This is a genomic window from Nocardia carnea NBRC 14403, assembly GCF_000308515.1.
GTDB classification, from domain to species: domain Bacteria; phylum Actinomycetota; class Actinomycetes; order Mycobacteriales; family Mycobacteriaceae; genus Nocardia; species Nocardia carnea.
The window spans coordinates 56,137-113,807 of sequence record NZ_BAFV01000052.1 but is presented as its reverse complement, the minus strand read 5'-3'; the positions used below and the strand labels follow the sequence as shown (position 1 = coordinate 113,807).

The 57,671-nt window shown below is 68.0% G+C and carries 50 protein-coding genes and 2 riboswitches (1 of these 52 running past the window's edge); of the genes, 32 read left to right on the top strand and 18 right to left on the bottom strand.

Annotation, left to right across the window (positions count from 1 at the left end; genetic code table 11):
- Positions 1 to 668, top strand: partial view of an Asp-tRNA(Asn)/Glu-tRNA(Gln) amidotransferase subunit GatA gene (gene gatA, locus ON22_RS18460; RefSeq protein WP_033241263.1) — the 3' end only. 805 nt of this gene lie to the left of the window's left edge; 668 of the gene's 1,473 nt are visible here — the last part of the coding sequence; the start codon falls outside the window, past its left edge; it ends in the stop codon at positions 666 to 668.
- A 202-nt stretch (positions 669 to 870) separates the two neighbouring features.
- Here the strand turns inward: gatA and ON22_RS18455 are convergent, their stop codons facing one another.
- The 4 genes from ON22_RS18455 to ON22_RS34710 all read right to left on the bottom strand — a co-directional run bounded on the left by ON22_RS18455 (position 871) and on the right by ON22_RS34710 (position 4,936).
- Entirely contained in the window at positions 871 to 1,317 is a 447-nt protein-coding gene (locus ON22_RS18455; protein ID WP_033241264.1) for an SRPBCC domain-containing protein, read from the bottom strand.
- Between the two features lie 31 nt (positions 1,318 to 1,348).
- On the bottom strand, positions 1,349 to 2,296 hold the full coding sequence (locus ON22_RS18450; protein ID WP_063820603.1) for a hypothetical protein: 948 nt from the start codon (positions 2,294 to 2,296) through the stop codon (positions 1,349 to 1,351).
- Positions 2,297 to 2,420: 124 nt separating this feature from the next.
- Complete coding sequence (locus tag ON22_RS18445) at positions 2,421 to 4,076, bottom strand: alpha/beta-hydrolase family protein (protein WP_051157776.1); 1,656 nt, start codon at positions 4,074 to 4,076, stop codon at positions 2,421 to 2,423.
- Positions 4,073 to 4,936 (bottom strand): hypothetical protein, encoded by an 864-nt coding sequence (locus tag ON22_RS34710; protein WP_051157775.1) that lies wholly within the window; start codon positions 4,934 to 4,936, stop codon positions 4,073 to 4,075. The genes ON22_RS18445 and ON22_RS34710 overlap by 4 nt, the downstream gene beginning before the upstream one ends.
- Positions 4,937 to 5,102: 166 nt before the next feature.
- Here ON22_RS34710 and ON22_RS18435 point away from each other — a divergent pair, with 166 nt between their 5' ends.
- The 3 genes from ON22_RS18435 to ON22_RS37585 all read left to right on the top strand — a co-directional run bounded on the left by ON22_RS18435 (position 5,103) and on the right by ON22_RS37585 (position 9,346).
- The gene (locus tag ON22_RS18435; protein WP_081595676.1) at positions 5,103 to 6,347 is read left to right on the top strand and encodes a sensor histidine kinase; all 1,245 of its coding nucleotides are present in this window, start codon (positions 5,103 to 5,105) and stop codon (positions 6,345 to 6,347) included.
- 250 nt (positions 6,348 to 6,597) lie between these two features.
- Positions 6,598 to 7,260, top strand: a complete 663-nt coding sequence (locus tag ON22_RS18430) for a response regulator (RefSeq protein WP_033241265.1) — start codon at positions 6,598 to 6,600, stop codon at positions 7,258 to 7,260.
- Between the two features lie 106 nt (positions 7,261 to 7,366).
- Positions 7,367 to 9,346, top strand: a complete 1,980-nt coding sequence (locus ON22_RS37585) for a serine/threonine-protein kinase (protein ID WP_051157774.1) — start codon at positions 7,367 to 7,369, stop codon at positions 9,344 to 9,346.
- A gap of 106 nt (positions 9,347 to 9,452) precedes the next feature.
- Here the strand turns inward: ON22_RS37585 and ON22_RS18420 are convergent, their stop codons facing one another.
- Together ON22_RS18420 and ON22_RS18415 are read right to left on the bottom strand one after the other, a co-directional pair.
- Positions 9,453 to 10,217, bottom strand: a complete 765-nt coding sequence (locus ON22_RS18420) for an ABC transporter ATP-binding protein (protein WP_081595670.1) — start codon at positions 10,215 to 10,217, stop codon at positions 9,453 to 9,455.
- 40 nt (positions 10,218 to 10,257) lie between these two features.
- Positions 10,258 to 10,563 carry a hypothetical protein gene (locus ON22_RS18415; RefSeq protein ID WP_033241266.1) on the bottom strand — a complete coding sequence of 102 codons (306 nt, stop codon included), beginning with the start codon at positions 10,561 to 10,563 and terminating at the stop codon, positions 10,258 to 10,260.
- 192 nt (positions 10,564 to 10,755) lie between these two features.
- Here ON22_RS18415 and ON22_RS18410 point away from each other — a divergent pair, with 192 nt between their 5' ends.
- From ON22_RS18410 to gatB, 7 genes are all read left to right on the top strand, one after another.
- Positions 10,756 to 12,273 (top strand): sensor histidine kinase, encoded by a 1,518-nt coding sequence (locus ON22_RS18410; protein WP_231507903.1) that lies wholly within the window; start codon positions 10,756 to 10,758, stop codon positions 12,271 to 12,273.
- 202 nt (positions 12,274 to 12,475) lie between these two features.
- The gene (locus ON22_RS18405; protein WP_174375602.1) at positions 12,476 to 13,162 is read left to right on the top strand and encodes a response regulator; all 687 of its coding nucleotides are present in this window, start codon (positions 12,476 to 12,478) and stop codon (positions 13,160 to 13,162) included.
- A 66-nt stretch (positions 13,163 to 13,228) separates the two neighbouring features.
- Positions 13,229 to 15,658, top strand: coding sequence for a serine/threonine-protein kinase (locus ON22_RS38560; protein WP_051157772.1), 2,430 nt, complete (start codon positions 13,229 to 13,231; stop codon positions 15,656 to 15,658).
- A gap of 62 nt (positions 15,659 to 15,720) precedes the next feature.
- Positions 15,721 to 16,689: a serine hydrolase gene (locus ON22_RS18395; RefSeq protein ID WP_231507904.1), complete on the top strand. Its 969-nt coding sequence runs from the start codon at positions 15,721 to 15,723 to the stop codon at positions 16,687 to 16,689.
- A 79-nt stretch (positions 16,690 to 16,768) separates the two neighbouring features.
- The gene (locus tag ON22_RS18390) at positions 16,769 to 17,803 is read left to right on the top strand and encodes an ATP-dependent 6-phosphofructokinase (RefSeq protein WP_033241267.1); all 1,035 of its coding nucleotides are present in this window, start codon (positions 16,769 to 16,771) and stop codon (positions 17,801 to 17,803) included.
- Positions 17,804 to 18,172: 369 nt separating this feature from the next.
- Entirely contained in the window at positions 18,173 to 19,555 is a 1,383-nt protein-coding gene (locus ON22_RS18385; protein WP_033241268.1) for an alpha/beta hydrolase family protein, read from the top strand.
- A gap of 44 nt (positions 19,556 to 19,599) precedes the next feature.
- Positions 19,600 to 21,108 carry an Asp-tRNA(Asn)/Glu-tRNA(Gln) amidotransferase subunit GatB gene (gene gatB, locus ON22_RS18380; RefSeq protein ID WP_033241269.1) on the top strand — a complete coding sequence of 503 codons (1,509 nt, stop codon included), beginning with the start codon at positions 19,600 to 19,602 and terminating at the stop codon, positions 21,106 to 21,108.
- 115 nt (positions 21,109 to 21,223) lie between these two features.
- Here the strand turns inward: gatB and ON22_RS18375 are convergent, their stop codons facing one another.
- Positions 21,224 to 22,846, bottom strand: a complete 1,623-nt coding sequence (locus tag ON22_RS18375; protein WP_086007762.1) for a Na+/H+ antiporter NhaC family protein — start codon at positions 22,844 to 22,846, stop codon at positions 21,224 to 21,226.
- Positions 22,847 to 23,402: 556 nt separating this feature from the next.
- On the bottom strand, positions 23,403 to 24,515 hold the full coding sequence (locus tag ON22_RS18370) for a PQQ-dependent sugar dehydrogenase (RefSeq protein ID WP_033241270.1): 1,113 nt from the start codon (positions 24,513 to 24,515) through the stop codon (positions 23,403 to 23,405).
- Positions 24,516 to 24,846: 331 nt separating this feature from the next.
- On the opposite strand from ON22_RS18370, the gene ON22_RS34695 reads away from it, so the two are divergent.
- The gene (locus tag ON22_RS34695) at positions 24,847 to 25,710 is read left to right on the top strand and encodes a DoxX family protein (RefSeq protein WP_051157771.1); all 864 of its coding nucleotides are present in this window, start codon (positions 24,847 to 24,849) and stop codon (positions 25,708 to 25,710) included.
- Between the two features lie 274 nt (positions 25,711 to 25,984).
- Here the strand turns inward: ON22_RS34695 and ilvD are convergent, their stop codons facing one another.
- Positions 25,985 to 27,826: a dihydroxy-acid dehydratase gene (gene ilvD / locus ON22_RS18360; protein ID WP_033241271.1), complete on the bottom strand. Its 1,842-nt coding sequence runs from the start codon at positions 27,824 to 27,826 to the stop codon at positions 25,985 to 25,987.
- 100 nt (positions 27,827 to 27,926) lie between these two features.
- Positions 27,927 to 28,481 (bottom strand): PH domain-containing protein, encoded by a 555-nt coding sequence (locus ON22_RS18355; RefSeq protein ID WP_033241272.1) that lies wholly within the window; start codon positions 28,479 to 28,481, stop codon positions 27,927 to 27,929.
- A 452-nt stretch (positions 28,482 to 28,933) separates the two neighbouring features.
- Here ON22_RS18355 and ON22_RS18345 point away from each other — a divergent pair, with 452 nt between their 5' ends.
- From ON22_RS18345 to ON22_RS18325, 5 genes are all read left to right on the top strand, one after another.
- Positions 28,934 to 30,859, top strand: coding sequence for an acetolactate synthase large subunit (locus tag ON22_RS18345; RefSeq protein WP_033241274.1), 1,926 nt, complete (start codon positions 28,934 to 28,936; stop codon positions 30,857 to 30,859).
- On the top strand, positions 30,856 to 31,359 hold the full coding sequence (gene ilvN, locus ON22_RS18340; protein WP_033241275.1) for an acetolactate synthase small subunit: 504 nt from the start codon (positions 30,856 to 30,858) through the stop codon (positions 31,357 to 31,359). The genes ON22_RS18345 and ilvN overlap by 4 nt, the downstream gene beginning before the upstream one ends.
- A 113-nt stretch (positions 31,360 to 31,472) precedes the next feature.
- The gene (gene ilvC, locus ON22_RS18335; protein WP_174375603.1) at positions 31,473 to 32,474 is read left to right on the top strand and encodes a ketol-acid reductoisomerase; all 1,002 of its coding nucleotides are present in this window, start codon (positions 31,473 to 31,475) and stop codon (positions 32,472 to 32,474) included.
- 101 nt (positions 32,475 to 32,575) lie between these two features.
- Positions 32,576 to 32,860 (top strand): hypothetical protein, encoded by a 285-nt coding sequence (locus ON22_RS18330; RefSeq protein ID WP_033241277.1) that lies wholly within the window; start codon positions 32,576 to 32,578, stop codon positions 32,858 to 32,860.
- Between the two features lie 77 nt (positions 32,861 to 32,937).
- Entirely contained in the window at positions 32,938 to 33,285 is a 348-nt protein-coding gene (locus ON22_RS18325) for a PIN domain-containing protein (RefSeq protein WP_231507905.1), read from the top strand.
- Between the two features lie 34 nt (positions 33,286 to 33,319).
- Here ON22_RS18325 and ON22_RS18320 read toward each other — a convergent pair whose 3' ends face one another.
- From ON22_RS18320 to ON22_RS18310, 3 genes are all read right to left on the bottom strand, one after another.
- Entirely contained in the window at positions 33,320 to 34,516 is a 1,197-nt protein-coding gene (locus ON22_RS18320) for an ABC transporter permease (protein WP_051157768.1), read from the bottom strand.
- Positions 34,513 to 35,391, bottom strand: a complete 879-nt coding sequence (locus tag ON22_RS18315; RefSeq protein WP_033241278.1) for an ABC transporter ATP-binding protein — start codon at positions 35,389 to 35,391, stop codon at positions 34,513 to 34,515. The genes ON22_RS18320 and ON22_RS18315 overlap by 4 nt, the downstream gene beginning before the upstream one ends.
- 267 nt (positions 35,392 to 35,658) lie before the next feature.
- Positions 35,659 to 36,999 carry an MFS transporter gene (locus ON22_RS18310; RefSeq protein WP_033241279.1) on the bottom strand — a complete coding sequence of 447 codons (1,341 nt, stop codon included), beginning with the start codon at positions 36,997 to 36,999 and terminating at the stop codon, positions 35,659 to 35,661.
- A gap of 379 nt (positions 37,000 to 37,378) precedes the next feature.
- Here ON22_RS18310 and ON22_RS18305 point away from each other — a divergent pair, with 379 nt between their 5' ends.
- Positions 37,379 to 37,699, top strand: a complete 321-nt coding sequence (locus ON22_RS18305) for a hypothetical protein (RefSeq protein ID WP_033241280.1) — start codon at positions 37,379 to 37,381, stop codon at positions 37,697 to 37,699.
- A gap of 209 nt (positions 37,700 to 37,908) precedes the next feature.
- On the opposite strand, the gene ON22_RS18300 is transcribed toward ON22_RS18305, so the two are convergent.
- The gene (locus ON22_RS18300; protein WP_033241281.1) at positions 37,909 to 38,493 is read right to left on the bottom strand and encodes a TetR/AcrR family transcriptional regulator; all 585 of its coding nucleotides are present in this window, start codon (positions 38,491 to 38,493) and stop codon (positions 37,909 to 37,911) included.
- 87 nt (positions 38,494 to 38,580) lie between these two features.
- Between ON22_RS18300 and ON22_RS18295 the strand changes: the two genes are divergently transcribed.
- The gene (locus tag ON22_RS18295; RefSeq protein ID WP_033242168.1) at positions 38,581 to 39,309 is read left to right on the top strand and encodes an alpha/beta fold hydrolase; all 729 of its coding nucleotides are present in this window, start codon (positions 38,581 to 38,583) and stop codon (positions 39,307 to 39,309) included.
- Positions 39,310 to 39,450: 141 nt separating this feature from the next.
- Here ON22_RS18295 and ON22_RS18290 read toward each other — a convergent pair whose 3' ends face one another.
- Both ON22_RS18290 and ON22_RS18285 read right to left on the bottom strand, forming a co-directional pair.
- Positions 39,451 to 40,638 carry a phosphotransferase gene (locus ON22_RS18290; protein ID WP_051157767.1) on the bottom strand — a complete coding sequence of 396 codons (1,188 nt, stop codon included), beginning with the start codon at positions 40,636 to 40,638 and terminating at the stop codon, positions 39,451 to 39,453.
- Positions 40,639 to 41,120: 482 nt separating this feature from the next.
- Positions 41,121 to 42,107: an AraC family transcriptional regulator ligand-binding domain-containing protein gene (locus ON22_RS18285; protein WP_051157766.1), complete on the bottom strand. Its 987-nt coding sequence runs from the start codon at positions 42,105 to 42,107 to the stop codon at positions 41,121 to 41,123.
- A 249-nt stretch (positions 42,108 to 42,356) separates the two neighbouring features.
- On the opposite strand from ON22_RS18285, the gene ON22_RS18280 reads away from it, so the two are divergent.
- Together ON22_RS18280 and ON22_RS18275 are read left to right on the top strand one after the other, a co-directional pair.
- Entirely contained in the window at positions 42,357 to 43,607 is a 1,251-nt protein-coding gene (locus ON22_RS18280; protein ID WP_373280874.1) for a cytochrome P450 family protein, read from the top strand.
- A gap of 334 nt (positions 43,608 to 43,941) precedes the next feature.
- On the top strand, positions 43,942 to 44,412 hold the full coding sequence (locus ON22_RS18275) for an RDD family protein (protein ID WP_033241283.1): 471 nt from the start codon (positions 43,942 to 43,944) through the stop codon (positions 44,410 to 44,412).
- A gap of 66 nt (positions 44,413 to 44,478) precedes the next feature.
- On the opposite strand, the gene ON22_RS18270 is transcribed toward ON22_RS18275, so the two are convergent.
- Complete coding sequence (locus tag ON22_RS18270) at positions 44,479 to 45,801, bottom strand: aminotransferase class V-fold PLP-dependent enzyme (protein WP_033241284.1); 1,323 nt, start codon at positions 45,799 to 45,801, stop codon at positions 44,479 to 44,481.
- Between the two features lie 46 nt (positions 45,802 to 45,847).
- Positions 45,848 to 45,962, bottom strand: a riboswitch (SAM riboswitch).
- Positions 45,963 to 46,126: 164 nt separating this feature from the next.
- Positions 46,127 to 46,216, top strand: a riboswitch (SAM riboswitch).
- Between the two features lie 123 nt (positions 46,217 to 46,339).
- On the opposite strand from ON22_RS18270, the gene ON22_RS18265 reads away from it, so the two are divergent.
- Genes ON22_RS18265 through ON22_RS18230 form a run of 8 tightly spaced genes read left to right on the top strand, consistent with a single transcriptional unit; the run spans position 46,340 to position 55,201 of the window.
- Positions 46,340 to 47,188, top strand: coding sequence for a 2OG-Fe(II) oxygenase (locus tag ON22_RS18265; protein WP_051157765.1), 849 nt, complete (start codon positions 46,340 to 46,342; stop codon positions 47,186 to 47,188).
- Positions 47,188 to 47,874 (top strand): hypothetical protein, encoded by a 687-nt coding sequence (locus tag ON22_RS18260; protein WP_033242173.1) that lies wholly within the window; start codon positions 47,188 to 47,190, stop codon positions 47,872 to 47,874. Before ON22_RS18265 ends, ON22_RS18260 begins: the two co-directional genes overlap by 1 nt.
- Positions 47,832 to 49,244: an MFS transporter gene (locus ON22_RS18255; RefSeq protein WP_231507906.1), complete on the top strand. Its 1,413-nt coding sequence runs from the start codon at positions 47,832 to 47,834 to the stop codon at positions 49,242 to 49,244. Before ON22_RS18260 ends, ON22_RS18255 begins: the two co-directional genes overlap by 43 nt.
- Entirely contained in the window at positions 49,241 to 50,359 is a 1,119-nt protein-coding gene (locus ON22_RS18250; RefSeq protein ID WP_033241285.1) for an LLM class flavin-dependent oxidoreductase, read from the top strand. Before ON22_RS18255 ends, ON22_RS18250 begins: the two co-directional genes overlap by 4 nt.
- A gap of 22 nt (positions 50,360 to 50,381) precedes the next feature.
- On the top strand, positions 50,382 to 51,977 hold the full coding sequence (locus ON22_RS18245) for an ABC transporter substrate-binding protein (RefSeq protein WP_033242175.1): 1,596 nt from the start codon (positions 50,382 to 50,384) through the stop codon (positions 51,975 to 51,977).
- On the top strand, positions 51,974 to 52,927 hold the full coding sequence (locus ON22_RS18240; RefSeq protein ID WP_033241286.1) for an ABC transporter permease: 954 nt from the start codon (positions 51,974 to 51,976) through the stop codon (positions 52,925 to 52,927). The genes ON22_RS18245 and ON22_RS18240 overlap by 4 nt, the downstream gene beginning before the upstream one ends.
- On the top strand, positions 52,924 to 53,790 hold the full coding sequence (locus tag ON22_RS18235) for an ABC transporter permease (protein ID WP_033241287.1): 867 nt from the start codon (positions 52,924 to 52,926) through the stop codon (positions 53,788 to 53,790). The genes ON22_RS18240 and ON22_RS18235 overlap by 4 nt, the downstream gene beginning before the upstream one ends.
- A complete protein-coding gene (locus ON22_RS18230; RefSeq protein WP_033241288.1) occupies positions 53,783 to 55,201 on the top strand; it encodes an ABC transporter ATP-binding protein in 1,419 nt (472 codons plus the stop codon). The genes ON22_RS18235 and ON22_RS18230 overlap by 8 nt, the downstream gene beginning before the upstream one ends.
- Before the next feature lie 37 nt (positions 55,202 to 55,238).
- Here the strand turns inward: ON22_RS18230 and ON22_RS18225 are convergent, their stop codons facing one another.
- Complete coding sequence (locus ON22_RS18225; protein WP_033241289.1) at positions 55,239 to 56,228, bottom strand: alpha/beta fold hydrolase; 990 nt, start codon at positions 56,226 to 56,228, stop codon at positions 55,239 to 55,241.
- A gap of 93 nt (positions 56,229 to 56,321) precedes the next feature.
- Between ON22_RS18225 and ON22_RS18220 the strand changes: the two genes are divergently transcribed.
- The 3 genes from ON22_RS18220 (at position 56,322) to ON22_RS18210 (ending at position 57,644) form a co-directional block, all read left to right on the top strand.
- The gene (locus tag ON22_RS18220; protein WP_033241290.1) at positions 56,322 to 56,888 is read left to right on the top strand and encodes a TetR/AcrR family transcriptional regulator; all 567 of its coding nucleotides are present in this window, start codon (positions 56,322 to 56,324) and stop codon (positions 56,886 to 56,888) included.
- Positions 56,889 to 56,952: 64 nt separating this feature from the next.
- On the top strand, positions 56,953 to 57,213 hold the full coding sequence (locus ON22_RS18215; protein WP_033241291.1) for a type II toxin-antitoxin system CcdA family antitoxin: 261 nt from the start codon (positions 56,953 to 56,955) through the stop codon (positions 57,211 to 57,213).
- Between the two features lie 134 nt (positions 57,214 to 57,347).
- Entirely contained in the window at positions 57,348 to 57,644 is a 297-nt protein-coding gene (locus tag ON22_RS18210; protein WP_342446985.1) for a hypothetical protein, read from the top strand.
- Positions 57,645 to 57,671 lie beyond the last annotated feature (27 nt).

Here is a 57,671-nt window from a genome sequence, read left to right as displayed (position 1 = left end):
TGGTCAAGGAACTGCATTCCGACAGCTACCAGCAGGGCGTGCTGGCCTCCTTCGATGCCGCGGTGGGTGTGCTGAAGGAGCTCGGCGCGGAAGTGGTCGAGGTGTCCTGCCCGCATTTCGAGTACGCGCTGGCGTCCTACTATCTGATCCTGCCCAGCGAGGTCTCCTCCAACCTGGCCCGCTTCGACGCCATGCGGTACGGCCTGCGCGTCGACGACGACGGTAAGCACAGCGCCGAACAGGTCATGGCCGCCACCCGGGCCGCCGGGTTCGGGCCCGAGGTGAAGCGGCGCATCATGATCGGCACGTACGCGTTGTCGGCCGGGTACTACGACGCCTATTACGGTCAGGCGCTCAAGGTGCGGACCCTGATCGCCCGCGATTTCGAGCAGGCCTACGAACAGGTGGATGTGCTGATCTCGCCGACCAGCCCGTTCACTCCGTGGAAGCTCGGCGAAAAGGTCGACGATCCGCTGGCGATGTACCTGTCGGATCTGTGCACCCTGCCCACCAACCTGGCCGGGCATCCGGCGATGTCGGTGCCGTCGGGTCTCAGCCGCGACGACGGTATGCCGGTGGGCCTGCAGATCATGGCGCCCGCCCTGGCCGACGACCGGTTGTACCGAGTAGGCGCGGCCTATGAGGCGGCGCGCGGGCCGATCGCCTGAGCTTGTTGTAGAACACCACAGAACGTGGTCGCGGGCGGTGATCCTTTACGGGTCACCGCCCGCGGTCTTCCAACGGCCCCGCCACTCGAGGACGAGCGGCGGGCCGAACCGGCAGTGACAGGTCGCGGCCGATCGCTGTTCCGTGAGCGTGGGCGCTGGGGTCGTGACTCGCGCCGCGTGAGGTGACTCGGTGCGGCGCGGATTATGCCGCCGTGTGCCGGCGTTCGGCTTCGCATTCCACCGCGGTGGTCATACCGGGGAAACCGCGCCGGAAACCGCGTCCGAACAGCAGGCCGACCAGGGGCGCGAGCCATCCGGCGAGTTCGAAATGCGATTCGTAGCGGGTGCGGTTGTCGCCGAGGGGCGTCAGTGTGTGGGTGCGGTTGCTGCGGAGCGCGCCGAGCGGGATCGGTTTCATCGAGTAACCGAACTCCCGGCCCGCGGTGACGGTGTGGATCCATTCGCGCATGGGAATCGGCAGCGGCATCAGCTGCTGGACCCGCATATCGATCGGCGCACCGACGGTCAGGTCCGCGCGGCAGCGACCGATGAAGGGATTCCAGTCGCTGTACCGGTCGAAATCGGTGAGGACCGACCACACCACGTCGGCGGGGGCATCCACTTCGACCACATCGTCCACAACAAGCACGCCCCCAAACTAGAACGTGTTATAGACGGGGTCAACCGGCGGCGCGGCCCTGCCGGGCAGGTGACTTCCCGGGCACCGGGATCCGCGGTAGCTGTGGCAGCGGGACAGGGTCCACCGGCAGCCGGATCAGGCCGGGCAGCGCAAACCACGGACGACGCCGGGCGGTCCGCGCCGACGCCACGATATGGCCGGGCCGCGCCGGGAGGCCGCGATGATCGCCGACGCCGACGCCGACGCCGACGCCGACGCCGACGACCGCCGGGCGGCGGATCCGCCGATGCAGCCGACGCACACCCAGGACCAGACCGGCGACGGCCGTCAGCCCGAGCGCGACCAGCCGCAGCAGCCACGGCTGGGTCGGATGTTCGGTGGCGGCCTGGGTCGCCGCCTGGGTGAAGGATTCCACCACCGGCACCCCATAGTGCTGGCGGCGCGAATTCAGCTCCACCGCGGTCGCCGCGACCGAGGCCAGGGTTTCGCAGCGGGTCCGCACCATCGGCTCGGCATGTGCGTCGCAGGCCTGGTGCAGGCGCACGCTGAGGGTGCGGTCCAGCTCCTGCCGGGCCCACGGGCCGAGCGGGGCGCCGACACTGTCGGCATAGCGGAGCAGGTCGTAACCCAGGTCGTGGGCCATACAGGCGGTATCGAATTCCGGCGGCAGATCGACCGGTGACGAACAGTCGCCGTCGGGTGCCACCAGCACGCCCTGCCGCAGGACGGGGGCGTAGCCGGAATAGGTCGCGAAGTCGCGCGGTATGGCTGCCGTGGCAGCCTTACCCGGATCACCCGAAGTGAGCCCTACCACCGCGAGTCCGGTGGGGCCCGCGATCGAACCGTCGAAACCGACGGCGTCGGAGGCGGGAGCGGATACCGCCGTGAGTGCCAGACCGAGCACAGCTGCGCCGGCGAGCGCAGGTGGCGATATCCGCCGCAACCGGCGCCGTTTCCGGCGCCGGTGATCGTCACTGGGTGAAGCCATGGTGGGACACCTTAAGGGCAGAGCCTGTGCGTTTCCGAACGGCACCGTAGGCGGTACCGGCCGGTGCGGGCACGGTGGCGCGCCCGCATCCAGCGGGCAAACTCGCGGGAACCGCGGTCCGGCGCTATGCGCAGCCGGGTAGCGCGGTGCCCTGGTCCGTGTCGTAGCGGTGACCGTGGCCGGGTGGCGCAGACAGGGCTCCCAGCAGGTCGGCGGTGGTTTGGACAAAACTCACCACCGGCAGCCAACCAGGGGCCGGGGCATCCCGGCGTGCGCCGCTGAGATTCGGCGGACGCCACAGCAGATCGGGTGACCAGTGCACTACCGGGTCGGAGGTATTGGCCAGGACCGCCGTCCGCGCCCCGGCTTCCCGGCCACCGCCGCCCGGCATACCCGACCACAGCACCGAACACACCCGGCGGTTCTGTTCGGCCGCCCCGGCGAACACCGCGCTACCCCCGAGCGCGCCCAGGCTCTGCCCGTACAGGTGCAGTCGCGGCGGGTCCGGCAAGGTCGCGGCATGTTGTTCGATGGCGGTGAAGAGCGCGCGGGCGGATGCCGCGGCCGAATCCCGGCCCAGTACGAACGTCGCCCAGCTCGGCAGGTGTGAGTACTGCAACGCCGTCACCGCGAAATCCGCACCGAACCGGTCCCCGAACCCGCGCAGGGCCCGCGCGTCCACCCACCCCGAACCGGTGGGTACGGCGATCACCAGATGCGCACGGTCGAATCCGCCGGCCCGGTCGAGTTCCCGGACCGCGAGTTCGGCCCGCGACGCCGGATCGGGCGCCGACCGCAACCCCACATACACCCGCACGGCCCCGGCCGGGCCGTTCGTCACGAACCGCTGCCCCTCGCGACCCAGCGAGTCCCAGCTCACCAGGGATTCGGCGCTACCGGATCGAGTTGTCGCCGCGGGCTGCACGAGTCCGGACTCGGCGCCCCCGCCACTCGCCGCCGCAATCCCCGGAATCCCGAAGAAAGCCACCGGCAGCGCCGCGACCACCGCCATCGCCACCCCCCGCGACCACCCGATCCGCCGCAGCAACCGGCCGGCCCCGGAACCCGCGGCCACCAGGACGATGGTGAGCACCAGCGACCCCACCGCCCAGAACGCCCAGTACTCCGGTCCGATGCGCGCGACGCCCATGGCGTCGCGCAGGGTGTTCTGCCACGACGCCGCATGCACCACCGAGGCCACCACACCGGCGCCGGCGGTCGCGAGCATCAGATGCCGCACAGTAGGCACACCGGCGAATCGGTCCGAGACCGATCGGCGTAGGCGCCCTGTCCGTACGTCCCGTCGAAGGGGGAGTATGCCCGGGCGCCCGTAGGAGAGCGTGTGCACGGCCGTTGTGGGCGACGGGCCGTCGGTGCGCAGCGTGCCGGATGTGCCCGCGATGCGAGAGCGGGGTTTCCGGCGGAGCAGGTGTCGCCCCGGGGCGTTGGGCCGGCGGCGGGAGAACAGGGACCCGGTGAGTCGTGCGATACCCAGCAGGGTGACGACCAGCACGGAGGTGAGGACGGCCTGGGCGGCGGCGGAGCGGGGGAGCAGGCCGGGGGCCAGCGACAGGATCGTGCCCAGTGCCACGGCGAGGGTGACGCCGACCGGGAAACCGCGGCGTGCCAGGCGGCGAAGATCGCCGGGTGCGGTCGTACCCGATGTCGCCGGTGGGATCGTAGGAGCCGCTACTGCGGTACCGGCTCGATCGAAGGGCCGTAGGAGAAGAGGCGCGGGCGACCAGAGCGGCTGGGCTGCGGCCGGGGTGATGTGCTTCATGCGAGCTCCTGCCGGAACGGGATCACCGGGAACGCGGCGCGAAGGGCCGGCGACGTGCGCAACCCCCGCGAGCTCATCGACTTCCGTGACGGGCTGCCGGCGGATTCGGCCGGCAGCCCGAGCAAGGCCGGGCCGCCGGGACGCCTGGTGCCCGCACCCGACCCCGTGAGCTCGAACAGTTCGCGCAGCACCGGGCGGCCGAACCGGCTTCCTGCGCAGGTACGCCAGGTCAGGAACGTGGCGAACGCGGCGAGTACCAGCGCCACCACCCGCGGGAACCAGGTCGCGGCCGTCTCGGCGAACGAGAAATGTTCGACCACCGGCACCCCGTACCCCTGACGCCGCGAATTGAGGTCGACCGCCGTCGCCGCGATCCCGGCCAGGGTGGTGCAGCTCGCCCGAGCCATCGGGTCCTGGCGGTGCCGGCACGCCGACAGCATTCGGTCGGCGAGGGCGTGATCGAGGTCGCGGCGCGCCCAGCCACCGAGGGGTTGACCGCTGTGCTGGGCGTAGCGCAGCAGGTCGTAACCGAGGTCGTGTGCCTTGCAGGCGATGTCGAACTCCGCGGGCAGCGGTATCGGTGAGGAGCACGAACCCTGTGGGGCGACCAGGATTCCGTCGACGACCGCCGGGCGGTATCCGGTGACGGCGCCGAAATCGTCGGGGAGCCGCGGTGCGGCAGCGGTGCCGGTCAGTGCGCGGACAGCGGACGCGGCCGGGGTGGTGTCGGCCGTCGGTCCGGCCGCGTCGGCCGTGGGTACCGCCAGCAGTGATGCGGCCGCGGCGATCCCCGCGACGGCGAACGCGGCGGGGCGGCGGACCGGCGTCCGGCGGCGCGCGGCAGTGTTCGAGACAACCATGATCGTGACGGTATGAATCGATGACGGTCGCGGCCGTCCCGCTCAGGAGCGGTTTCGGGCCCGCCCCGGGTGGTGAGAGCGGGGTGCGGTGTACCCCGGGTGTACGGGCCCGATTTCACCCCACGGTATGAGGTGGATCCAGGCGGCGGTTCGTAATGTCGATGCCATGATGGAGTTCAGTGCCGCGCAACCGGCAGCGAAGTCACCGCCGCTCCGGAGCCGGCTCGCCCGCCTCGGACCTCGCTGGTGGGTGGATGCCGGCACGGTCTTCGTGGTGCTGGTGTTGTTCTCGGTCGCCTGGCCCACCCTGCACGTGACCCATGACGTCCCGTGGTCGATCGCCCCGCTCATCGCGGGGTTCGCCGCCCTGCCGGTTCTGCTGATCCGGCGGAACGCGCCGCTGGGCTGGGCCGTATCCGCCGGTTCGGCGCTGTTCATCGCCTTGGCCGTACCGAACGAGCCCGGTGAGGCGCTGCCGTTCCAGGTGGTGCATATCGTCGCCCTCTACTTCCTGGTCTTCGGGGTGGCGTTGCGGTCGCCGCCACCGCTGGTGGCGGTGGTGTGGGCGGCGACATCGCTGCTGCTGGGCGCGGCGCTCTCGGAAGAAGGAGTCGGCGCCGATCCGTGGGCGTGGCCGGTTTCCCTGGCCGCGACCGTGTTCGTCGCGGTACTGCTGCGGTCGCTGATCCGTTCGCGGTCCGAGCTGAACCGGCAGACCGAACTCAGCGAACTCGAACGCGCGCGGCGCACCATCCTCGAGGAGAAAGCGCGGATAGCTCGCGATCTGCACGATGTGGTCGCGCACCATATGTCGCTGGTGGTAGTGCAGGCGCAGACAGCCCCGTACCGGGTGAGCGGTGTGAACGAGGCGGCGCGGTCCGAATTCGAATCGATCGGCGCCACCGCCCGGGAAGCGCTCAACGAGATCCGCAGCCTGCTCGGTGTTTTGCGCAGCGACGGCCAGCTCGCCGAAAACACACCGCAACCCACCGCTGCCGATCTGGAAGCGCTGTTCCAGTCCGCCACCCGGGCCGGGGTGGATCTCACCTGGTCGGTCGAGGGCACGCTCGCGGCGATACCCGACACCGTGGGCTCCGCGCTGTACCGGATCGTGCAGGAATCGCTGGCCAATGCCGGCCGGCACGCACCCGGCGCCCCGGTCCGTATCGGCATCGACAGTGCCGATACGGTCACGCTCACCGTGGTCAACGGCCCGGGCACCGGTCCGGCGGCCGCCGGTACCGGCGGGCACGGAATTCCCGGTATGCAGGCGCGAGCTCTGGCGGTCGGCGGCCGGTTGACGGCGGAACCGGCAGCCGACGGCGGATTCCGGGTCACTGCACTGCTACCCCGCACCGTCGCGACGGACCTGTCCAGGTCGGCCATCACCCAACCCGGCATGCCCGCCTGACCCGAAAGGCCATAACGCCGGCGCACAACCTTCTGTGCCAGAGCCCTTTTCGGGCCGATCTCGCCGCCCGAGGGCCAGGTCTACCCAGCCTTGTCGAGGCCCACCTCCATGGTTCGGGGCCCGTCTCGTTCTGGAGCGACAGAGCGGGGGAGCGAAGCGGAGGAGCGTCGGAGTGAAGAACGAGACCCATAGGGCCTCGAACCCTGCGCCGCCGGAGGCGGCGCCATGACACAGCATTTAGGCTGAGCGCGTGGCAATAACCGTGTTGATCGCCGACGACCAGGCCATGGTCCGGCAGGGGTTCGGGGCGTTACTGGCCGCGCAACCCGATATCAGTGTGATCGGTGACGCGCCCGATGGGAAAGTGGCGGTCGCCGAGGCGGCGCGGTTACGGCCCGATGTGGTGCTGATGGATGTCCGGATGCCGGAGATGAACGGCCTGGATGCGGCGCGTTCCATCCTGTCCGCGGGTTTCGATCCGCCGGTGCGGGTGCTCATGTTGACGACCTTCGATATCGACGACTACGTCTACGAGGCGCTCGGTCTCGGCGCCAGCGGGTTCCTGCTCAAAGATGCCCCGGCCGAGGAATTGGTGCGTGCGGTGCGGGTGGTCGCGGCCGGGGAGGCGCTGCTCGCACCGACCGTGACGCGGCGGTTGATCGCCGAGGTGACGATGCGGCGGTCCGCGCGCCGTACGCCGTCGCCGGCGCTTGCGGCGCTCACACCGCGGGAACGCGAGATTTTGGAGTTGGTGGCCCGGGGGATGTCCAATACCGAAATCGCCGAGGCGTTGTTCATCGCCGAACAGACGGTGAAAACCCATGTGTCGAAGGTCTTCACCAAATTGGATCTGCGTGATCGCGCGCAGGCGGTGGTGCTGGCTTATGAATCGGGTCTGGTCACCCCCGGCTGATCGGATGGTCAGGTTTCCATGGACTGCGGGGATTACCGTTTTCGGGGCGGAATCGGCGGCGTGTGCCCGGTAGGCTCACGAGTCTGTCAGTCACCCGAAGGGGGTCGTGTTGCTCAACAGCGGTGACGTGTTCGCCGGTTTCACCATCGAGCGGCAACTCGGTGAAGGCGGAATGGGTGCCGTGTATCTGGCCCGGCATCCCCGGCTCGGGAAACTGACCGCCCTCAAACTGCTCAAACCGGAATTGTTCGCCGATGCCGCGATCCGCACCCGTTTCGAGCGGGAAGCGGATCTGGCCGCCGCCCTGGATCATCCGAGCATCGTCACGGTGTACGACCGCGGGTTGGAGGGGGCGCACCTGTGGATGTGCATGCAGTACATCGACGGCGCCGACGCGGGCACCGTGAATTCGCTGTCGCTGCCGCCGGACAAAGCGGTGCAGATCATCGCGGGTGTTGCCGATGCGCTCGATTACGCGCACGGAATGGGTGTGCTGCACCGGGATGTGAAACCGTCCAATATTCTGCTCGCCCGCGCCAATACCGGGCAGGGCGAGCGGGTTTTCCTGACCGATTTCGGTCTCGCGCGGTTACGTGCGGAAACGGTCCGGTTGACGCAGACCGGAATGTTCACCGCGACCCTCGCGTTCGCCTCTCCGGAACAGATGACCGGCGGCGATATGGACGGCCGGTCGGACCAGTATTCGCTGGCCTGCACGCTGTACTGGCTGCTCACCGGAATGGCACCGTTCGATTCCCCGAATCCCGCCGATATCATCCACGGGAATCTGCAGCTGGCGCCGCCGCCGCTGGCGGTCAAACGGCGTGGCCTGCCGCCGGGGCTGGATCCGGTGCTGGCCAAGGCGATGGCCAAACATCCGGCGCACCGCTACCGGACGTGCGTGGAATTCGCCGCGGCCGCGGAACGTGCGCTGACGGCTCCGCCGGCTCCGCAGCCGTCGTCTCCGGAAACGACCGGGCCGGGTTCCGGGTTCGCGCCGGCAGCGGGATATGCCCCCGCGCAATCTGTTCCGCCGGGGCAGGCCGACAACACCGGTGCGCAACCCACTGTCGCGATCACGCGGCCCGCGCCGCCGGCCGGTTCGCCGGGGCCGGCGGTGGAACAGACGGGCGGGTTCGGCGCGGTACCTCCGAGTGTCGAGCACACAGGCAAGAATCCGCAGGTCTCTGCGGGAGTCGAACATACCGGCGGGATACCTGTGGTGCGGGGGACGTGGCCCGAGCCCGCGGGCGCACCGGCCGGTTACGCGGGCGGATCCGTGGAAACCAGCGGTGCCACGGCGACCATGCACCACGGCGGCTACCCGCCCGCTCCACCCGGCTACTCCGCGCCGCCGCCCGGTTACGCCCCGCCCGGGAATAACGCACCGCCGGTGCGGCGCAGCCGGGCACCGTGGATCGCCGTGGCGATTCTCGTACCGCTCATCGTGCTCGCCCTGATCGCGGTGGGCGTGGTGGTGCTCCTGGGCGCCGACGATTCGAACTCCAGCGCACCGGCCGCGCCGCAGACTTCCACCCTGGAACGGGAACCGAGCAGTACCGCCGGTCCCGGCGATTCGCCCGGCGGCGAGCCCGGCGACCGCACCCGCCGCCTGTTCCCCTCCCTGCTCCCGCAGGGGTCCGGAATCGACGGGCTCGGTTATCAGAACGCTCGATGCAGCAGGTTCGGTCCCGGCGATCAGATCCCGCTGCTCCCGGATGTGCCGGTTTTCGACGATGTCCTCGAAACCCGCCCCTGGGATGCGATCTGGGATTGCCGGCAGATCCAGCTGCAACCCACCCGGATGGACTACACGATCATCACCTACCCGGACGCCGAAGCCGCCCGGGAGGTGATCACTGGCCTGCCCGCGCACGATACGTCGGCGGGTACCAAATCCGGCGAACCGTACACCGCCTATGTCTGGGAGGATTCCGGCGCGCGCGGCCAGTTCACGGTGAACATGCTGGTCTCCTTCGGTTCCGGAGAAGATTCACCGCGCAGCAACTCCCTGCTGTTCGTTCGCAAATGGGGCCCGACCGCCCGTCAGGACATCCACAGCTGGTGGGCCGACGCACCGCTGTGATATCTGCGCCGGCTTCGGCTGCTGCGGGGGCCGACCTCAGGTAGGGGTCCGACCTCGGGTGGGCCGTAACTTCTCAGGGCCGCGTAAGACTCGGCGGCACCGCTGGTTACGTCGGATTCGGCGCGGCGCGGCCTGCGAGCGCCGCGCCGAACTCCGCACTGCGGCCACCCACGGTGTGAGCGGCGGTGCGTTCGTCCGATCCGATGCGTCCGTCGCCGAGGGTGACCACCCGGTCGCAGTAGTCCACCGCGCCGCGGTCATGGGTCACCATCACCACCGAATTACCCGATCCGGCGACCTCGGCCAGTAGTCCGAGGATCGAGGCGCCGGTTTTCGAGTCCAGGTTGCCGGTGGGTTCGTCGGCCAGGATGAGCGGCGGGTCCATGATCAGCGCCCGCGCCACCGCGACCCGCTGCATCTGCCCGCCGGACAGTTCGGCGGGACGGTGCTCGGCGCGCGCACCGAGCCCGACCCGGTCGAGCAGTTCCAGGGCCCGCGGTTTCGCCTTGCGCAGAGACTTGCCGTCCAGCAGTTTCGGCACCGCGACGTTCTCCCACGCCGACAGGGTGGGCAGCAGATTGAAGAACTGGAAGATGAACCCCACCCGATGACGCCGGAATTCCGACTGCTGTTCCTCGCTCAACGCGCCGATTTCGGCGCCCTGGAACCGGATCGACCCGGAATCGGGGCGGTCCAGCGCGCCGAGCATATGCAGCAATGTGCTCTTCCCCGACCCGGACGGACCGATGACGGAGGTGAACTCGCCCGCTTCCAGGCGCAGCCCGATCTCGTCGAGCGCCCGCACCGGCTGATCGCCGACACGGTACTCCTTCACGACATCGGTCAGTTCCAGCATGGCCGGCTGCGTCATCGCCACCCCCGTCTTCCACAGATGTACGGCCGGGGCCGGTTCACGCGACCAGCACCCGCGACGCCGTCCGGGCATCCAGTACCGCACGCAGCACCGGCTGTTCGGCCGCCAGTTCGAGGTATGCCTCGTCCACGGTCCGGCCCTGGGCGGCACCCAGTTCCAGCTTGGCGTCCAGATGAATGTTCCACCGATAGCGCAGGGCCGCAAGTACTCCTTGCGGTCCGCCGAACAACCGGTCGAGCTGGGGGATATCGTCGAACAGGTCGGTGCGGGCGGGGTCGCCGGCCGCGCGGTCGAGAACGGTGTGCAGGATCTCGGTGCGCAGGTGCTGCTCTGTCCAGGACATGGTCCGTGCCCTTTCGGTCGGGGCCTGGGGTGCGCCGCTCGGTCCGGTGCGGCGCCGACGCGTTCCACGCTACGGATCCGCTGCCCGCACTTCGTCGTGCGGCGGGCGAGAATCGATCTCCTACCGGGGGTGGAGACGAGCCCCGGCTCCGGGAGGATGTTTCCTGCGACCCGGGCTGATTACCCTGGAAATGTGCCTGAGAGCCACCTCACATCCAGTTCCGCGGCGGGTGATCACCCGCGGCGTAAGAGCGAGGGCATTGCCGCCGCGGCAGGTGGTGCCGGGGAGGTCGCCGGCTGCGGTGACCAGGCTGCGGTGGGCGGGGACGGGGAGGTCGCCGGTCGTGGTCATGGGGCTGTGAACGGTGGCGGTGCGAAAAGTTCGCGCCGCTCGGTGAGCGTTCGGGCCGGCCGGATGTGGCGCCGGTTCACGAACGGACGGTTGCGGCTGGGCTGGCACCCGCTCGGTGACCTGCCGTTCGACTACCCACCGAAGGTGGTGTTGTTCGCCGATCTGGCGCTGCTCGTCCTCGGACTCGTCGCCTGTCTGCAGCGGCACGAATACTTCCCGACCGTGCTGCCGTTACTCGCGGTGGTGCTGCTGTTCCTGTCGGTACCGGCCTATGTGCTGTTCGGGATCGTGCCGCGGCCGCTCGTGCTGGGATTGGCGACGATGGTCGCGGCGGCACTGTTCTTCGCCCAACCGGTGGAAGCCGATTTCGCGCCGTTCGTGCTGATGGTGGTGGCCGCCGAAATCGCGGCGATCGCGCCGAAACGGGTGAGTATCCCGCTGGCGCTGCTGGCGACCGTCGAACTGGTCGTCTTCGCCGTGCTGAGTCAGGCGCTGTGGGGAAACGACAATCTGCGCATCGGTGTCCCGATGTATGCGCTCGGCATCCTGCTCGGCTGGCTGGTCGGCGTGATGCTGCAGTACCAGCGGCTGTACCTGTATCAGGAACGGGAGAACCAGAATGTGCGGGCCGCGCAGGCAGCGGCCGCCGAACGCAACCGTATCGCCCGCGAGGTACACGATGTCATCGCCCATTCGCTCACCGTGACCCTGCTGCACGTCACCGCCGCCCGGCATGCGCTCAGTACCGACAGCGACGTAGAGGAGGCGGTGGATGCGCTCGCCGACGCCGAACGGCTGGGCCGGCAGGCCATGGCCGATATCCGGCGCACGGTGGGCCTGCTGGACTCCGGGCGGACCGCCGCGGGCCCGGAACCGGGCGCCGACGATATCCCCGCCCTGATCGACGACTTCGCCAACGCCGGCCTGACGGTGCGCCGCCGTTTCACCGGCGATCTGGACCGGATCTCCGCGGCGGTCGGTCTCGCGCTGTACCGCATCTGCCAGGAATCTCTGGCCAATATCGCCAAACACGCACCCGGCGCGGCCGTCGAATTCGCGCTGGAGGTCGGCGCGCGGTCGGCGGTCGTACGGGTGCGTAATCCGCTACCGCCGGGGGCGCCGGCCGCGCGTATCGGGCACGGCACCGGCGTCGGCGGAATGCGCCAGCGAGCCGAAGGACTGGGCGGCCGGATCCTCATCGGCCCCGAGGCCGGTTCTTGGATCGTACGAGCCGAATTCCCACTGCACGACCGCCCGGAGCGCGCCGGCGGTTCCGCGACCGAAACCCGTGAAGAACACTGTGCCCTGATGAAATCGATCGGCGTGCCCCAACTCCGCAGACCGGGACTGCCCGGATGACCACCGGCCTTCCGTCCCGTGTCGAGACAACGCGTGTGAACGAACGGCGCGTCTCATCCGTGCCGTTGCGGGCTGACCGGGCGGACGTCCCGGTTGCCCGGCCGGGCCGATCGGTGAGACAGCCGGGGCGCGGTATGACACGGCGGCCGTGGTGTGCCGATGCGGCTCGGCCGGTGCCGGCCGCCTGTTCACGGGAGGAACTATGACCAGGGCCGAAAGCGATCCGGAAGTCCTCGAGGTGTTGATCGTCGACGACCAGGAACTCGTGCGCGGCGGGCTGCGCCGCATTCTGCGCCGCCGCGACGGGTTCCGGATCAGCGAATGCGCCGACGGCGACGAGGTGCTCGCGGCGGTCGCGGCACACACTCCCGATATCGTGCTCATGGATCTGCGGATGAAACGGATGGGCGGTATCGAGGCCACCCGGCTGCTGCGGGCCCGTGCCGCCGAACCTCCGGTACTCGTCCTCACCACCTTCGACGACGACCAGCTGCTGTCCGGGGCATTACGCGCCGGCGCCGCCGGGTTCCTGCTCAAGGATTCCCCTGCCGAGGATCTGATCCGGGCCGTTCGCACCGTCGCCGCGGGCGGGGCCTGGCTCGATCCGGCTGTCACCGGCCGCGTGCTGACGACCTACCGCACCTCCGCGGTCACGCCGGCCGGGCCGCCCGCCGGTGGTGAGCTGACCGGCCGCGAATACGAGGTACTGGCTCTGATCGGCCGGGGCAAGGCCAACAGTGAGATAGCCCACGCGCTCGGAATCTCGGAGGTCACCGTGAAATCCCATGTGGGTCATATCTTCGGCAAACTGGGACTGCGCGACCGTGCCGCGGCCATCGTCTACGCGTTTGACCACGGTGTGGTTTCCCCGGGACAATCCAAGGTTTGACGGGCAGCCCGGCGCGACTACGCGACCGGGTCGATACGGCGCCCGCGACGTGGAGAGGATGGACGGGTGCAGGCGCCAGGTTCCGAAGTCGGCGGGCGGTTCGGTCCTTATGAGCTGCGTTCCTTGCTGGGTAGCGGCGGTATGGGGGAGGTCTACGAGGCCTACGACACCGTCAAAGACCGCGTGGTCGCGCTCAAACTGCTCTCCGGCGATCTGGTCGGCGACCCGGAATACCAGACCCGGTTCCGCCGCGAATCGCAGGCCGCGGCCCGGCTCGCCGAACCGCATATCATCCCCATCCACGATTGGGGCGTGATCGAGGGCCGGCTGTTCATCGATATGCGGCTGGTCGCCGGCACGGATCTGCGGTCCGTACTGCAGTCCGGCGGCCCGCTGAGCCCGCAGCGTGCGGTCACCGTGATCGAGCAGATCGCCGCCGCCCTGGATGCCGCGCATGTCGACGGTCTGGTGCACCGCGATGTGAAACCGGCGAACATCCTGGTCACCGACGCCGATTTCGCCTATCTCGCCGATTTCGGGATCGCCCACCACGCGGGCGATTCCGCCGTGACGCAGGCGGGGGTCGCGGTCGGCTCCTACACCTATATGGCGCCGGAACGGTTCGAGCGCGTACCGGTCACCACGCGGGCCGATATCTATTCGCTGGCGTGCGTCCTGCACGAATGTCTCACCGGTGCGCAACCGTTCGACGCGCCGAGTATCGGCATGCTGATCCGCGCGCATCTGGCCGAACCGCCGCCCCGGGCAAGCCTTCAGCGAACCGGGTTACCGGCTTCATTCGACGATGTGATCGCATGTGGTATGGCCAAGGATCCGCACGAGCGTTTCGCTACGGCAGGAGAACTCGCTGTCGCAGCCCGTACCGCGCTGAATTCCCCGGCACGTCCGCCGCAGTCGCACGCGGCATCTGCACCGGGAACCGGCGAATTCCCCGCAACCCCCGCGCCTTCCGTGGAGAGCTCCCCGCCGACCGGCGGTATACCCACTCTGGTGGTCCGGATTCCGAACCGCGACGAAGACGGTGCCCCCGATCAGACCACGGTCCTGCCCGCGATCATCCCCGGTGACCCCACCTCGGTACGCCCGACCGAATTCGAGTTCACTCCGCTCACCTCCGACGAACAGGCCGAGCCCGAAGCCCCGGGCGCCGGTATCCGCCCGTTCCCCGACGCCCACCTGTACCAGAACGAACAGTTGCATCCGGCGGCCGATCCGGATTCGGCGCCCGCAACCGGTGGTATGCCGGTCGCCGACTTCTACCCGCCCGATCAGGCGACCCGCATCTACGGCAAGGATCCCGCACCCACCGCTCCCGGCGCCGACGATGCGACCCGAATCTTCGAGCCGCAATCCGCCCCGGAATCCGTCGACTCCACCGTCGACGATGCCACCCGCGCCTATCGGCTTCCCGCGAGCACGGCCGACTCCGAATACCAGCCGCGCGAGCCTGCCCACGAACCGGATCATGCCTACAGCTCGGACCAGCGGGCATACGGCAGCCAGGCGCAGTCATACGAGAACGGCTACCGATCGAGCGATTACCCGTTCGAAGGGCGCCCGCACGGGCCGAGCGACCAGGCTTTCCAGCCGGATGAGGGCGGTTATCGCTCGGGCGAGTATCCGGTGGACGCCCATGGCGGGGCCGGCCGTGCGTACGGGCCGGATAAAGGTGCCTATCCGCCGGCCGAAGACGCATACCGGCCGGGCGGTGCGGCCGACCCGTCCACCGGCGACTGGTGGACCGCCGAGCGCGGTGGCCCGTCCGAGGACCGGCAGCCCGAACCGGTCCGGCCGGGCCCCGGCGGCCTGTTCGGTTACGGCGGTGCCGGCTCCGGGCCGGGAGATCTGCAGCCCGACTCGTACGGTTCCGGTCCTGCTCCGGGAGCCCCGCAGCCCGACCCCTATGCGGCCGCCTACGAAGCCGGTTACCGCGACAGCTACATGGCGAACGCGGCCCACCCACCCGCGTCCGAAGGGGAGGGGCAGCGATCCCGCACGGTGCCGATCCTGGCCGGGGCCGGTGTGTTCCTGCTCGTTGTGCTGGTCGCGATTCTCGGGTTCACCTTCCTCGGGTCCGGGGGCGAGGAGACGCCGACCGCCGCCGAACCCACCGGTGCCGCCACCACTGCCGCGCCCAGCAGTGCGCCGGCCACGTCCACCGCGCCGACCCGCACCTCCACCACGACCACCACCACGCGTGCCGCCGTGCCGGCCGATGCGCAGCCCTGTACTCCGGCCTCCGGTGGCGGCGCCTACGGTTCGGCGGCGGCCGGTACCGCGGTGACCAGTTGTGAGTTCGCCGAGTCGGTACGGCAGGCCTATCTGGATCCCACGGTGGTCTCCGCCGAGGGGGAACCCGTTTCCATCGAGGCCACGAGTCCGGTGACCGGGCAGGCCTACACCCTCGAATGTGTTGCCGCGGACGGCCTGGTCACCTGCCGTGGCGGCAACAACGCGGTCGTGTACCTGTACTGACCGGCCCCGGCCCGGTGCCGCGCACAGTTCGCGGGCCGATCCGGGCCGGGCTATGGTCGCCGATGAAGTACGGTGCTTCGACCGGGTACGAGACGTGGGAGATCGCAATAGTCATGGGCAGAGTTGTGTCGACCGAGAAGAAACGGGAACTCTTTCCGGCCCGGCGCCCGCTCGCCCTGCTCGGTTGCCTGCTCACCGCGGCGGTTGTCACCGCCTGCGGATCCGAGACCACCGAACCTCCGGCGCCGTCGACTTCGGTCACCCAGGCGGCCGCGGCCGATATGCCCGGCGCCGAGGTACTGATCACTGTCCCCGGCACGCTGGCCGCCGATTTCGTCGAGTTGGAGCGTTCGCAGAAGGGTGAACTGGGGCTGGCGATCATGCCGGTGGGCGGGGAGCGTCTCGTCGGGATGGGGAAATGGACCACCGGCCCGGCCTGGTCCACGATGAAGGTTCCGCTGGTTGTCGCCGCCGAGCGCAAGAACCCGGGCGGGCAGACGTATGCCACCTCGGCCGCCATCACCGCCTCCGACAACTCCGCTGCCGACAGCCTGTGGTCGAATCTCGGGACCCCGCGCGCCGCCGCGGATGCGGTGCAGGCCGTCCTGCGCGAGGGCGGCGACGATACGACCGTGGTCCAGGAGAAAGTCGTCCGGTCGGGGTATTCGGCGTTCGGCCAGTCCGAGTGGTCGCTGGCCGATCAGGTGCGGTTCGCGTCCCGGCTTCCGTGCCTGCCCGGCGCCGATACGGTGATCGACCTGATGGGTTCGGTGAGCGCGAACCAGCAGTGGGGGCTGGGCTCGGTCTTCGCCGAGGCCGATTTCAAGGGCGGCTGGGGTCCCGACCCGGACGGCGCCTATCTGGTGCGTCAGTTCGGCCTGGTCCCGGTCACCGGCGGCACGATCGCGGTCGCGCTTGCCGCGCAACCGGATTCGGGCACGTTTTCCGACGGGATGAACCTGCTCGACGAGATGGCCGGTCTCATCTCGCAGCATCTGGGCGAGTTCACCGGCGGGTCCTGCCCGGCCTGACAGCGGCCGGCGCGGGCGTTACCCGACATTCACGGGCCCGAGGCGGCGCGGCGGGCCGGAACCGGGCAAGATGGGCGCCATGCGCATCGGAATCCTGACCGGCGGTGGGGACTGTCCGGGACTGAACGCGGTGATCCGTGCCGTCGTCCGCACGGCGAACGGCCGCTACGGCGACGCCGTAGTGGGCTTCGAGGACGGCTGGCGGGGGCTGCTCGAAGACCGCAAGATCCGCATCCAGAACGATGACCGCACCGATCGCCTGCTCGCCAAGGGCGGCACCATGCTCGGTACCGCCCGCACCAACCCGGACGTCCTGCTGGCCGGCCTGAGCCGGATCCGGCAGACCCTCGACGACAACGGCATCGAAGCGCTCATCCCGATCGGCGGGGAAGGCACCCTCACAGCCGCCAGTTGGCTGTCCGAGGAAGGTGTTCCGGTGGTCGGCGTCCCGAAAACGATCGACAACGATATCGATTGCACCGATGTCACCTTCGGCCACGACACCGCGCTGTCCATCGCCACGGAGGCCATCGACCGCCTGCACACCACCGCGGAATCCCATCAGCGCGTGATGCTCATCGAGGTGATGGGCCGGCACGCCGGCTGGATCGCGATGCATTCCGGCATGGCGGCGGGCGCGCACCTGACCCTGGTACCCGAGCAGCCGTTCGACGTCACCGAGGTCTGCGCGCTGATCAAACGCCGCTTCCAGCGTGGGGACAAACATTTCATCTGTGTCGTGGCCGAGGGTTCGCATCCGGCCCCCGATTCCGGGTTCACCCTGCGCGAGGGCGGGGTGGACGAATTCGGGCACGAACGGTTCACCGGAGTCGCCCAGCAGCTCGGGATGGAGATCGAGCGGCGGATCGGCAAAGAGGTCCGCACCACGGTGCTCGGCCACGTGCAGCGCGGCGGCAGCCCCTCCCCGTACGACCGGGTCCTGGCCACCCGTTTCGGCCTGCACGCCGCCGAAGCGGTGCACGCCGGGCACTTCGGGCAGATGGTAGCCCTGCGCGGCACCGAGATCGGCCTGGTCCCATTGCACGAAGCGACCAAACAACTCAAGCGCGTCCCCGCCGACCGCTACGAGGAAGCACAGGCCTTCTTCGGGTAGTCCGTGCCAGAGCGGTGCGGCCCCACCGTAACCGCCCTGCCACATGCGACGTCGCTCCCATTCTGCACATCCGGATGGTTCACCTACCCGGGGTGGGGCCCGCCCGGTTCTGGAGCGACGGAGCGGGGGAGCGAAGCGGAGGAGCGCAGGAGTGAAGAACCGGGCCCAAAGGCCCCACCCCTCGAGACGCGGAGCGTCTCCAAAATTACCGCCCCGCCCTCCACGGATGGTCTACCTCGTGACCAGAGGTCGTCAGCACCCCGGCGATGGTGGCGCAGGGGGCGGGTCGGGGACCGGCACCGCCGCCGCGCCCCGACCCGCACCTCCGAAGACGTCCCCGAACAACGCACCGGCGATACAGTCGAGCCCATGCGCCATGGCAAGGGAGCGTTGCCGGTAGTGGTTGTGTGGTTGTTCGTCTCGATGCTTGTCGGCTGCGGCGACGGTCCGGCCGATGAGCGCGTGGCCGGGCAGTGGCACGGCGCCATCGAGGTGCCCGGTGCTCCGGTGGTGGTAGGGGTGGAATTCACCGGCCGCCACAGCGGAGTCATCGATATCCCCGCCCAGCAGATGACGCAGCACCCCCTGAGCGATGTCGTGGCCGACCCTGGCGAGGTGCGGTTCGGGGTTCCGGATGTCCCCGGCGACCCCCGGTTCGCCGGTCGGCTCGACGAATCCGTCGGCGCGATCGTCGGCGATTTCCGCCAGGCCGGGCAGACTTTCGGACTCACCTTGAACCGTGCGCCGGTGCCACCACCGGCGCGTCCGCAGGAGCCGCATCCACCGTATCCCTATCTCTCCGAGGAGGTTTCGTACCAGAGCGGCGGTATCACCGTGGCGGGCACACTGACCCGGCCCGATACCGCCGCACCGGTGCCCGCCGTCGTCCTGATCACCGGTAGCGGCCCGCAGGACCGTAACGAGGAACTCGCCGGTCACCGCCCGTTCCTGCTGCTCGCCGATACGCTCACCCGCGCGGGTTATGCGGTGTTGCGCACCGACGACCGCGGTGTCGGCGGGACCGGCGGCAACTTGAACCAGGCCGATTACGACGATCTGTCCGCCGATATCGAAGCCGGCCTCGGCTATCTGCGCGGCCGCCCCGAGATCGATCCGGACGGTATCGGCCTGCTCGGGCACAGCGAGGGCGGATACCTCGCCCCGCTGGTCGCCGCGCGACCTTCGAACGGGATCGCGTTCGTGATGCTCATGGCCGCGCCGGCGATCACGGGTACCGATATCGTCCTCGACCAGGGCACCCGGGCATTCGGCGCCGCCGGTGCGACCCCGGAGCAGGTCGACGCCCATCGCGCTTTCCTGACCGATTGGACCGCTGCGTTGCGCGCCGGTCAGCTCACCAAGGCCGCCCGGCTCTCCGAAACCTACAACCGTGCGCTGTCGGCCGAGTTGCGTGCCGCCAGTGAATCGCTCACCGCTGCGAACACGCCGTATATGGCTGCGCTGGTGTCCTACGATCCGGCACCGGCCCTGTCGGCGCTGCGGATGCCGGTGCTGGCGTTCTACGGGTCGAAGGACGCCCAGGTGACCGCGGACCCGAATGTGGAGACCATGCGGACCTTGCTGGCGGGCAATCCCGACGCGGACGTCCCGGTCTTCGACGGGCTGAACCATCTCATGCAGCCCGCCTACACCGGCCTGCCCAGCGAATACGAATCCATCGAGACCACCATCGACCCGGCGGTTCTCGATACCGTCACCGGCTGGCTCGGCGAACGGATACCGGCCGGTTGAGGTGACCGCCGGGCCTTCATACCTGCGCGCATAGACTGTGCTCCATGAGCGCACCCACCGTCGAACTCATGGATTACGCCGATGTCGTGACCCGGTACGAGCCGGTGCTGGGCATGGAGGTCCATGTCGAGCTGTCCACCGCGACCAAGATGTTCTGCGGTTGCCCCACCACGTTCGGCGCCGACCCCAATACCCAGGTCTGCCCGGTATGCCTGGGCCTGCCCGGTTCGCTGCCGGTGGTCAATCAGCAGGCGGTGGAGTCGGCCGTGCGTATCGGCCTTGCCCTGAACTGTTCCATCACGCCGTGGGGCCGGTTCGCGCGCAAGAACTACTTCTACCCGGATCAGCCGAAGAACTACCAGATCAGCCAGTACGACGAGCCCATCGCCACCGAGGGCTACCTCGATGTCCCGCTGGACGACGGCACCACCTTCCGGGTCGCGATCGAACGCGCTCATATGGAGGAGGACACCGGTAAATCGGTGCACGTCGGCGGTGCCACCGGCCGGATCCACGGCGCCAGCCATTCGCTGCTCGACTACAACCGCGCCGGTGTCCCGCTGATCGAGATCGTCACCAAACCCATCACCGGTGCCGGTGACCGGGCGCCGGAGGTGGCACGCGCCTACGTGACCGCGCTGCGCGATCTGCTGAAATCCCTGGACGTTTCCGATGTCCGGATGGAACACGGTTCGCTGCGCTGCGATGCCAATGTCTCCCTCATGCCGGTCGGCGCGGAGGTGTTCGGTACCCGCACCGAGACCAAGAACGTGAACTCGCTCAAGAGTGTCGAGGTCGCGGTGCGGTTCGAGATGCGCCGTCAGGCGGCGGTTCTCGCCACCGGCGGGGAGATCATCCAGGAGACCCGCCACTTCCACGAAGCGGACGGCTCCACCTCCCCGGGCCGCCGCAAGGAAACCGCTGAGGATTACCGGTACTTCCCCGAACCGGATCTGGAGCCGGTCGCCCCCGACGCGGCCTGGGTGGAAGGTCTGCGGGGCACCATCCCCGAATACCCGTGGCTGCGGCGCGCGCGTATCCAATCGGATTGGGGTGTGTCCGACGAGGTCATGCGTGACCTGGTGAACGCCGGCGCCCTGGACCTCATCATCGCCACCGTCGACGCCGGCGCCCCGGCCAAGGAGGCCCGCTCCTGGTGGGTCGCCTACCTCACCGAGAAGGCCAACGAGCGCGGCGGCTCCCTCGAGGATCTGCCGATCACCCCGGCCCAGGTCGCCGAGGTGATCGCCCTGGTCGAGGCGAAAACGGTGAACAACAAGGTTGCCAAGCAGGTCGTCGATCTGGTGCTCGACGGCGAGGGCGACCCGGGCGCGATCGTCGAGAGCAAAGGCCTCGGCATGGTCAGCGACGACAGCGCCCTGCAGGCCGAGGTGGACAAGGCACTGGCGGCCAACCCGGATATCGCCGACAAGATCCGCTCCGGCAAGGTGCAGGCAGCCGGCAAGATCGTCGGCGATGTCATGAAGGCCACCCGCGGCCAGGCCGACGCGGCCCGCGTCCGCGAACTCGTCCTCGCGGCCTGCTCGAGCTGAGGCGAACAGCCCGGCTGATCGGCAGCCAACCGGTTCCGGCCGCCTGCGGCGTCCGATAGACGTCGCAGGCGGCCGGAACCGGGTTCAACCGTTGTTCAGTTTTCCGGGAGAGCCCTCACAGAACAGCGAAAGCAATGCCGGTGGATGTGAGGGCGGCCAGCCCGGCTGCCCCCAGCGCGAGAGGCAGCTGGGTTTTCACGTGGTCCATGACATCGCCGCCGCAGGCCAGGGCCGACATGATCGTCGTATCGGAGATCGGTGAGCACTGGTCGCCGAACACCGCACCGCCGACCACAGCGCCGAAGCACAGGTGCATGAACGTCGGGCTGGGGTCGATGGAGTAGGCGAGCGGCATCGCGATCGGGAAGACGACGGCGAAGGTGCCCCAGGACGATCCGATCGAGAAAGCCACCGCCATGCAGATGGCCATGAGGATGGCGGGGAGCAGCGGGCCAACCACCAGATCCGATGTGGTTTCGACAATGTAGTTCGCGGTGCCGAGTTGCTTGGACACGAATCCGAGCGTTACGGCCAGGGCCAGCACCAGCGCACCGACGGTCACGCCCTTGCAGCCGTCGACGAATCCGTCGATGGCTTCACCGAGCGGGAGTCCCTTGATCAGCGCGAGCACGATCGCGACGATTACCGCCAGACCGAATCCCTGGGCGATCGGTACGTTGCCGGTCAGGATGTAGGAGCCGATCACGACTGCCAGCAGTACGCCCATGGGAAGGGCGAAGTCGATCACGCCGGGCTTGTAGTCCTTCGGCAGCTTCAGGGTGACCAGTTCTTCGGAGGTGATCGGTTTCGCGGTCGGGGCGTTCAGCTGTCCCGTGGTGCGCGCCCGGTGCATCGCTTTCCGCATCGCACCGCCGACCCAGGGCAGTTTTCCCCAGGCGAACAGCAGCGTCGCCAGCACTGCGAAGATCGCGTAGAAATTGAACGGGATCGAGCTGATGAAGAACGCGACGCCGTCGTTCTCGTCGAGGAAAAGCGGTGTGGTGCCGACTACCAGGCCCGCGACGTACAGCGGCCAGGCATTGAACGGAAGTATCGTCGCGATCGGGGAGGCCGTGGAGTCGACGATGTAGGTGACTTCTTCCTTCGACACCTTGTGCTTATCGGTGAGCGGCCGCACGGTGGTGCCGGCAAGGATCGTCGAAATCGTGCCGCCCTGGTGGAACAGCACGCCGACGAGCCATCCGAAGATCCGGGCACTGACCGGGCCGCGAACCAGCGTGCGACCCGCCAGCTCCGCGAAGGCCTGGGCGCCGCCGGTGCGGGTCCACAGGCCGATCAATCCACCCAGCGCCCACAGGTACACCAGGAGAATCGTCGCGAACGAGACGGTGCCCAGTGCCGGGAGCATGAAACCGTCGACGACGTTGTACTGCGCACTGACGACACCGCCGGTGATGACGCCCAGGAACAGTGCGGCCACCACGTTCTTGGTGGCGAAGACCACCACCAGGGTGACCACCGCCGGCAGCAGACTGAACGCACCTATGTGCTGGCCTTCTCCGGGAATGGTTCCCGGAGAAACGAGTCCGAGGACGATCAAGCCGAGCGCGAGCGCTACCACCCCGGCGATGGTGGGGGTATTGCCCATGCGGGAGGTATCGAGGAGTTTCTTCAGGCCGGTGGGGGCGGTGGTGGCACCGGCCTCGGTTGTGGGCGTACCGGTATCACTACTCGGAACCTCGGCTTCCGGTGTTGGGCTTGTGCGGGTTGCGGACATTGCTACCTCCGGACACGACCCGGACGCCTGAGTCCCGGGATGCGGATTGTCTTCGAATGGACCGGGCGGTCCTTGTCGGTCTCTCGTTCGAGTGCCGTCCGCGGGGCATGGTGTGTCTGCGCGACTCGGTCGATGGGTGTCGATCGAGGTTTGCCACCGTGCCGCCGCTGTGGTGTGACGGAGCACTAGTTGTTTCGACGCCGTGTGCCATTTCCCCTTAATCGATGCGCCGCTATGTAACGGTACGATAGGCGATGGGCGTCACACAAGGGGTAGCCGCACCTTCTCATTCATGGCGATAGCCCGTGAATGTGGTGGGGCTCAGGGGTTTATGTGTGCTGTACCGGAGTGGCGGGGGTGGTCGGTCGACGAAAATGGTGTACCGCTGAATGACGGCACATTTGATGTGGATGCGGCATAACGCCACGATCTCGCCCGGTCGGCCACGTCGCCCTCGACGGAACCACGTTGGTGCGGTTGGTCGTCAGCCCGAATTACCGGGAGACGAGTGAGGGCGGCCCTTCTGGACCGCCCTCACTCATCTCGACACGGATACCTAGTCCGGGCCGCCACCACCGCCGGCGGTCGGCGGCGGGATGCGGACGACGCGATCGTCGTTCGGGGTGGGCTGACCGCCTTCGGATTTGTTCGCGGTGGAGACCCAGATGGTGCCGTCCATGGCCGGGCTGGCGCCGAGCATCCGGCCGTACTTGTTGGCGAAGAAAACACTCGGCGGTGCGGTCACCGCGTAGGTCGTGGGGTCCGGTGTTGCCATGGCGAGGGCTTTCGCGTCGGTCAGGGCGATCGCGATACCGTCGGGGGTGACCGCGCAGCCGGCGACTCCGGGACGGTCCGGCCAGGTCCACGCGGTGGTGGCGACACCGTCGGGGCCGATGCGCTGCAGGCGGTCCAGGGCGGGGGTGCGGTCGGTGACCCAGATCTGGTCGCCGCCCAGGCAGATATCCCCGGCCGAGCCGATACCCGAGAGCGCGACCTCGGTGGGTGCGTTCCCGTTCGAGGTGGGGTTCTTCACCCGCAGCAGTTTGCCCGCCGTACCGGCCGGATCCGCCGCGGCCGCCGGATCGCCGGCGTTACCGGTGAGCACCAGCATCTGATCCGGTGACGACCATTCGATGGCGCCCCGATTCCCGGTGGCGCCCTTCGGGATTCCCGTCAGCACCGGTTTCGGCGGGCCGCCGCCCTCGGCGATGCGGACCACCCGGTTATCGCTCGCGGTGGTGACGTAGGCGTAGAGCAGCCCGTCTTCGTGATAGGTGGGGGAGATGGCGATATCGCTCAACCCGCCGTCGCCCGCGGGGTCCACGTCGACCCGGGCGACCTCGACCGGCGGCTGCTCCGGTGCCACCTTCAGGATGCGTCCGGTGCGGCGTTCGGTCACCAGCGCGTAGCCGCCGAGTTCGACCAGTCCGCCGGTGGTGTCCAGGCAGCTGACCACCACGGCCGGGTCGGGGTCGATACACGGACCGCTCGGCCGGGTGGTCGAAGATTCGGGTGCTCGCTGCTTCGGGGGTTCGAGCTCGGCCGCGTCCAGGGTCGGTTCCTCGGTGAACGGGCTGGACGCGGAATCGTCGAAACGCGCGCACCCGCTGAGCAACAACGCCCCGCATACCAGCCCCACCGTCACGCGCCGCGCGCCAACCGACCTCATAACCCCCCAACGTAGTGGAAATCCCTTTGGTCGCGCCCCCATGCCCCCGTCCGGAGTGGGCAGCGGCGGGCGTTTCGGCAGCTGCCCGCCGAATCGGTCGCGTCGCCGACGGGCCGGCCTGGTTCGTGACCACCCGGTCACCCGGCGCTGTGCTCGCCGTCTTGGGTGGCGACCATCCTCGGCGGCGGCCCTCGGTCGCCGAGACCGCGCGCCGCCGGGGTGTATATGTGACCGTGGGCGGTATGCAGACGGACACGGACACGCACGCAGTGGCGCGGACACGCCGTGGATTCAGAACGCCCGCGGCGCTGGATCGGCCTACTGTTGAAGGGTGAGTGCCAAGCCGAGAAACGGCTCCGCGCCGTCCGAATCCGCGCGGCCCGGTAACAGCCCGTCCACCGCCGAACAGCGTGCGGTATCGACGACGGCGGGCGGGGTCGGCAGCCCATACGATTTCCCTACCGGCCAGTTCCCCAAGGTGGCCATGACCAAGGAGATACCGGCGATGGCTTCTGTTGCTCCCGGCGATAAACCGACCGATACCCCCGGCCCGGGCGGTCCGGCCGGTGTCGACGACGACAGGACCTATTCCTACGCGAGCATCCCTCCGGCGGGCACCCAGCCCAACGGGGGTTTGCGCCGCCGGAACGGGGACGGTCGCCGCGGCACCCTCGATCTGGGCTTGTTCATTCTGCGTCTCGTGGTCGGTGGCACATTCCTGTACCACGGCCTGCAGAAACTGACGGGCTGGTTCGACGGGCCGGGGATGGACGGCACCAAGGAGATGATGGAACAGGGCGGCTGGGACCACCCGTCCATCGCCGCCGCACTGGTCACCGCCGGTGAGGTGGGCGGTGGCATCCTGCTGATCCTCGGTCTGGCCACACCGCTGGCCGCCGGTGCGGTGCTCGCGGTAATCCTGGACGCCTGGATGTTCAAGCAGGGTATGCACCCGGATTTCCAGTACAGCCAGGGCCCGGGCGCGGTCGAATTGGACACCGTCCTCGCCGGCGCCGCGATCGCCATCATCTTCACCGGCCCCGGCCGGTGGGCGCTGGACCGCGGTCGCAGCTGGGCCACCCGCCCCGGTGCGGGTTCCCTTGTGGTCCTGGTTCTCGCGTTCGCCGCCGCCATCTTCACCTACTGGTACCTCCAGGACGGTAACCCGCTCACCGGTATCGGCCCCTTCGAGTAGTTCGGGTCGAGTAGCCCGGTGCTGTCGGCCGGGGTGTGCCGAGTCGCGTCGACAGCGCTGCCTGAGGCAGCGGAGCACCTGCCTGCCGGTAGCGACTGAGTCGGGCACAGCCGCCGGACCTCCGTGGAACGGCGAGCGATTCGACGGTGAACGGCGGCCGTCCCGGCTGCGGTGATCGGGCGCTGTCGCACCGTTCAAACGCCAACGGCGTCCCGCTCACCTGGAGCGGGACGCCGTCGTTTCGCTTCGGGCCGTTGTTCGCGACCGGGGAGACTCAGGGCACGTGCCGGACCGCGCCCTTGTCGGCGGAGGTCGCCAGGGCCGCGTAGGCGCGCAGTGCCGTGGTGACCGGGCGTTGCCGGTCCACCGGCTGCCACGGGCGTTCCCGGGCCTCCATTTTGGCGCGGCGTTCGGCCAGCACCGCATCGTCGAGCAGTACCTCGAGAGTGCGGGTGGTGACGTCGATACGGATCCGGTCGCCGTTCTCCACCAGGCCGATGGTGCCGCCGCTGGCCGCTTCGGGGGAGATATGCCCGATCGAGAGGCCGGAGGTGCCGCCGGAGAACCGGCCGTCGGTGATCAGCGCGCACACCTTGCCGAGACCCGCACCCTTGAGGAAGGCGGTGGGGTGCAGCATCTCCTGCATACCGGGTCCACCGGCCGGGCCCTCGTAGCGCACGACGACCACATCGCCGGGCTGGATCTTCTTACCGAGGATCGCCGAAACGGCTTCCTCCTGGGATTCGACCACCACGGCCGGGCCCTCGAAGGTGAACAGTTCCTCGTCGATACCCGCCGTTTTGAGAACCGCACCGTCCAGGGCGATATTGCCGCGCAGCACCACCAGCCCGCCTTCGGCGGTGTAGGCGTGTTCGATATCGCGGATACAGCCACCGGCGGCGTCGGTGTCCAGCGAGGACCAGCGGTTGTCGGTGGAGAACGGTTCGGTGGTGCGCACACCGCCGGGTGCCGCATGGAACAGTTCCAGGGCTTCCTCGGAGGCTTTACCCGAGCGGATATCCCAGGTGTCGATCCATTCGTCGACGGTCGGGGTGTGCACGGTGCTCACCTCGGTTTCGAGCAACCCGCCGCGATGCAGTTCGCCGAGGATCGCCGGGATTCCACCGGCGCGGTGCACATCCTCCATGTGATAGTCGGAGTTCGGCGCCACCTTCGACAGGGTCGGTACCCGCCGGCTGATCTCCTCGATGCTCTCCAGGTCGAAATCGATTTCGCCCTCCTGCGCGGCGGCCAGGACGTGCAGGACGGTGTTGGTGGATCCGCCCATCGCCACATCCAGCGCCATCGCATTGCGGAAGGCCTTCTCGTTCGCCACGCTCCGCGGCAGCACGGATGCGTCGTCGTCGCGGTACCACCGGTTGGCGATATCGATGACGACCCGGCCGGCCCGCTCGAACAGTGCCCGCCGCGCGGCGTGCGTGGCCAGCGTGGAACCGTTGCCGGGCAGGGCCAGGCCCAGTGCCTCGGTGAGGCAGTTCATCGAGTTCGCGGTGAACATGCCGGAGCAGGAACCGCAGGTCGGGCAGGCGCTGCGCTCGACCTCGGTGAGCCCGTCCTCGGTCACCTCGCTGTTCGCGCTGGCGGAGATGGCGGTGATCAGGTCGGTGGGCGCCTGCGCCACCCCACCCACGACCACGGCCTTACCGGCCTCCATCGGCCCACCGGAAACGAACACGGTGGGAACGTTCAACCGCATGGCCGCGTTCAGCATGCCCGGAGTGATCTTGTCGCAGTTGGAGATACACACCAGCGCGTCGGCGGTGTGCGCGTTCACCATGTATTCCACGGAGTCGGCGATGATTTCGCGGCTGGGCAGCGAATACAGCATGCCGCCGTGACCCATCGCGATCCCGTCGTCGACGGCGATGGTGTGGAATTCGCGCGGTACCCCGCCGGCTTCGCGGATCGCTTCCGCCACGATTTCGCCGACATCCTTGAGGTGTACGTGCCCGGGCACGAACTGGGTGTAGGAGTTGGCGATGGCGACGATCGGCTTACCGAAATCGGAATCGGTCATACCGGTGGCCCGCCACAGGGAGCGGGCCCCGGCGGCATTACGGCCGACAGTGGTGGTGCGGGAACGAAGCGCTGGCATGGGTGTCCTCGGTCTGGTCGCGGGGCTGGACAATGCGACGACGCCGTATCGCCCGGCCGCGGATGACCGCTGCTGGAGGTGCGATCGGCGTTTTCTCAGGCTACTCCCGGCCGGAAGCGGACTCCGGATCGGTGTCGCCTGAATCGTCGCCGGTGGACTCCGCGCCGGACTCATCTGCAGGGTCGGCGTCGGGGAGGGCGAAGGGATCGGGGATCCGTCCGGCGGAGGCGTCCACCAGATCGCGTAGCCGGTCGTAGCTCACCGCGGGGAGCGGCACCTCGGTGTCGTCGGCGAGGTGTGCGCGCACGTAGCCGCGTTTGGGGATGCTGAGTCCCTTCAGTTGTTCCCAGTCGATATGCCGGGAGGAGAACACCGAGCGCAGGTCCAGGCCGTTGGGCGATACCGTGGTCTGGGTCCGCAGAATCCAGACGATGGCGGCGATCGGGATCAGCGCCAGCCAGAACAGTGCGGCCGGCCAGCCGACGATCGGGAAGAACACGCACATCGCCAGGATGACGACCCCGAGGAAGGACAGCCGTGTCGTGCGGATCACACGGGTCGGTCCCGGCGGCGCCGTATCCCCACCCGTTACCTCCGCGGCAGCGGGGATATGGGACGATTCCGGTGGTGGCACGGACTGATGCGGTGATGACACACCACCATCCTCGCATCAGGGTGCATGAGGTTTAGAGCAGGGTACAGCCTGCTGCTATGCTGTGCGCATCCTCGCCGCCGGGCGGACGGAGAGGCTAAACGCCTGTGGAGACTATGTAAGACCGGAGATTTCGGCCATCGTCGGTGAAGCAGGAACCCACCGAGACGCGTCTCGTTCGCGTGGTAGGAGTTCTCGTCCCTCGGGCCGGGAAGGGCGTCAATCTGCACCACACGCACAGGTGGTGCGAATCAACCGAAAACGAGTTGCTCGTGATCGGTCGGCCCGTCCAACATCGGGCAGACTGCCGGATGGTCGGCGTGATGTTGGACGGGCTACCCTCCCTCGGCCAGCTTGGCGGTCGAGGGTCTTTTTATGTCAGGAGCCTGGGTGTCGAACAAAGGACACAGAAGACCAGAATGAGTCGTAACGACAAGCAGTAAGGAACCAAGACGGTGAGCGCACCAACTACCCGGCCCGGGCCCGCGGCCCGCAAGCCCGCGCCTTCGAACCCGCCGGCCTCGGCCGGTGCTCCGACCACCCCGGCGAACCGCCGCCAGGTCCCGCCCGAGCGGGTCACCGGCGCGCAGTCCGTCGTCCGCTCCCTCGAGGAGCTCGGCGTCGACACCGTATTCGGTATTCCCGGCGGCGCGGTACTGCCTGTTTACGACCCCCTCTTCGATTCCACCAAGGTGCGCCATGTGCTCGTGCGGCACGAGCAGGGCGCCGGCCACGCGGCCACCGGTTATGCGCAGGCCACCGGCAAGGTGGGTGTGTGTATGGCCACATCCGGTCCGGGCGCGACCAACCTGGTGACCCCCATCGCCGACGCCCAGATGGACTCCGTCCCGATGGTCGCGATCACCGGCCAGGTCGCGCGCAGCCTGATCGGCACCGACGCCTTTCAGGAAGCCGATATCTCCGGCATCACCATGCCGATCACCAAACACAACTTCCTGATCAAGGAAGGTATCGATATCCCGCGCATGCTCGCCGAGGCCTTCTACCTGGCTTCCAGCGGGCGTCCCGGCGTGGTGCTGGTCGATATCCCCAAGGATGTGCTGCAGGAACAGACCACCTTCAGCTGGCCGCCGGAGATGCGGCTGCCCGGATACCGCCCGGTCACCAAACCGCACGGTAAGCAGGTGCGCGAGGCGGCCCGGCTGATCGCCGAGTCCACCGCGCCCGTGCTCTACGTCGGTGGCGGTGTGATCAAGTCCGAGGCGTCGGCCGAACTGCTGGAACTGGCCGAACTCACCGGGATCCCGGTGGTCACCACCCTGATGGCGCGCGGCGCGTTCCCCGACAGTCACACACTGAACCTCGGTATGCCGGGTATGCACGGCACCGTGTCCGCGGTGGCGGCGTTGCAGAAATCCGATCTGCTGATCACCCTCGGCGCCCGGTTCGACGACCGCGTCACGGGCCAGCTGGATTCCTTCGCTCCGGACGCGAAGATCATCCACGCCGATATCGACCCCGCCGAGATCGGCAAGAACCGCCACGCCGATGTCCCGATCGTGGGCGATTGCCGCGAGGTACTCACCGAACTGATCGAAACCCTGCGTGCCGATCCGGCCGGTATCGAACTGGACCTGACCGCCTGGTGGACCTACCTCGACGGTATCCGCGAGTCCTATCCGCTGGGCTGGACCGCACCGTCGGACGGCGCGCTCTCACCGGAGTACGTCATCGAAACCCTGGGCCGCCTGGCCGGCCCCGAGGCCATCTACTGCGCGGGCGTCGGACAGCACCAGATGTGGGCCGCCCAGTTCGTCAAGTACGAGAAGCCGCGCACCTGGCTGAACTCCGGTGGCGCCGGAACCATGGGTTACGCCGTACCCGCGGCCATGGGCGCCAAGATGGGTATGCCCGACCGTGAGGTGTGGGCGATCGACGGTGACGGCTGCTTCCAGATGACCAACCAGGAACTCGCCACCTGCGCGGTGGAGGGTGTGCCGATCAAGGTCGCGCTGATCAACAACGGCAACCTGGGCATGGTCCGGCAGTGGCAGACGCTGTTCTACGACAAGCGCTACTCCAACACCGACCTCAATACCCACGGCCTGCGTATCCCGGATTTCGTGAAGCTGGCCGAGGCGCTGGGCTGCCACGGTATCCGGGTGGAGAAGGAAGAGGACGTGGAGGCCGCGATCCGCGAGGCGCAGTCGATCGACGACCGCCCCGTGGTGATCGATTTCATCGTCGGCAAGGACGCTCAGGTGTGGCCGATGGTCGCCGCCGGCACCAGTAACGACGAGATCATGGCCGCCCGCGGGATCCGCCCGCTGTTCGACGAGGACGAGCAGGTCGCCGAACCGGCCGTCATCCACGAAGCCATGACCCGGGAGCAGAACGAGACCGAGGGGAACCCCCAGTGAGCACAACCCACACCCTCAGCGTCCTGGTCGAGGACAAGCCCGGTGTGCTGGCCCGCGTGGCCAGCCTGTTCTCCCGCCGCGGATTCAATATCGAATCCCTGGCGGTGGGCGCGACCGAGGTCAAGGACATCTCCCGGATGACCATCGTGGTCACCGTGGACGATCTTCCGCTGGAACAGGTCACCAAACAGCTCAACAAGCTGGTGAACGTCATCAAGATCGTGGAGCAGGATCCGGAGACCTCGGTGGCCCGCGAACTGATCCTGGTGAAGGTCCGCGCCGACGCCAGCGTGCGCACCCAGGTCATCGAATCGGTGAACCTGTTCCGCGCCAAGGTGATCGACGTCTCGCCCGACGCCCTCACCGTCGAAGCGACCGGCACCCGCTCCAAGCTCGATGCCCTGCTGCGGATGCTCGAGCCGTACGGCATCCGCGAGATCGTGCAATCCGGGGTGGTGGCCGTGGGCCGCGGACCCAAATCCATCACCGCCACCCGCTGAACCACGGCCGGGCGCACCCCGCGCCCGGCCGTCTTTCACACCTCGTTTACCGTTTCCCGCGTTTCGCGGGTTCGAATATAAGTCAGAAGGGATACCACCAAGTGGCAGTCGAGATGTTCTACGACGACGATGCCGACCTGTCGATCATCCAGGGCCGTAAGGTCGCGGTGATCGGTTACGGCAGCCAGGGGCATGCGCATTCGCTGAGCCTGCGCGATTCCGGCGTCGAGGTCCGTATCGGCCTCAAGGAAGGCTCCAAGTCTCGGGCCAAGGCCGAAGAGGCCGGCCTGACCGTCGGCACCCCCGCCGAGGTTTCGGAGTGGGCCGACGTCATCATGCTGCTGGCCCCCGACACCGCCCAGGCGTCGATCTTCACCAATGACATCGAGCCCAACCTGAAGGACGGCGACGCGCTGTTCTTCGGCCACGGCCTCAACATCCACTTCGGCCTGATCAAGCCGGCCGCCGAGATCACCATCGGCATGGTGGCCCCCAAGGGCCCCGGCCACCTGGTGCGGCGCCAGTTCGTCGACGGCAAGGGCGTGCCCGCCCTGATCGCCATCGAGCAGGACCCGAAGGGCGAGGGCCAGGCCCTGGCGCTGTCCTACGCCAAGGGCATCGGCGGCACCCGCGCCGGCGTCATCAAGACCACCTTCAAGGAAGAGACCGAAACCGACCTCTTCGGTGAGCAGGCCGTGCTCTGCGGTGGCACCGAGGAACTGGTCAAGACCGGTTTCGAGGTCATGGTCGAGGCCGGTTACGCCCCGGAGATGGCCTACTTCGAGGTGCTGCACGAGCTGAAGCTGATCGTCGACCTCATGTACGAGGGCGGCATCGCCCGCATGAACTACTCGGTGTCCGATACCGCCGAATTCGGTGGCTACCTGTCGGGCCCGCGGGTCATCGACGCCGACACCAAGAAGCGTATGCAGGACATCCTCAAGGACATCCAGGACGGCACCTTCGTCAAGCGCCTGGTCGCCAATGTCGAGGGTGGCAACAAGGAGCTCGAGGGCCTGCGCAAGGCCAACGCCGAGCACCCGATCGAGGTCACCGGTAAGAAGCTGCGCGACCTGATGAGCTGGGTCGACCGCCCGATCACCGAAACCGCCTGAGCGGTTCGCTGATACAGCGCTGAAAAGGGTCCTTCCGCGATTGCGGAAGGGCCCTTTTTCGGCGATCTCTATTTCCTAATCAGTTTGATAATATCGGTGACGTGAGCGAACAGGAGTACGGCATCGGCGAAGGGCCCGCGACGCGGATCAGCCTGTCGCTGTCCGAGGGAACCGCCGAGGCCGTCCGGCGCCGCGTGGGCAAACGGGAATTCTCCTCGTTCGTCGCCTCGGCGGTCGAGCGCGAATTGCGCGGCCTGATCCTCGACGAATACCTCGCCGACTACGAGCAGCGCAGTGGCCCGCTACCGCCCGACGAACGGCAGCGAGCAAAGGAAGCGTTCGACCGTGCGCTGGCCGAGCCGGGGCAATGGCCCACGGCAAGCTGACCCCACCCGCATCCCGTCGCCCGGCCCCTGCACAGGGAGGTACTGCGGTACTCGACTGTCAGGGATTGTCCCGGCTGGTGGACGATTCCGTTCCCGTCGTCGCACTGGTCGCGGAAACACGGGCGCGTGGCATGGAGATCGTCGTGAGCGCGCTGACCATCATCGAGGCGACGCACCGGAAAACGAACCGGGCACGCCTGAACTGGCTGTTGTCGGGTATTCGGATCGAACCCGTCGACGAGACTGCGGCAAGGGCCGCCTCGGCACTACTGCTCGATACCGGACTCCACGGCCACAAGTACGCCATCGACGCCGTAGTCGCGGAGATGGCGTTACGTCAGCCCACTCCAGTGGTCGTGCTGACCAGCGATGCCGACGATATGTCCACACTGTGCGGTCCGACGGTCCGCATCATTCCCCTCTGACCCGTACCGGCTGCCGAACAGTCGGCGTCGCCGGTCAGTCCTCGACGCTGAGTGCTTGGCGGTAGGTCAGGCGTCCTTGTGTCTGCATCAGTGAGCGGCGATAGATGCGTTCCGCGACGACCACGATTCCGTAGGCGGTGGCCGCCATGATGGCGAGGGAAACCAACGGCTCCCACCATGCGGCCGTGCCTTCGGCGAGGCGGGCGGGCATGGCGACGATGGAGACGATCGGCACGTAGGACGTGATGGTCTGTGCGGTGCCGGAGGCGAATATGCCGAGGAACAGCACGATCATGATCAGCATGCTCAGCGGGGTGGAGGTCGATTGCAGGTCCTCGTTACGGGTCGCCAGCGAGCCGGCCACAGCCCACAGGCTGGCCAGGGCGAGGAAACCGACGACGAAGAAGACGATGAACCAACCGGCCGCACCCGCGATCTGGGTGACGTACTCGGTGTTTCCCATCACCGCCAACCCGGCCAGGCCCGCGCCCGCGAACAGGACGAGCTGCCCGAAGGCCATCAGGGTGTTGCCGATGATCTTCCCGATCAGCAACTGCCGCAGTGGGATCGCGCTGGCCAGGATCTCGACGATACGGTTCTGCTTCTCCTCGACGACGCTCTGCGCGATGGACATACCGAACAGGAGTGAGGCGACATAGAACAGGAACGCGAACACGAATGTCATGATCTGCGCGAAACCCGGGTCGACGGCGGACTCGTCGAGCACGTCGTAGGTCACCTGGCCGCCCCGGCCGAGTTCTTCCAGCGAGGTGCCGGCTGCTTCGGCGTTGCGTTGTAGCGCGAGTTGCTGTGCGGCAGTGGTCACGTAGGTGTTGACGTCGTCGTTCACCGACTCCTTGCCGATGAGCCGCCACCCCTCGGGTCCGGCGACGAGGCCCGCGTCGACCTCCCCGTCACGGACCTGCTGTTCGACTGCGGTGAGGTCGGCCACCGGTGTGCTCGTGAAGGCGACGTTGCTGTCGGCGAGGTCGGCGAGACCACCGGCCGTCTGCACGACCTGACCCGCGTCGGGCCCGGTGACCGCGATATCGACTGTTTCGGTGCGCCCGCTCATGAATCCGCTGATGGCCAGCGAGGCAACGATCACCGCGATCGTGATGACCGTCGAGATCAAGAAATTGCGGTCGCGCAGTTTGACCATGACTTCACGTTCGGTGACGATCCGCCACACCCCGCGCGGCGCGATATCCGACTTGCCCGCCCCGCTCATGCCGTCACCTCCCGGAAGATCTCCGAGACCGACGGCCGCACCTCGGCGAATTCCTGCACCAATCCGCGTGCCAGCGCCTCGGTGAGCACCTGATCGGTGGTCGCGCCGCTCAACTCGAGCAACACTCCCGCCCCGTTGCGTTCGACCACACTCACCCCCGCGAACTCGTTCAACCAGCCGGTATCGGACCCGGCCTTCAGCCGGTACCGCAGCGCACCGGCCTCCCGTAATTCCGCCGCCGAACCCTGCGCGACGACCCGCCCATTCGCGAGGATCACCAGCCGATCGCACAGCCGTTCCACCAGATCCAGCTGATGCGAGGAGAACAGCACCGGCACACCCTGCCCGGCGTATTCGGCCAGCAGTTCCGCCATCGAATCGACCGCCACCGGGTCCAATCCGGAGAACGGTTCGTCCAGCACCAGCGCCGCCGGCTGCGCCACCACCGCCGCCGCGATCTGCACCCGCTGCTGATTACCGAGCGACAGCGATTCCAGCTTGTCCTTCCCCCGGTCCCCGAGCCCGAACCGCTCCAGGAGTTCCGAAGTCCGCCGCCTACCCTCGGCCACCGAAAGCCCCCGCAACCGCGCCAGATACACCAACTGATCCCGCACCGGCTGCTTCGGATACAAGCCCCGCTCTTCGGGCATGTACCCGAACGAACGCCGATCGGCGGCCGTTACCGGCCGCCCGTCCCAGCGCACCTCGCCGCCGTGGACGGCCAGCACACCCATGATCATTCGCATGGTGGTGGTCTTGCCTGCGCCGTTGCCACCGACGAACCCGGTGAGCGCGCCAGGCTCCACTTCGAACGACACGTCGTCGACAGCTGTCTTGTCGCCGAACCGGCGCACCAGATGCGTTACCTCGAGCATCGAACCTCCGCGGTCGTGGTCCGGGCCGACTCTACCCGGACGCTGTCGTACAGGAGGGCCGCGAAACCTACGCACACGATGGACGATTCCTCGCCACGGCCGCGTGGGTAGGTCGAAAGTACGGGCCGGGCAACCATCTCGCCGATGCTCTCCCGAGCCCGAGCCCGAGCCCGAGCCCGAGCCCGAGCCCGGATCCGGCGACGCACACCGGCATGCTTCCGAGCTGCCCGCGCGGCACTTCGGGTGCGGGCGGGCTCACTCCCCGGCTTACCCGTGCACGTCCGCGATGGACGGTTCGGGCGTACGCCGGAGCACCAGGACACCTGCGACCAGTCCGGCACCTGCCAGCAGCGTGGCGATCAGGAACGGGTCGGCAGTGTGCAGGGCGGGAGCGAAACCGATTCCGACGCAGACCGCCACACCGGTGGCGCCGCCGAGCTGGTCGGCGGCCCGTTGCACGCCCGAGGCGATTCCGGCGTCGTCGTCGGTCACACCACTGACCGCGATGTACTGCAGCCCGACGATCCCGAAACCCATCCCGGCCGCGATGAGCAGCATCGCCGGAATCAGCCACGGCGCTCCCGCATCCACGGCAGCGACGACCCCGATGACGGCCATTGCGCCCGCGGTGAAACCGAGCCCCGCCAGCACACAGACCCGGGCTCCCCAGCGGCCCAGCAGCCGGGGCACGAGCATGGAGAACGCGATCAGCGAGACCGCCAGCGGGAGCATGGTGAGTCCGGCTCCCAACGGCCCCATCCCCAGATAGTCCTGGAGATAGAACGTGAACAGCAGGAACGAGGTCGACAGTGCTCCACTGAGCAGCATCGTGGTCAGGTTCGCAGTGACCCGCGCACGGTGGGCGAAGAATCCCAGCGGCAGTAGCGGGTTCGGTGAGTTGGCTTTCACCCGCACGAATCCGGCCGCGGCCAGTACCGCACCTACCAGCGAAGCCGCCGGTACCCAGTTCGAGGTTCCGGGCTCACCGGCCTGGACCACACCGAAGGTGAACAGCAGCGGGCAGGCCATCAGCAGGAGCGCTCCCGGAATGTCGAGCGGCCCGGATACGCGGGTGTCCGGCCGGTCTCGTTCGACAAGAACGAGAGCTGCCACGACGACGACCAGGATGAAGGGCACCGAGATCAAGAAGATCCACCGCCAGCCCAGATGCGCGGTGATGATTCCGGACAGGACGAAACCGAGCACCAGCCCGCAACTCGCCACCGCCGCCCACACACTCAAAGCTCGTGACCTGCTGCGTCCTTCGGGAAAGAGCAGAACAATGGTGGCCATCGCGGCCGGCAGGGCGATGGCCTCACCGGCCCCCTGCAGCAGACGCGCGAAAACCAGCAGGCCGAAGGACGGTGCCAGCCCCGCCAGCAACGACGCGACCCCGAACAAGCTGGTGCCCGCCAGGAGCACGCGGCGCCTCCCGAGCAGATCGCCCAACCGCCCACCGAGCATCAGCAGCCCGCCACCGGCGATGGTGTAGCCGACCACGACCCAGGTCAGGGCGTGATCACCCACGCCGAAGTCCGCGCCGATCGAGGGCAGCGCGATATTGACCACGGTCACATCGACCGCGATGAAGAACTGCAGCATCGACATCGCGCCTAGCACGAGCCACGAGCGCGCAGTGGACGGGCTGTGCCCGCGTGCAGAGAGAATGCCTGAGAACATCAGGTGCTCCGTTACTCAGAGAAGTATCTGAGCAGCACAAAAGTGCCGCTCCGGACTGATCACGAAGCGGCCGGACGTCCCGGAAGAGGAGGTCTGTGCGTAGAACGTCCCGCCGCTAGCGGGTCGTCCTGGTCACTGCCGCGCAAGCGGCGGAAGCTGAAGCGCCTGACATGACGCGAACCATATCAGCCTTGGGTCGCGCGCTCGGTGTCACCGGCGCGCTTCCACAAGCTGGTTCGCACCCGACGTTCGTTTGCAGACCTGCACGGGATATGCGGCCAGGCGTGCGTGCGACCAACGGCCAAGCGTGCGTGACGAGTCACTATCCGCTGCGTCCCGTTTGTTTCTGGCCTTGCTCAAGCATGACCGGGCTGCCGCGACTTTGCGTCTGGCCGTGCCGGATGTATTTCCGTGGGTGCGGCACCTCTCCGAGCAGGAACTCCAGGACTTCACGGTCGAACTGGCCGAAGTCCTTTCCGATGCTGCTGAGTTGGATGCCGATTCGGCTGTTCGGGAAACGATCGCAGGTTGGCGGGCGACTGCGCGAATCAAGGCCGACCCTGCTGTTCGCGATGCGGCGCAGACTCCGACAGAGGGAGATTTCGGTCCGGTGGACGTCACCATATGAGTCCTGAACGTGGTGACCGGGTCACGGTGCCCGCGCCTGACGGTCAATGGGAGGTCCGCTTCGGCACCACGGACGCCGTCCGTGGCTGGTCTACGCGTCGCCTCGCCATCCGAAGGACACCGATCGCTGAAGGGGGCGGCGGCGATTCGGTCCGGATGTCGCCATCTACCGGGAGATGGGGCGGCCTTGCTGCATCGAGTTCCGGCCGGTCAGCGTGCTGCGGCTCCACCGAGTACGAGATCTACGGCCGCTGAAAGATCCTCTTCCCGCATCTGCTCGGCGCGCAGGAACAGGCGGAACCAGATGGCTCCCGCGAGCATGTCCATGATGGATCGGGGGTCGGCGTTGTCCGGGAGTTCGCCGCGGTCGATTGCGCGGCGGAAGATCGGGTGTTCCCGTTCGGCGCGGTCGGCGAAGAAGGTCCGGCCGATCGCTGCCAGGGCGGGGCGGCGTGATGCGGCTGCGAGGACCGCGGTGGCGATCGGGGCGGTGGCGGGATCGGTGAGCAGTGTGTGGATGCTGCGGCTCGTTTCGAGGAGGTCGCTGCGGAGGCTGCCGGTATCGGGTACGTCGAAGGCGAGGAGGTCCGAGTCGGTCAGGGCGGCGGCGAGCACTTCGTCCTTGGACTTCCACCAGCGGTAGAGCGTGGTTTTGTTGACCTCGGCGCGCGTGGCGACTGCCTCCATGGTCAGGCCGTCGTAGCCGTTGTCGGCGAGGAGTTCCAAGGTGGCGGTGAAGATCGCGTCGGCGCGGCGCGGCCGGCCGTTCGTGTTTTTGTCGGACTCGGAATCCATGTCGCAAGAGTACAACGCAACGTTGCGTTGTGGACTGATCGGCGCTATCTTTGCAACGCAACGTTGCGTCGTGTTTTGGAGGTTCTCATGACTCTGCCCGTGGTCCTGATACACGGCATCCGGCTGAGCGGCCGCTGCTGGACCGGCGTGATCGACGAAATGGCGCCGGAACGCCCGGTGGTCACCGTCGACCTCCCGGGTCACGGCCTGCGCCGCGGCGAACCTTTCACGATGAGCACGGCCGTCGCCGCCGTACGCACAGCCGTCGAAGAGGTCGGTGGCCGCGCGCTGCTGGTCGGCCATTCACTCGGTGGATACGTCGGAATCGCCGCGGCGGCCGAACTCGGCGAGCAGGCGGCCGGTGTGGTGGTCGCCGGTTCCACCGGTGTGCCGGATAAGGCCTCGATGGGTCCTTTCCGTCTGGCCCACCGTTTCCTTTCGTCGCGGCCCGACGGCGGTGAGCGGCTCAGCAACCGGATGTTCGAGGCTGTGCTGCCGCCCGAGGTCGCCCACGCCATCGGGCAGGGCGGGATAGCCACCGAGATCATTCCCGATGCACTGCAGGCGCTCGGACAGTTCGATCCGCTCGCCGAACTGGGCCGGTATCGCGGCCCGGTGTGGCTGATCAACGGCAGTCGCGACCATTTCCGCGCCCACGAGCACCGATTCGCCGCTGCCACGCCCCGGACCCGCCTGCTCGTGGTGCCCCGGGCCGGTCACTATCTGCCACTCGCCGAACCTAATCGGTTCGCGCGGCTGGTCCGCGATATCGCCGACAGCTGCGATACCGATGCCGCCCGCGATCGTGCCCGGTGACTGTGCCGTGCGCGGTCCGTCGAGAGGCGGTCGGCTCATCCAGCGCCCGCTCTCCGGCGGTGTCCCCTCTCGACCGGCGTGGGTTCCCGGGGCCGGGCACGGCAGCACCCACGCCCCGGCTCTGCCCTAGCGGCTACATGTTCAGTCGCCGACCGCCTGCAGGGCATCCAGGTCCATGATGGCGTGGGCGGTGCGGTGCACGATCGCGCGGCAGATATCGGCCGGCTGGAATTCCGGCATCAGCGCGCCCCGGCCGATGGTGATCATCCAGGCGAAGTACGGGTAGAGCGCTTGCTGCCGGTAGGCGAGCCAGGCGGAATCGAACGACAATGCGGGCCCACCGGCCGCGCGCAGGGCGTCGATGTAGAGCGCGATGAGGTCGGGTTCCCAGGACCGGCGGTCTTCGACTTCCAGGCCGGAGGTGATCGTGTACGCCACGTCGAATGCCCAGCTGCCGCGCATCACGAGCTGCCAGTCGGTGAAACCCACACTGCCGTCGGCGCATACGTAGGCGTTGCCGATATGCGGGTCGCCGTGCAGCAAGGTCTGCGGGCTCTGCTCGGCGATCTGCAGTGCCCGGCCGCAGGCTTCGTACAGTTCACCCTGTACAGGCGGCAGCGTGTCGGGCACGAGTTCGGGAGCGCGTTTCAGCCCGACCTCGGCGCGTTTGCGCATCCCGAGCAGCCGGTCGAAATTACGGAAATGCGCGCCCGGCGTCTTCAACCAGTCCCGCGCCTTCAGTTCCGGTGATTCCCAGTAGTGGCCGTGCCAGCGCGCCATATTCGCCAGCAGGTCTTCCATCTGTTCCCGGGTGACCCGTTCGAGCGGCGTGCAGAACCGTGCCCCCTGGGTGACGCTCACATCCTCGAGGAGCGTCAGCGACCGGCCGGTTCGCAGGTCGGCGGCCCCGAAATATCCGCGTGGCGCCTCGATATCGAGTTCCGGCCGCAGATACTGGAAGAATCCGGGTTCGCCGGGCAGCGCATGCGCCAGGTACTGCGTCAAACGCTGGGTGAAGGTGAGGGTCGTCTTGGCGAAAAGGTGTTCAGGCAACCTTGCCCGCCGACCGGCCTCGTTGTAGCGGATCGTCGCCTTCCAGCGGCTCGTCGTACCGCCTTCGGCATCGACGATATCGAACGATTCCACTGCCGCGCCGGGATATCCGTTCGTGAGTACCCGGTCGAGCCATTCCGCGTCGACCTCGCTCTTCTTCATCGGGATCCCACCGTCGCGGCGGCGCAGCACCTTCTCCGCCAGCACATGTCCGCCGAGCTTCAAAACACCTGGCAGCACACTGTCTCCGGGAGCACCGGTATTCGTCTCACCCATCCGATTGCCTTCCTCGGCTCGTTCCGCCGCGCGACTGCCCGGCGGATCGAAAGTATGGGCGCGCTTCCGATGTTCCGCAGTGTCCGCGCAGGGCGTACCTGTTGGGTGAATGACCACAATGACCTGCGGTTTCCTGTAGCGGTAATGCGTGCCGCGGCCGGGAATTCGGCGCGATCGGGCTCCTGCGCGGCGCGTTCGGTCCACCGTCCGCCGCAAAGAATCACGCCCGCGCCGAGCTTCGGGCGACGCTTGCCGGACCCGCTCCGTGCTATCGAGGCCCGCTCGGGTTCGCTTTCGCTCACTCCGCACTTCCGGTGCCCGGTCGGCTCCATTTGTCTCCCGCTCGGGCCTCCCGAGGCGGGGCGCTGCTATCGGCCGTTCGTTGTTACTCCCGCGCCGTCGATGCTGCTTGCACCCGCCCGGCGCCTTGCACTCGGACTACTCTGTTCGAGCCCGAGTAAGCACACCTCCGTCGGATTCGGTTACCTCCGCCCGGTCCAGCGCTGACGTGCCCGCCGCAGCGCACCGGCATCGGAGTACCCGACCCTCCTGGCCAGCGCCGCCTGCGTAACGTCCGGCCGTGACCGGGCGCGCCGTTCGACCACCGCACTGCGCGCCCGATCCAGTTCCCGTGTCCAGGTCGTCCCTTCGTCGGCGAGGCGCCGTTGCAGACTGCGACTGCTCGTGGCCAGATGCCGCGCGACCCGCTCGATCGTGACCCGCCCGTCCCCGAGCAGCACCATCAGCGCCTGCTGTACCTGCCCGGCCCAGGTGAGTTCCAGCCGCGGCGCCGCCGGTAGCGCGGCCGCGCACCGCGCGAGGATCTGGGCGAGCGTGGGGTCGGCCGTCCGCAGCGGTAGCTCCAGATCGGCCGAACGGAAGGTGATCTGGTCCGTCGGCGCCCCGAATTCGACCTGCCGGGTACCGAACATTTCGACGAACGGCTGATGTCGCCGCGGCGCGGATTGCCGGAACCGGATCCGTACCGGATGCACATCCCGCCCCGTGGCGTTGCGCGCCCGTGTCACCACCGCCGCGAGCGCGAACTGGGTGGCGAGTTCGCGACCCCGCCCGTGCCCGTTCAACAACCGGACATCCGCGTTCGCTTCCTCCTCCGAGTCCCCCGAGACCGCGAACCCGATATTGGTGGTGATCATGTCCGCGTGCTGCTCCGACTGCGCCAGTCCCTCGGCGAGCGTCGGCGCCGTACTGAACAGGTAGTCGTGTAATCCGAAGTTGCCCAGCGTGTTCGTCTTCCCGACGCGCAATGCCACGTGGGGATCGTCCAGTTCGTGTTCTACCAGCTCCCACAGGTTCAGCTGGTAGTTGCTCGACACCATCGTGTCACCGGTGTGCAGCACCCAGTCCGGTAGTTCCGCGGCCCGCGCGAGCTGCCGCCGGGTTGTTCCGTTCAGGCCGGCGCTGCCCAGGATGAAGTTCGAAAACGCAACATGCTCAACCGTATCCACCTGCGAAACACACCTAATTCGAACGAGGACCCCTGGTCCGCACGCGGACCGCTACCCGCCGACGATATCCCGGCTCGCGCGCTCCGGCTTCGCGACGAACCTATCCCGCGCGCCGACCGAATCGGCTTGGCGCGATCCGCCCCCATCCTGGCGCCCGCGGCACTATCGGCTGCGCCGCGCCGGTGGCACCATCGCTGTGCCGGTGCTGCCGGTACGGAGTAGTGGAGAACAAGCGGTGAGGACGAACGATTGACACAGCGCATCCCCGCGCATCTCCCGGTTCCGGCGGAATCCCACCGCTCGTCGCTGGGATATCCCGAGGGCCGCGTTGCTCTGCACGCACCCGAATTCGCCTCCGACCCGCACCGCGCCTACCGGGAGATGCGCAGCCGCTGGGGTTCGCTGGTGCCCGTCGAACTCGCGCCCGGCGTCCCGGCGACCCTGGTCGTCGGATACAGCACCGCCCTGCGCATCCTCAACGACCCGGACCGTTTCCCCGCCGACCCCCGCACCTGGCAGCGCACCGTCCCCGCCGACTGCCCCGTACTCCCGATCATGGAGTGGCGCCCCACCGCCAGCCGTAACACCGGCACCGATTTCCACCGCTACCGCGAGGCCATCACCACCAGCATCGGCAACGTCGATATGCGCACCCTGCACACCACGGTCGAAAAGGTCGCCGTCCCGCTGATCAACGATTTCTGCGAATCCGGTAGCGCCGATCTCATCACCCAGTACGTCTTCCCGCTGACCTTCACCATCGTCAACACCCTGCTGGGCTGCCCCGCCGATATCGGCCAGCGAGTGGCCGCCGGAATGGCCGCTCTCGTCGAGGGCGTCGACGCCGAGAACGGCAACCAGATGATCAGCGCCGCGATGCTGGAACTCGTCGACCTCAAACGCACCGAACCCGGCAACGACATCACCTCCCAGCTGCTGCGCCACCCGGCGGAACTGAACCAGGAGGAAATGGTTCACCAGGTCGCCGGCCACTACGGCGCCGGAATCGAGTTCCAGCAGAACCTGATCGCCAACACCCTGCTGTTCATCCTCACCGACGACCACGTCGGCAGCGGCGTCCTCGGCGGTAGCCTGTCCACCCTCGACGCTCTCGACGAGGTCCTGTTCAACGACCCGCCCCTGGCGAATTTCCTGATCACCTACCCCCGCCACCCCATCCTCGTCGACGACGCCTGGCTCCCCGCCGACGAACCGGTCCTGATCAGCATGGCCGCCTGCAACAACGACCCGGCCATCCGCGCCGACGACCACGTCGGCAACCGCTCCCACCTCGCCTGGGGCATCGGCCGCCATGCCTGCCCCGCCCAGTCGCTGTCGTATCTGATCGCCCAGAACGCCATCGATCAGCTCCTGGACGCCCTCCCGGAAATGGAACCCGCGCTACCCGGCGGGGAGCCCACGTGGCGGCCGGGTCCGTTCCACCGCGCCCTGGCCGAACTCCCCGTCCGCTTCACCCCCTCCGCCAGGCTGAACCTGTAGTTCACAATCGGCCGCTCGCCTATCGGTGGATGCATGACGCCCTCCTCGAGGATTGCCTCGACCGCGCGGAACACGCTCTCACCGGCGCGGTCGCCAACCCTGCCCGGTTGTCCGGTTGCTGCGCAGGATCGCCGAACGCACTCCCGGCCGGAGGTGAACCCCGCGACGGTCAGGACCACTTCGACCATTGCTCGGGTCGAACCTGCAGCTCGACCCGGACACGAATCGGTTTCGGCTGCACCTCCTGCACCTGCACGTATGTCATCCTTGAGAGTCGACATGGACTGAGTAACACCTACAGGCAAGCCGGCCGCAGCGTTCGCCAGGAGGCGTGATGACTACAGGTGGTTTCGACCCGATGTACGGCCAGACGACCGGTATCGAACCGGCAGGTCTCGGTAAACGTGCCGTCGCCCGATTCGTCGACTGGATCATCGCCGCCATCATCGGCGCGGTCTTCTTCTGGCTGCTGGGCGTGGTCGCGGACCTACCCGACTGGGTGTCCGTCCTCCCGGGCGCGGCCTTCGGCTGGCTGTACTTCATCGCCTTCGAGGTCTCCTCGGGCTCGACGCCCGGGAAGAAGCTGCTCGGGTTGCACGTCAACGGGTCGGACGGCGCTCCGAAACCCAGCCTCAAGGACTCGGCGGTCCGTAACGCCTACATGCTGCTGAACATCATCCCGTGGATCGGCGGGTTGCTCTGGTTCGTTGCGGCGATCGCCATTGCCTTCACGATCAGCTCCAGCCCGACGAAACAGGGCTGGCACGACCGAGTGGCCGGCGGCACCCAGGTCATCGACGAATAACTACAGGGTCGATTCTGCGGTTCTGCACGCAACGAGTGGACGGATCGCGCCGCCGGGGTGTCCGCTTCAGGATGCTGCGCAGGGTGCCGCGCCCGTTGCGGATCCGGGGGCGAGCCGCTCGCGCGTCTCCGGTGTCGGGCTCCACTGCCCGTCCTGCTGCCGGTAATTCCAGCCTGTACCCCGATCGACCAGCGCCGCGATCGCGGCTACCAGCCGATCGACGTCGCCGGCGCGGGTGCCCAGTCCGATACTGGCGCGCAGCGCGGCGGCGACACCGAGGCGGTCCAGCACCGGGTGTGCACAGAATCGCCCGTCCCGCACGCCGATGCCGTGCTCGGCCGAGAGGTATGCGGCGACATGACCCGGTTCGACGCCGTCGACCGTGAACGCCACGATCCCGACACTGTCGGTGCTGTCGCACCAAATGCGTAGAAACCGCACTCCCGGAATGCTTTCCAGGCCGTCGCGGAGGCGCGTGGTGAGATACCGCTCGTGTTCGGTGATATCGGCCTGGTTCAGTGATCCGAGGGTGTCGCACGCGGCGGCCAGCGCGGCCACACCCAGGACGTTCGGTGAACCGGCCTCGTGCCGCTGTGGGGCCGCCGCCCATTCGACACCGTCGGTTGTCACCTCCCGCACTGCGCCGCCTCCGGCGAGATAGGGTTCGGCGGTGTCGAGCCAGTCCCGGCGGCCGACCAGCACACCGGCGCCGAACGGGGCATACAGTTTGTGCCCGGACAGCGCGAGATAGTCGATTCCGTCGGCGCGCAGGTCGATCCGCCGATGCGGCGCCAGTTGTGCGGCGTCGATCGCGATGCGCGTGCCGAACCGGTGGGCGAGCGCGGCCAGCCGGTCCAGCGGGAGGATCTCACCGGTGACGTTAGATGCGCCGGTAACAGACAGCAGCGCAGCGGGTTTCGTGCCGAGTTCGCGCGCCAGCCGGTCAAGGGTTTCGTCGACCGTGTCCGCGGCTTGCACCACCCGGCGTCCGTTCCGCCGCCATGGCAAGAGGTTGGCGTGATGTTCGATATCGAGCACCACGGTGTCGCCCGGAACGCAGGCGGCCAGCAGGTTCAGGGCATCGGTTGTATTACGAGTGAACACGACCGCCTGGTCGTCGGCGCAGTTCAGAAAACGCGCGACGGACCCACGGGCGGATTCGTAGCAATCGGTCGATACGCGCGAGGCGTAGCCGGCGCCGCGGTGCACGCTGGCGTAATACGGCAGCAGCGCGGCCAGCCGGTCGGCGACCTGGGTCAGTGCGGGCGCACTGGCGGCGTAGTCGAAATTCGCATAGGTGCGGGTTCCGCCCTGTACCAGGGGGACGCGCAGATCGCGGCCGGAAACACAGGCCGCAGCAGCATTACGGGTATCGATGGTGACTGTCATCGGAACAATCCTCGGGGTCCGGGACCCCGGAGTGGACGAGAGCCGGAGTCCGCGCTTGCCGCGCCCGATCGGGAAACGGCCCGGTCGTCACCCGGAGCACCCCACCGCGGAGGAGGGTTGCCGACCAGCAAGCCGGGGCTTGAACACTGGTACTCATGACCTGAGCCGAGATTGGCAGAGGCCCCGCGGGTTGTCAACACCGGGTGTTTGCAGTGTGTGTTGAGGTCACCGTGATTAATTACGTCTGACCTGCGCTGGGGTGCGGAGTGAGAATCTCGGACCATTGCCGTAATACCTTGCGCTGCATATGTTCCGAATGCACGGATTCTCATCACGAGCGACCGAGAGACTGGCTCTGCGACGTCGCGGCAACCATGGATTTGTCCACAAGGTGCTAATGCCAGACCGATGAACCGGGTCAGTCGCGTGTCCGCAATCGACGCGGCTCTCGTCGACCGCACGTGATCGAACACGTGCCGTTCGCACTGCGAACGACCGCAAACGGCGCCGGAATACCTCCGGCACGGGGAGGAACACGATGACGGAAGCACTCGAAGCAGCTGCCGAAGCCGATACCGCCGCCACGGGCGATCCAGCAGAGGAGCGATTTGCTCGGCTGACCACCACAACGATCCAGGAGTTCTCCGCCGACCATCTGCTGCAGTTGCTCAAAGGTGACGTCTATGCGGTGCGGGTGCGCGGTGTCGTCGCCGGCCCTGCGCTGGACGGGCTGCGCGGGCGATTCGTCGGCCGGGATGACCACGGACCGCTGGGCACCGATCCGCAGTTCCGGCGGATCGGCTACGCCTTCTCCGAAGTCGCCGCGGGAGAAGAGTCCGCCTATTTCGATGCGGCAGCCGAACATCGTAAGCGCCTCCGAGAACTCGCCGCGCCCTACGCGTACCCGACCGATACGATCCGGACACTGCTCGACGAAGCATGGCCGGCGGGAACCACACTGCTGACTTCGCAGAGCCGGAAATTCTTCGCCGGGGTGGTCCGCTATCAGCAGGCCGGCGTGGATCTGGAGCCGCACACCGACAATGTGCAGCGGAATCTACCGGATGAGGACGACCTGGGTATCCGCCGCCAGTTGTCGGTGAACGTCTATCTCGATATGCCCGACCGTGGCGGCGAACTCGAGGTCTGGGACTCGTACCCGTCCGAGGACGATTACCGCACACTATCCGGTGAGCGGGCCTGGGGTATCGACCGCGACGCTGTCGGAGAACCGGCGCTCACCGTCCGTCCGCAGGTGGGCGAGGCGATTTTCATCGACCCCCGCCGAGTGCATGCCGTGACGCCGTCGCACGATCGTCCCCGCGTGACGATCGGGCTCTTCATCGGAGTGCGCGGCCGGGACGAGCCGCTGGGGGTGTGGAGCTGATGACACTCACCGTTACCGCGCCGGTCGGCTCCGCATCGCACAAGGCGGCGTTCGATCTGAAAGGCCGGCAGTACGATTACGCCGGTCGCTCGACGATTCTCCTGGTGAGTGTCGGTGCCGAGTACCACGAAGGCGAGAAGTTCGGCGCCACCGTGGACCTGCTCAACCGCAGCGAGTTCGGGCATGTCACGGTCGCTGTGGCCGATACCTTGCAGCGGCACAATCTGGAAGTCCCGTCGGCTCGGGCCTACGACGAGTCGCGTCGGCTGGGTGATCAGTGGGTGGCCCGCAACCGGCCGCTGCTCGACCTGCTCACCGCCGATATCGACATCCTCCGCTGGGACGACGCACTCGTGGACCCCCGCTATCCGCGAGCCCTGAGTGACGTCCGTGCGGCGTACACGTCGAATACGCGCTATCGGGAGGCGATCGACTCGACCATCGATCGCTTCGTCGCCCGCCGGGACAGCGATGCCGGAGATATCGACCACGTCCGCCACCGCTGCCTCACCTATCTCCTGGAAGAGGTACCGATCATCCAACCATTGTGGGCTGCGGAGGGTTACGACTTCGTCGTCTACCCGCAGCAGATCTCGGCCGCCATGCAGGCGACCCGTGATCTGTTCGTCGAGGAAGGGGCCGCGTGGCTGCCGCTGCGTTTCAAGAAGCGGAAGTCGGCGCGGTGAGCGTCGTCGACCACGAGCTGTCCGCCGGGCGGCGCACCGCCGGTTTCGTCGGCCTGGCGACGGCGTCGTTCCTCGGCTGTATCGATTTGACGATCGTCACCACCGCACTGCCGACGATCACCGGTGAACTCACGACGACGATCGGTGTCTCGCAGCTGGTGCTCACCGCCTTCCTCACCGCGCTCGCCATGTTCATGGTGACCGCGGGGCGGCTCGGCGACCTGTGCGGCCGGCGGCGAGTGCTACTGGCCGGACTCGCGGTGTTCGTCATCGCGTCGGTGGCGGCGGCGCTCGCCCCCGGTATCGGCTGGCTCATCGGCTCCCGGTTCGTGCAGGGTGCCGCGTGCGCGGTGCTCTATACCGGTACGTCCACACTGGTGGAACAGCTGTTCCCGGAGGGTGAGCGGGGGCGTGCGATCGGCTGGCTGTATGCGGTGAACGGTATCGGCCTGGCCATCGGACCGGTACTGGGTGGGCTGCTGGTGCCTGTGTTCGGGTGGGCGTCGGTGTTCTGGATCAATGTCCCGTTCGGGCTGTCGGCGATCGTGCTGATCGCGTGGGCAGTACCGGCGCCGGCGCCGAGTTCGCGCACCGGGCTGGATATCCCCGGGCAGGTGTTTCTCGCGCTGTCGGTGGCCGCGGCGGTCGCCTTCGTCTCGCTTCCGGAGAGCATCGGCTGGCTCAGTGCGCCGGTGCTGATCGCCGCCGTCGTTGCCGTGCTCGCCGGTGCGGGATTGATTATCGCGCAACGGCGGGCGGCCGATCCGTTGCTGCGGATCGGGTTGTTCGCGCATCCGCGATTCGGCGCGGCGCTGCTGTCGGATTTCTTCCTCGCCGCGTTCTACGCCTCCGCTCTGCTGGTGCTCCCGCCCTACCTCGCGGACCGGCACGGCCTCGACGCCCGCGCCACCGGTGCGGCGTTGCTGCTGGTGAGTGTCACGATGGCGCTCGCCTCCCCGCGGGTCGGGCGCTGGGTGGACCGGGTGGGGCCGATTGTGCCGTTGCGTTTCGGTTTCGGTTCGCTCGCGGTATCGGCGGGGTTCACGGTGGTCGCCGGTGCGACGGGGTCGCTGGTGGTGCTGCTGGTGGGTTTCGTGTTCTTCGGTCTCGGGTGGGCGCTGATTCTGGCGCCCGCCACCCTCGCCGCGTTGACCTCGGTGGACGATGCCGAATCCGGTTTCGCCATCGGGGCCTCGTGGACCTTCCACAACCTGGGTGGCGCGATCGGTGCGGCCGTTGTGGTCGCGGTGTACACGTCGTCGGATGCCGGGGGTGGATTGGCGGCCGCGGCGGTGGTGTTGCTGGTGCTCGCGGTGGTGGCACTGGCCGCGAACCTGGTGATCAAAGACCGGAAAGGAGTCCGGTCGTGACCGAACTCGGAGTGCTCGACCTGGTGCCGATCCGCAGCGGCGGTACCGCCCGGCAAGCGCTGGACGAAGCGGTCGAGCTGGCCCGGTACGCCGAGGAGTCCGGTTACCGGCGCTACTGGCTGGCCGAGCATCATTTCGCCGCGCTCGCCTCCGCGGCACCGGCGGTTGTGGCGGCACATGTGTTGTCGGCGACCGAACGGATTCGGGTCGGTGCCGGGGCGGTGCAGCTCGGTCAGCGGGTGGCGGCGCGGGTCGCGGAGGAATGGGGCACGCTGGCGGCCCTGCATCCCGGCCGGGTCGATCTCGGCCTCGGCAGAAGCGGGGACCGGGCGGAGAAATATCGCGACGCCCTGAGCCGGGCACCGGTCGAGAACGTCGTGGCCGTCGATGAGCATCCCGTCGTCGACGGCGTCGTCCTGCCCGAACCCCGGGATCTGCGCGGGCTCGTCGATTCGCCGCGCGCCGCAACAGGCCTGGCGTTGCTCACCCCACCGGGAGAGGCGCCCGACTACGCGAGTCAGGTGCGGCAGATCCTGTCGCTGCTCGACGGGACCTGCGCACCCGACGGAGTCGACACCCCGCTGCATCTCACGCCGGGGGAGGGCACGGATCTGCGGCCCTGGATTCTCGGCAATTCGCCCGGCGTCAGTGCGCGGCTGGCGGGACAGCTGGGCTTGCCGTTCGCCGCGAACTATCATCTCGCGCCCGGACAGACGGTCCAGACCGTGCGCGCTTACCGCGAAGCCTTCACCCCCGGCGTCCTCGAACAACCGTATCTGGCTGTGTCGGCGGACGTGCTGGCCGCCGATACCGCCGACGAGGCGCGCCATCTGGCGAAATCGTTCCTGCCGTGGGTCGACGCCGTCGCCCGGGGCGCGGGAGCCATCCCCGTCCCGGACCCCGACGACGTCCCGGCAGCCACCGTCCGCGAACTGACCGCCCGGCACTCGGCGCGGGTCGCGACCCGGTTCGTCGGGACCCCCACCGAAGTCACCGGACGCCTCCGGGCGCTGGCCGATCTGACGGGCGCCGACGAACTGATCCTCACCACCCTCGCTCATCGGCATGAGGACCGCATTCGTTCGCACCGCTCGATCGCCTCGGCCTGGCGCTGAAGCCCGACGAAACGAGAACACCATCAAACCCATCACGCGGGCGGTCACCGCCGCTGTCGCCCTGTCCGTCGCGATACCACTTGCGGCCTGCGCAGGCGCGGATTCCGCCGCCGATATCCTCCGCTACGGTCTGTCCTCGGCGCCCAGTTGCCCCGACCCCGCCCAAGCGAGCACCAATCAGACCGTGAACGTGACGCGGCAGGTGGTCGATTCGCTCGTCGACCAGAATCCCGAAACCGGCGAGTTGACTCCGTGGCTGGCGCAACGGTTCGAAACCTCGCCGGACGGCCGCAGTTTCACCTTCACGCTGCGCCCGGATGTCACTTTCAGCGACGGGACACCACTGACCTCCGAGGTGGTCAAGCAGAATTTCGACGCATTGGCGGCTCCCGCGTCCGGTGACGCCGGTTCGACCCGCACGCTGCAAGCCTCCGGATTCCTGCTCGGCTACGAAGGCACCCGCACACCCGATCCGCGGACCGCGATCGTGCGGTTCAGGGAACCGAATGTGCAGTTCCTGCAGGCCGCCTCGACAACTCAGCTCGGCATTCTCGCGCCGGCGACGGTGGGCCGCTCGTTCGACGAACGCTGCCTCGCCACCAACGTGATCGGTAGCGGGCCCTACACCTACTCGGAGTGGGAACAGAACAGGTCGGTGACCATCGAGCGTCGCGACGACTACCGCTGGTCCGCCGATATCGGTTTCGCCGAAAAGTCCCGCTACCAGCGAATCGAATTCAGCGTCGTCCCCGAATCGAATGTCCGGGCGGGCAGTATCCAGGCGGGGCAGCTGGACGCCACAGCCGATCCGCAACCGCAGGACCGGGAAGGCCTGGCCGCCGTGGGCGCCGCCTTGGTATCCCGGCCGAATCCCGGTCTGCCCTTCGTGATCCAGTCGAATGTCTCGCGCGGTGTGCTCGCCGACCGGGAGGTTCGCCGTGCGGTGCTGACCGCCCTCAACCGCCCGGAGCTGGTCGGCACGGTTCTCGGCGACGATTTCGAACCGGCCACCAGCGTGCTGGCGTCGACGACTCCCGGCTATCGCGCGGACCCGAATATCCGCTACGACCTGCAGGCGTCCGAACGGGTGCTCGACGCGGCCGGCTGGCGCGGGTCCGGCGGCGGCATCCGGGAGAAGGACGGACAGCGGCTGACGTTCGACGTGATCTATTCGCCGGAGTTCTATGGCAACAAACCGATTCTCGAGCTCATACAGCAGCAATTGTCCGCGGTCGGTATCGAGATGACGATCAGCGCCCTGTCCAACGACGACTTCCTGTCCCGTCGTTCGGCCGGGGATTTCGACGCCGTGTACTACAACGTGACGCGCGCCGATCCCGATATCCTCCGGTCCCGGCTCGGCGCCGACGGCACCAACTATTCGCAGCGCCGGCCCGATCCGCAGATCGACCCCGTGCTCGACCGGCAGGCCGGTGTGGCTGACCAGGCCGAGCGGCACCGGCTCGTCGCGCAGATTCAGAACCGGTTGGCCGAGGCCGGCTACGCGATCCCGGTGGCCGAGTTGTCGCAGGTCGCCGCGGTGGCCGCCGGATTCGGCGGGATCGGTTTCGACGCGTCCGGCGTGCTGCGGCTGCAATTCGAGGACAGTGGGTCATGACGACGGCCTTCGGTCGCCGGATCCTGGGGCGTGTCGCGGCCGGCGTGGTCGTGGTGTGGGCGGTGTTCACCCTGGTGTTCGCCGTGCTGCGAGTACTGCCCGGGGATCCGGTATCGCTCGCGGCGAACGCCGACAGCGGCGGCGTCCCACCTTCAGCGGCGACGATCGCGGCCCTGCGCGCGCAATACGGTCTGGATCGGCCGCTGTGGCAGCAGTACGTGACCGCGCTCGGCGATTTCGTCACCGGCGACTGGGGGACCTCGGTGGTCACCGGGCAACCGGTCACCACATCGCTGCTGGAGGCGCTGCCGTCGACCGCGGCACTCGCGGCGGTGGCCTTGTTGCTCGGTGCGGTCGCCGCCTTCGGCCTCGCTTTCGGCGCGACCTTCCGCCCCGAAGGGGTCCTGGCGCGTCTGGTGGGGCAGTTGCCGTCGATCCTGGTGTCGGTGCCGACATTCGCCGCGGGCCTGATCCTGATCCAGGTGTTCGCTTTCGGTTTGGGGCTGGTCCCGGGGTTCGGTGACGACGGTGTGCCCGCCTTGATCCTGCCCGCCGTCACCCTCGCCGTCCCCATCGCCGGCTATCTCGGCCAGGTGATGGCATCAGGGATGCGGGCCGCGGCAGCACAGCCGTTCGTCGATGTCGCCCGCGCGAAAGGAGCGACCGAGGCAGCGGTGCATCTCCGGCATGTGGCCCCGGCGGCGGCATTGCCCGCGGTATCGGCGCTCGGAGTTCTGATCGGTGCCGCCCTCGCCGGTGCCGTCGTCGTAGAAACCGTTTTCTCCCGGGCCGGTCTCGGCCGGCTCACCCAGCAGGCGGTCGCCGCCCACGACGGGCCTGTGCTGTTGGCCGCGGTCGTGCTCTCGGCGGCGATCTTCGTGGTGGTGACCCTGGCCGTCGACCTTATCGGCCCGTTCATCGACCCCCGAGTCGGGAGCGTGCACACATGACCGATATCGCGGGCGGGCATATTCTCGGCCGCGCACTGCGGCAGTTCGCGGCCCGCCGCCCGCGCGCCCTACCTCCTCCCGCCACCATCCTCTCCGCCGCGGTGCTGCTGTTCGCTCTGCTCGCGACGGCGGCCCCCGGTGTGCTGACCCGCGGCGATCCCGTCGCCGTAGCACCGGCCGACCGGTTGCAGCCGCCCAGCGCGACCCACCTGTTCGGCACCGACCAGTTGGGACGTGACGTCTTCGCCCGGATCGTTCACGGCACCGGCGCCTCGCTGACCGCCGCGCTCTTGGCGGTTGCGATCGCGGTGGTCGGCGGCGGCCTCCTGGGTGTTGCCGCCGGCTATCTCGGCGGGTGGACGGACCGGGTCGGGATGCGGATCGTGGATGTGCTGCTCGCCGTGCCGAGCCTGCTGTTGTCGATGACGGTGATCGCCGCGACGGGCGGCGGGACCACCGAACTCGGTATCGCGGTGGGGATCGCCGGGGTAGCCGCGGCCGCCCGCATCATCCGGTCCCGCACCATGCAGCTGCGGTCTGCACCGTTCGTCGAGGCCGCGACGGTGAGCGGGTGGCGGCGGCCGGTGGTTGTGGGCAGGCATGTGCTGCCGCATCTGTGGCCGACCGCGGCCGCTGTCGCCTCGGTGGAATTCGGTCAAGCCGTCCTGGCGGTCGCCGCACTGGGTTTCCTCGGGTTCGGGCCGGCCCCGCCCGCACCGGAGTGGGGCGCGATGGTCGCGGACGGCAGAGCGTTCCTGGGCAGTGCGTGGTGGCTCACCGTGATCCCGGCGCTGATCATCATGGCTGTCGTGCTCGCCGCCTACAGGCTCTCCCGAGTGATCGAAGGAACACCCAGTGCTTGAGATCGACGAGTTGAACCTCACCTTCGGCGACACCCCTATCCTGCGGGAGGTGTGCCTGCGAGTGCAGCGCGGTGAGGTCGTCGCCGTGGTCGGCGAATCGGGAAGCGGGAAATCCTCGCTGGCCCGGACGATCCTCGGCCTGCACCCCGTCCGCGCCGGAGTGGACGCCGCTCGGTTACGGCTCGACGATTCCGATCTGCCCGAACCGGGCGCGCGGGCGTGGCGGTCGGTGCGTGGCCGCCGCGTCGGCTATGTACCACAGGATCCGGGCAACTCCCTGAACCCGGTGCGCCGTATGGGGAGCCAGGTGCGTGAGGCCCTGCGGTTGAGCGGTGAACCCGACAGCGAAACCGAAGCCGCGCACCGCCTCGCCGAGGTCGGCCTGACCGATCCCTCGTATGCGCGCCGGTATCCGCACGAGATGTCCGGCGGCCAGCGTCAGCGGGTGCTGATCGCGATGGCACTCGCCGGCCGCCCCGGCCTGGTGGTGGCCGACGAACCGACGAGCGCACTCGACGCGGAGGTCGCCGAGCAGGTGCTGGACGTGCTCACCGAACACACCGGCAGCGGCACCGGCCTGCTCCTGATCACCCATGATCTCACCATCGCCGCGCAGCGGGCGGACCGCGTGGTCGTCCTCGATGGTGGACGCGTCGTGGAGTCGGCGCCGGCCGGCCGGGTCCTGGGCAGCCCGGAAAGTATAGCGGCACAAGCGCTTCAGAACGCCGTGCTCGGACGGGCGTTCCCCTTACCGGCACCGTCTCCGGGACAGCCCGCGTTGAAAGCCCGGTCGTTGACCAAACGGTTCGGCAAGGTCACCGCAGTGCACTCGGCCGACCTGACGGTGCACCGTGGTGAGACCGTCGCCGTCGTCGGGCCCTCCGGCTCGGGCAAATCGACCCTGGCCCGCATGCTGACCGGGCTGGCCGTGCCGGACGAGGGGAGTGTCGAATTGTATGGCGGCCGGGTGCAGCTGGTGTCACAGAATCCGTTCTCCGCGCTGGAACCGAGATGGAGCGTCGGACGGATCGTGGCGGAATCACTGCATCCGTCTCTCGGCCTCACCCGGTCGGAGCGGTCACGGCGCGTCCACGAGGTTCTCGACGAGGTGGGCCTCGGCGCGGCGTTCGCCCGCCGCCGGCCACACGAACTCTCCGGAGGGCAGAGTCAACGTGTGGCCATCGCCCGAGCCCTGGCCCCCCGGCCCGCGATCGTCGTGCTCGACGAAGCAGTATCGGCGCTCGACGTCGTATCCCGAGCGACGGTCCTGGACATCCTCGGCCGACTCCAAACATCGCACGGCACAGCGTACGTGTTCATTACCCACGACACCCTCGTCGCCCGCGATATCGCACATCGCACGATCGAGGTGCGCGCGGGCCGGGTGAAGGAACTCGAGCTCGGTCCCTGAGTTCCCGAACATCTGCCGATTCGGCGTAGTGGCCGACTCAGCGGTCATGGGCGGACCAATACCGAAGCAGCTCCGGTCCGAGCTGCTCGGCGGCCTGCATGGGCAGGGAATGCGTGGTCTCGGGCCAGACAGTGACCGGGCTCTTTCCCAGCGCCCGGGCGCGGTCGGCGGCCGCGTGACCGCCGGCCAAGGATTTATCGGCGGCGATATCGATCCGGACCGGCATGGCCATCGACTTCCATTCCGCGTCCGTGAAGGTCCGCGGCACCAGGGTGGATGCCTTGTAGTGCCGGGCCCCCTCGTCGACCATCACCGAGACAGGCGTGCGCTCCCGCACTTCTTCGATCGAAACGCCGCCGATCTGCGCCAGCGCGTAGTCCTTCCACGCCTGCGGCACCGGCAGTGTCAGCAGGGCCGACCACAGGTACATCGAGACCGGCAGCCCCGAAAGCACCACCACCGGTTCGAGCAGTGTCAAAGAGGCCACCCGTCCGGGGTGGGCGAGCGCGTGGGCAGCGGCGGTGGCACCACCGAAGGAGTGCCCCACTACGTGGGCGCGAGTTATTTCGAGACCCGCGAGTGCCTGCTCCACCCACACTGTCCGATCGTCGAACGAGGTGAAGGGAATCGATTGGGTGGACATTCCGGAATCACCGACGGCGTCCATCGCGTATAGGGTGCGTTTGCCGATCCAGTAGGGCAGGTTCTCGGCCCACATCGGTACGCCCGAACGGATTCCGGGCAGGAATACCACCGGCGTTGCACTCTCGCGTCCCTCCGTGGCGGTCCACTCGTATACCCGGACGGTGCCGTAATCGGTGAAGATATCGTGGGTGCGCGTGGGTGTGGGCACTGTCGCCATCGCCGCGTCGTATGCGGCGCGGTAGGACTCGAACCCTTCCCGGCTGCGCCAGTGCCCCACCGTCGGCTCCGGCGCGACAACCGAGGCGACTTTATCGGCGACCAACCACGCGGCCACCACCGCGGCCAGGATCTTCAGGATGCTTCGGTTCGGCTTCGCGCCCATATCCGCTCCAGAAAAAATACAGTCGTATTGTTCGGTGACCCCAGCGTACACCCGGTTCAATACGATCGTATTTTCCGCCGTTAGTATGGCGGGATGAGCAGCGCGACCGCCGACGAACGCCGTACCGCGATCATCCAGGCGGTATGGCAGGTGATCGCGGAGCATGGCATGGGCGCGGTATCCATGCGCAACGTGGCCACGGCCGCTGGAGTGTCGGTGGGGCGAATCCAATACTGGTTCACGAGCAAGGACGAACTCCTGCGCGCCGGTCTCGAAACCATGGTGTCGGGCGCCGCGCAACTCCACGCCACCGCCACCGAGCACGCCGACGACCGCGAAACACTATGGCAGCTGATCGGGCAATCCATCCCTCGCGCAGAGTCGTCCAGCGCCGGAGTCTCGGTGTTCCATCAATACGTCGCTGCCGCCATCAACCACCCAACCCTGGCCCGCATACTCGCTGATGCGAAGGACGGCGCCGAAAACGACGCCGCCCGATTACTCGCCAGGATCGCCCCCGAACTCGCAGACCCCCACCTCGCGGCAAGGTCACTGATCGCCACCGCAGACGGTCTCACCATGCGGGTCCTCATCGGCAGCCTTACAGCGGCGGAAGCCGAACGGGCCTTACGAGTCACGGTGGAACGGTTCACGAACTGAAAAACCGGTGTGCGTGCTGGGCTTGCGCCAGTCCGTGGGGAACCAACAGGAGTAAGGGGTTTGTATGGCCAAACGTAAAATAACGGTGAACATAGACGAAGAGGTCCTGGCGAAGGTGCGTGAACTGGGCGACGCGCACCTGTCTGCCGTTATGAATGCGGCCCTGGCCGAGCGCGTGGATCGGTTGGCGCGACGAGACGCTCTTCGTGATCTTCTCCACGGTTGGGACCAGGCCGTCGGCCCGGTCGGAGATGACGACACACGCGATGCGGCTGCAGCGTTCGATGAGCTCGAGGGGATCGGTTTCGGTGGTGAGATCGCCTGACGCTACCGATAGTTTTGGGCTCTACCGGCCGCCCGCGGCATGCGACCCGAGCGACCGAAACGGGTGCAAGCACTTCTCGCGGAGGCGTACCGCTGCGGAAGTGAGGTCCAGTTGCCGACGGTGTCTGCGCCGAGGTGTGTCGTGGCGCCGGCCGCAGGCGGCAGGTGGAAACTCTGGTTGCTCGCACGCTACGCGACAGCGCAGCGCATCGGCCGGTGCTGATGGTGCCCACCGATTTCGACCTCGCCCGTCAGGTCGGCGCGATCCTCAACAGCGCGAAGGTGGGTAGCCGGTATCTGGCCGATGTGCATGTGGTCGCGGTGTGTGTTCAATACGGTGGTGGCCTGGTGATCACTTCGGATCCCGGCGACATCATGCATCTCGCGGCCGCGGTTCCGGCTGCCCGGATCATCACCCGCAGTCCGGACTGATCCGCTGCCGCGAAACATCTAGCAGGG

What these genes read in the sequence shown, in the direction of transcription:
- ON22_RS18450 (WP_063820603.1), bottom strand. Translation starts at nt 2,296, where the DNA reads ATGGCTTCACCCAGTGACGATCACCGGCGCCGGAAACGGCGCCGGTTG.
- ON22_RS18445 (WP_051157776.1), bottom strand. Translation starts at nt 4,076, where the DNA reads ATGAAGCACATCACCCCGGCCGCAGCCCAGCCGCTCTGGTCGCCCGCG.
- ON22_RS34710 (WP_051157775.1), bottom strand. Translation starts at nt 4,936, where the DNA reads ATGGTTGTCTCGAACACTGCCGCGCGCCGCCGGACGCCGGTCCGCCGC.
- ON22_RS18435 (WP_081595676.1), top strand. Translation starts at nt 5,103, where the DNA reads ATGATGGAGTTCAGTGCCGCGCAACCGGCAGCGAAGTCACCGCCGCTC.
- ON22_RS18420 (WP_081595670.1), bottom strand. Translation starts at nt 10,217, where the DNA reads ATGACGCAGCCGGCCATGCTGGAACTGACCGATGTCGTGAAGGAGTAC.
- ON22_RS18415 (WP_033241266.1), bottom strand. Translation starts at nt 10,563, where the DNA reads ATGTCCTGGACAGAGCAGCACCTGCGCACCGAGATCCTGCACACCGTT.
- ON22_RS18405 (WP_174375602.1), top strand. Translation starts at nt 12,476, where the DNA reads ATGACCAGGGCCGAAAGCGATCCGGAAGTCCTCGAGGTGTTGATCGTC.
- ON22_RS18395 (WP_231507904.1), top strand. Translation starts at nt 15,721, where the DNA reads ATGAAGTACGGTGCTTCGACCGGGTACGAGACGTGGGAGATCGCAATA.
- ON22_RS18390 (WP_033241267.1), top strand. Translation starts at nt 16,769, where the DNA reads ATGCGCATCGGAATCCTGACCGGCGGTGGGGACTGTCCGGGACTGAAC.
- ON22_RS18385 (WP_033241268.1), top strand. Translation starts at nt 18,173, where the DNA reads ATGCGCCATGGCAAGGGAGCGTTGCCGGTAGTGGTTGTGTGGTTGTTC.
- gatB (WP_033241269.1), top strand. Translation starts at nt 19,600, where the DNA reads ATGAGCGCACCCACCGTCGAACTCATGGATTACGCCGATGTCGTGACC.
- ON22_RS18375 (WP_086007762.1), bottom strand. Translation starts at nt 22,846, where the DNA reads ATGTCCGCAACCCGCACAAGCCCAACACCGGAAGCCGAGGTTCCGAGT.
- ON22_RS18370 (WP_033241270.1), bottom strand. Translation starts at nt 24,515, where the DNA reads ATGAGGTCGGTTGGCGCGCGGCGCGTGACGGTGGGGCTGGTATGCGGG.
- ilvD (WP_033241271.1), bottom strand. Translation starts at nt 27,826, where the DNA reads ATGCCAGCGCTTCGTTCCCGCACCACCACTGTCGGCCGTAATGCCGCC.
- ilvC (WP_174375603.1), top strand. Translation starts at nt 31,473, where the DNA reads ATGTTCTACGACGACGATGCCGACCTGTCGATCATCCAGGGCCGTAAG.
- ON22_RS18320 (WP_051157768.1), bottom strand. Translation starts at nt 34,516, where the DNA reads ATGAGCGGGGCGGGCAAGTCGGATATCGCGCCGCGCGGGGTGTGGCGG.
- ON22_RS18315 (WP_033241278.1), bottom strand. Translation starts at nt 35,391, where the DNA reads ATGCTCGAGGTAACGCATCTGGTGCGCCGGTTCGGCGACAAGACAGCT.
- ON22_RS18310 (WP_033241279.1), bottom strand. Translation starts at nt 36,999, where the DNA reads ATGTCGATGCTGCAGTTCTTCATCGCGGTCGATGTGACCGTGGTCAAT.
- ON22_RS18300 (WP_033241281.1), bottom strand. Translation starts at nt 38,493, where the DNA reads ATGGATTCCGAGTCCGACAAAAACACGAACGGCCGGCCGCGCCGCGCC.
- ON22_RS18295 (WP_033242168.1), top strand. Translation starts at nt 38,581, where the DNA reads ATGACTCTGCCCGTGGTCCTGATACACGGCATCCGGCTGAGCGGCCGC.
- ON22_RS18290 (WP_051157767.1), bottom strand. Translation starts at nt 40,638, where the DNA reads ATGGGTGAGACGAATACCGGTGCTCCCGGAGACAGTGTGCTGCCAGGT.
- ON22_RS18275 (WP_033241283.1), top strand. Translation starts at nt 43,942, where the DNA reads ATGACTACAGGTGGTTTCGACCCGATGTACGGCCAGACGACCGGTATC.
- ON22_RS18270 (WP_033241284.1), bottom strand. Translation starts at nt 45,801, where the DNA reads ATGACAGTCACCATCGATACCCGTAATGCTGCTGCGGCCTGTGTTTCC.
- ON22_RS18265 (WP_051157765.1), top strand. Translation starts at nt 46,340, where the DNA reads ATGACGGAAGCACTCGAAGCAGCTGCCGAAGCCGATACCGCCGCCACG.
- ON22_RS18260 (WP_033242173.1), top strand. Translation starts at nt 47,188, where the DNA reads ATGACACTCACCGTTACCGCGCCGGTCGGCTCCGCATCGCACAAGGCG.
- ON22_RS18240 (WP_033241286.1), top strand. Translation starts at nt 51,974, where the DNA reads ATGACGACGGCCTTCGGTCGCCGGATCCTGGGGCGTGTCGCGGCCGGC.
- ON22_RS18235 (WP_033241287.1), top strand. Translation starts at nt 52,924, where the DNA reads ATGACCGATATCGCGGGCGGGCATATTCTCGGCCGCGCACTGCGGCAG.
- ON22_RS18225 (WP_033241289.1), bottom strand. Translation starts at nt 56,228, where the DNA reads ATGGGCGCGAAGCCGAACCGAAGCATCCTGAAGATCCTGGCCGCGGTG.
- ON22_RS18220 (WP_033241290.1), top strand. Translation starts at nt 56,322, where the DNA reads ATGAGCAGCGCGACCGCCGACGAACGCCGTACCGCGATCATCCAGGCG.
- ON22_RS18215 (WP_033241291.1), top strand. Translation starts at nt 56,953, where the DNA reads ATGGCCAAACGTAAAATAACGGTGAACATAGACGAAGAGGTCCTGGCG.